The organism is Synechococcus sp. RedBA-s (assembly GCF_024345495.1).
In the GTDB taxonomy this organism is placed as follows: domain Bacteria; phylum Cyanobacteriota; class Cyanobacteriia; order PCC-6307; family Cyanobiaceae; genus Regnicoccus_A.
In genome coordinates this window covers 1-52,683 of the sequence record NZ_JAGQBF010000013.1, presented here as the reverse complement: position 1 = coordinate 52,683, position 52,683 = coordinate 1, and the positions used below count along the sequence as shown (strand labels likewise).

The window sequence follows — 52,683 nt, the reverse complement described above, 5'->3', positions numbered from 1 at the left end:
GCAAGGGGGCCCAGAACCTGGCGGAAGGTCAGCTGAACACCCTGGGGGCCAACGTGCTCTTCGTGGTGCCCGGCAACAACGACACCCGCCGCCAGGGGATCGAAAATCCGCGCACCCTGGTGCTGGAGGACGCCGAGGCGATCCTTGAGCAGGTGCCGAGTGTGCGTCGGGTCGCCCCCCAGATCACGATCAACGCTGTGGTTCAGTCGGGGGGCAATAGCTCCAACGCCTCGGTTTCGGGCATCACGCCGGAGTTTCTGCCGGTGCGGCGCTTCGAGATCGCCCAGGGGCGCTTCTTCAGCGACGACGACATCAAGGGGGCCCGCAATGTGGCTGTGATCGGCCCGGACCTCAAGCAGAAGCTGCTGCCCTCGGGCTCCGCCATCGGCCAGTCCCTGCGCATTCGCGATCAGTCGTTTGAGGTGATCGGCGTGACGGCCGCCAAAGGCGCCGCCTTCGGCACCAACCAGGACGAGGCCGCCTACATCCCGCTCTCGACCATGGTGAGCAAGCTGAGCGGCCGTGACCCCACCTACGGGGTGGTGCTCACCTTCATCAGCGCCGAGGCCCGCGACGAGGCCAGCACCAGCGCCGCCAAATTTCAGATCACCAACCTGCTGCGCCAGCGCCACCGCATCCTGCGGGAGGACGATTTCGCCGTGCGCTCCCAGCAGGACGCCCTCTCAATCGTGGGCACGATCACCGGCGGCCTGACCCTGATGCTGGGGGCGATCGGCGGCGTGTCGCTGCTGGTGGGCGGCATCGGCATCATGAACATCATGCTGGTGTCGGTGAGCGAGCGCACCCAGGAGATTGGCCTGCGCAAGGCGGTGGGGGCCCGCAGCGGTGATGTGTTGCTGCAGTTTCTGGTGGAATCGTTGGTGCTCGCCAGCCTCGGCGGCCTGATCGGCAGCGCCGTGGGCCTGGGCACGGTGATGGCGGTGAGCCGTTTCACCCCCCTGCCGGCCTCAATCGACAGCGGCAGCGTGCTCTTCACCGTGGGCCTCTCGGGGTCGATCGGCCTGTTCTTCGGGGTGGTGCCGGCCCGCCGGGCCTCACGGCTGGATCCGATCGTGGCCCTGCGCAGCCTCTGAAGGCGAGGGGCCACGTATCCTGCGACACCTCGCGGCGTACCCCGAAAGGATCAAGAAAACCTTAAGAAAACGGAATAGTGCCGTCTGTGACCAAAGCCCCGGATGGATGGTGGCTTAGTAGATCAACCCCGTTGAAACTCTTCCCTTGGCTCTGCACTCCTGCGGCTATCGCAATACCAGCGACCGTATGGTGATTCTGCGGTCCTGCGGGCCTGGTGAGTTCTACCTGGAACGGGTCATTTTCCCGTTTGAACTGCTGAGCTTCCAGGCCCCCAAGGGGGCGGAGCTGGAAATCTGGACCCACGGCCTCGGCGGGCCTGAACTGCTGGAAACCCTGCCGAGCGCCGATCTGTTGATCGAGGCACCGGATCTCGATGGCAGCGAGGGCAGCGACGATCCGGCCTGGCTGACCATTCGCTGAAGCTCTGTCAGCAAGGCCCGGCGGCTGGGGCAAGCATGACAAGCTGAAGTCAGTGGCGCTGCGGCCGAAAGCTCTCGGCTGAGGGTGGCGCGCTTTACACTTGTTAAAAATTCCCCTCAGCCATGAATCAGCGCTGGCGTCTGTTCGCTCTCTGGCTGCTCCCGATCGGAGTGGCCCTGTTCCTCGGCTGGCAGGTGCTGGGGAATGGAGGCGCAAGCCGATTCACCCCTGAGGGTCGCACCGACACAGTGGCCCCACGCAACGCCGCAGTGGCACGCATGAGCTATGGCCGCTTCCTCGACTACGTCGAGGCCGGCCGCGTCACCGCCGTCGACATCTTCGATGGAGGCCGCACCGCCGTGATCGAAGCCGTCGACCCGGATCTCGACAACCGCGTCCAGCGCCTGCGCGTTGACCTGCCCGGCCTGGCACCGGAGCTGATCAACACCCTCAAGACCCAGGGCATCAGCTTCGACATCCACCCCCCCCGTAGCACCCCCCCGGCCCTGGGGATCCTGGGGAACCTGCTTTTCCCCCTGTTGCTGATCGGCTCCCTGATTTTCCTGGCCCGCCGCTCCTCATCGATGCCCGGCGGCCCCGGCCAGGCAATGCAGTTCGGCAAGACCAAGGCCCGTTTCGCCATGGAGGCTGAAACCGGTGTGATGTTCGATGACGTGGCCGGCGTCGAGGAGGCCAAGGAAGACCTCGAGGAGGTGGTCACCTTCCTGAAGCAGCCAGAGCGCTTCACGTCCGTGGGCGCCAAGATCCCAAGGGGCGTGCTGCTGGTGGGCCCCCCCGGCACCGGCAAGACCCTGCTGGCCAAGGCCATCGCCGGCGAGGCTGGAGTGCCCTTCTTCTCCCTCTCCGGCTCGGAGTTTGTGGAGATGTTCGTAGGCGTCGGCGCCAGCCGGGTGCGCGATCTGTTCAAGAGGGCCAAGGAAAACAGCCCCTGCCTGATCTTCATCGATGAGATCGACGCGGTCGGCCGTCAACGCGGGGCCGGCATCGGCGGCGGCAACGACGAGCGGGAGCAGACCCTCAACCAGCTGCTCACTGAGATGGACGGCTTCGAGGGCAACAGCGGCATCATCATCATCGCCGCCACCAACCGCCCCGACGTGCTCGATTCAGCCTTGATGCGTCCGGGCCGTTTCGATCGCCAGGTGAGCGTCGATGCCCCCGACATCAAGGGACGGCTCTCAATCCTCAAGGTCCACTCCCGCGACAAGAAACTCGCCGAAGACGTGTCGCTCGAGGCCGTGGCCCGCCGCACCCCCGGATTCACCGGCGCCGACCTGGCCAACCTGCTGAACGAGGCGGCTATCCTCACAGCCCGCCGCCGCAAGGAGGCCACCACCCTTGCCGAGATCGATGACGCCGTTGATCGGGTGATCGCCGGCATGGAGGGCAAACCCCTCACCGACGGGCGCAGCAAGCGCCTGATCGCCTATCACGAGGTGGGCCATGCCCTGGTGGGCACCCTGGTGAAGGACCATGACCCCGTTCAGAAGGTCACTCTTGTCCCCCGCGGCCAGGCCCAGGGCCTCACCTGGTTCGCCCCCGATGAGGAGCAGATGCTGGTGAGCCGCTCCCAGCTCAAGGCCCGCATCATGGGAGCTCTCGGCGGCAGGGTGGCGGAGGACGTGGTCTTCGGCCACTCCGAGGTCACCACCGGTGCAGGCGGTGACATCCAGCAGGTGGCCAGCATGGCCCGCCAGATGGTGACCCGCTTCGGCATGAGCGATCTCGGTCCGATGTCTCTGGAGTCCGGCAATCAGGAGGTGTTCCTCGGTCGCGACCTGATGACCCGCAGCGATGTCTCCGATTCGATCTCCCGCCGCATCGACGAGCAGGTGCGCAGCATCGTTGATCTCTGCTACCGCGACACCCAGACCCTGGTGGCCAGCCACCGTGACTGCATGGACCGCCTCGTCGAGATGCTGATCGAGAAGGAAACTCTCAATGGCGATGAGTTCCGTGCCGTGGTGGCCGAGTTCACACCCATTCCTGAGAAGGACCGTTTCTCACCGCTGCTGCCAGCGGCCTGACCAATCCGAGTGAGCCCCCAGCTGGAGGAGCCCTATGGGACTAGGTTCTTAACCGAACCTTGCTCTATAGGGCTTCATTCACAGTTTAATATAAGTTGTAGCCAAGCGTCCAGCTCTTGATGAACACCCGCTCTCCGATGGAGTCGTTCAGCGCCTACCACGGCGACGACTGGAGCCCCCAGCGGCTGGCCTTTCACCAGAATCTTGAGCGTTTCGCCGATCGTGTTGGCCTGATTGTCGGCCTTCAGAGCAATGGCAAGCTGGATCAGGATCAGGCCTACGACGAAATCCGCATGCTCTGGAAGGACCTGAAGGTCAGCAAGAATGGCCTGGAGATTCCAGGTAAGGAGTAATCAGAATAAAGTACCCAGCCTTGTTTCAAGACTGGGTTATTTATTGTCGATCGCCAATCCTCGATTCAAGCGATTGGATGATTGACGGCGCGCTGCTGCTGTCAGACCGGGCGGACTGGACGTTTCTCGATCACCTTGTCGATCAGTCCATAACTCACCGCTTCGGACGGTGACATGAAGAAATCGCGGTCAGTGTCCAGCTGGATGCGCTCCAGTGGTTGGCCGGTGCGCTCCGAGAGCTCCCGGTTGAGCTTGTCTTTAAGAAAGAGAATTTCATCCGCCTGGATGCGGATGTCGCTCGCCTGACCACGGGCCCCGCCCAGGGGCTGGTGAATCATGATCCGGGAATGGAGCAGGCTGCTGCGCTTGCCCTTCGCCCCCGCGGTGAGCAGGAAGGCGCCCATGCTGGCGGCCAGCCCCACACAGACCGTCTGCACGTCAGGCTTGATGTGCTGCATCGTGTCGAAGATGCCAAGGCCGTCGTAGACGGAACCACCGGGGGAATTGATGTAGAGAAAGATATCTTTCTCAGGATCTTCAGCCTCCAGGAAAAGCAGCTGGGCTACCACCCGATTGGCTGATTCAGCGGTCACGGGCTCTCCCAGGAAGATGATGCGCTCGCGCAGGAGCCTGGAATAGATATCAAAGGCGCGCTCACCCCGGCCCGAATCCTCAATCACGATCGGGATCATCGGCAACGGCAGAGCAACTCGTTGGATCCTACTGAGGACGCTGCACCCTCCGCCCGATCGGCCCGGGGGGCTCCAGCGCTAAGGTCCACTGATTCGAGCGGATGAGTGTGAGCGCCTGCCTCACCGTTGCTGACAGCAAGCGTGCTTTCCACGCAGCCTTCCCCTTTGTGATCGGTGCGCTGTACCGGCGCATGGTCGATGAGCTGCTCGTGGAGCTGCACCTGCTCAGTCGGCAGAGCGGATTCCGCAGTGACAGCCTGTTTGCCGTTGGGCTCACGCAGGTTTTTGACGGCTTTGCCAAGGGGTATCGGCCCCAGCAGCAGAGCGAGCCCCTGTTCGTGGCCCTCTGCGCCTCCTCCGGCTTCGACGCCCAGCAGATCCGCGCCCAGCACGCTGCTGCCACAGCAGCGGTGGGGCAGCACAGCCTTGAGGAGGTCAAGCAGTGGCTGGCCGACAAGGGCAAGGGCGCCCCTGAACCGCTCGCCGGGGTGCTGGCCGGTATCGACAGGCCCGACTTCCACTACTCACGCCTGTTCGCCGTGGGGCTGCTCAGCCTGCTGCAGAAAGCCCGCGGTGCCGAAGCGGTGGAACCCCAGGCCCTGCGGGACGCGGCCCACGAAATCGGTGAATCGATGGGTCTGATGAAGGAGAGGGTCGACAAGGATCTGACCCTCTACGCCAGCACCCTCGAGAAGATGGCCCAGGCCGTCGAACTGATGGAGGAGACCCTGGCCGCCGAACGGCGCCGGCGAGAGCGTCAGGCCCATGAGAGCAAGGCGGCCGCCGCCCCCAGCCAGGCCAGTGAATCAGAGGCTTCAGCAGCCGAAGCAGCCGTGACGTCTGAGACCAATCCCCCAGCCGCCGCCCAGGGAAACTGAACGGGTCAGCGGCCCGCTGGAGCTGACGTTGGGGCTGGAGTTGGTGCCAGTGGCGGCTTTGCAGATTGAGCCTTGGCCGCTGGTGTTGCCTGGGGAGCCTCCAGCGTCAGGGATCCCCACAGCCATGACAAGCCACCATCGCCCGATGGCGAGGTAGCCCCAGGCTTGACCCCCGGTTTTGGCGTGGCCACCGGGGACGAGAGGATCTCCAGCTGGCTGGAGCGCCTGACCACCGCCGGCAGGTCCTGCGGCAGCAGGCCCAGGGCAGAGAGGGCAACGGGCCTGGCCCGCAGGTTGAGCCCACCGCCGGCCGGTGGTCTGGCCGTCGCGAAGCGCTCCGCGCCGGGCAGGCCCGCGCCAAGGACGAACAGCAACTGCGGAGCACCACCGCTGGCCGGCACCACCCAGCGCCAGCCCCCCAGGGGGGTGCCGTCATCGCGCAGCCAGAGGCTGCTGGGCAACCGGGATGTCACAGCGCTGGTCGCCGCCGCCGGACCAGAGCTCGTGGGGGAGCGCTGGTCGCTGAGGCCCTGGCGCTCCAGGGCCTGGCCCAGGGCCGTCAACCAGCGGGTCCAGCCGGAGCGGTCCTGGCTTACCGCCAGCTGCAACTCCAGCGAGGCCTGGAAGGGACCCTTGGGCTGGGGCCTGAGGCGCAGGAGGAACGGGGTGCTTCGCAATCGCTCCAGGGCGGCCTGATCCAGGCCGTAGCGCTCCATCAGCGGTTGGCGGATCACGGCATTGCTGAGCAGGGCATCGAGGAGCAGATCCAGCCTTGCTCCGCCCACCTCCAGCAACAGATCGGCAGGCAGAGGCCCGCCGCTGGTGCTCGGCTGGGCTGGCTGCGGCGGGGCGGCAGCCACCGAATCAGGTTTGGCGCTGGCCTCCCCCTGCCAGCTGAGGCCGTCGGCCTCGGCACTCACCGCCAGGCAGCCCTGCTGAAAGCGCTGCAGCAGCGGGGCGAGATCACCGGAGATCTGAGCCAGGGCGAGCTTGGTCCAGGCCACCGCCTGACGGCTGCGCAGCAGGTTGACGCAGCGTTGCTCCAGACCCCGGGGCTGCCGAGCGGTCTGACGCAGTTGCTGCTGGAGTGTCTGGTGGGAGAGGGGATCGGGAGCGATCACCACCAGATCGTCCACCCGCACCGCGGCGCCCGGCAGGGCAGCGTTGGCCTGGGGGCCGAACAGCCGGGCCGGCACCACCAGGTGAGCCGACCCCTCCCGCCCCCAGAACTGCCACCAAGCGCCCCGCTGGCGTGCCCAGAGCTGAGCCGCCGGCTCCGCGCCCAGGCGCTCCTGCCAGAGCAGCGGCACCGGTCGGGCGTCGTCGGATTGGAAGCTCTGAATCAGGCTGGCCATCGCCACCACCCGCTCCAGCCCTTGGGCGTTGGAGCGGGGAAAGCGGTGGAGCTGGCTGGCCGGGGCGATCACCAGCAGGGCGATCAACGCCGAAGTGATCGGCAGCGGTCCCAGGTGAGGGGCCGGAGGCAGACCCTTCCAGCGCGGCAGGGTGAGGGTCATGGTGACGGGGAGGTCAGCTCCGTAGGTTCAGCGCCGTCCAGAAGACAGACGACCTGAGGAGGAGGCGGGCCGTGGGGCCCGCTTGGCCCGGCGACGGTCACGCCATTCGATCGTGGAGAGGTAGATCACCCCGCCCGTGACGAAGACCAGCAACACCGAGGCGGTCAGCGCCAGGACATTGGTGCTGGAGAGGGAAAAGTCAGGCATCCGGGTGAGGAGTGGGCCCTGGGGCGATCAGAAGTTGATCGTGCCGTCGCCGTTGCGGCCCCAGACCACCATGGCGATCGAAAAGCTGAACAGAGCAGCCAGGGAAGCCCAGGCGAGGGAGATGAGCATGGGATCGCCCAAGCAACGGTCGTTCAGACTTTACCTAGGATGGGGTCGACTCAGACGCGATCCAACGATGGCTGCCCCGGGAGTCCAGACGATCCCGGCGGGGATCCGGCAACGCCAGCCCTATCCACACCTCCGTGTCGTTGTGCTCGACGACGACGTCAACACCTTTCAGCACGTGGTGAATTGCCTGGTGCGCTACCTGCCCGGCATGGGACCCGAGCGGGCCTGGGAACTGGCCCATCAGATTGACTCTCAGGGTTCTGCCGTGGTCTGGAGCGGACCCCAGGAGCAGGCCGAGCTCTACCACCAGCAACTCAGCCAGGAGGGCCTGACGATGGCGCCTCTGGAGCGGGACTGAGGGACTGATCCCCAGCCAGGTTCAGGGCCGGCATGGCCCTGCCTAGGCTTGCTGAACGGTGAGAAAGTCCCATGGGCCGGGTCGTGATCACCCACAGCACGTATGTGGAAGGCCTGATTCCCGTGCTCAAGGCCCTGGCGCGGGACGAGGGCATCGACACGATCACCCCGGCCGTGATCAGTCGCGTCAAGGGTCACAGCCCTCGCCTGCGTCTGCGGGTGTCGGTTCCGATCAACGGGGGCTACAAGCTGCTGGCCCGCCGCGGCAGCACGGCCCAAGAGGTGTTCGTGCTCACCAACTGGCCCAGGGAGCAACTGCAGGACCGCCTGGAGCTGCTCTGTCTCAAGGCTTGAAAAGGGTGAACCACCGTGCCGTCTTGCCCCAGTGTTCGACCTGGTAGAACCAGAGGAGCAGTCAAAGTGGGGCTTCGTTTCCGGCAACGGGGCCGGTGTACGTCACCGTCACGACAGACCACCCACGTCGAAGAGGGAGTCAGATCAGAACCTGTGAAAGGCAGTCACCAACACAGCAGTTCAGGGAAACTCTAAGGGGTAATCGCGGGTGGCAGAGGCCAGATCGCCCGCACCTCCGCCAGCCGCAGGGCGGCCTCCTTGGCCCGCTCGACCGTCCCTGAAGCCTGCAGCTCCAGGGTGATGTGACCCAGCTTGCGACCGGGCCGGGCCAGACGTTTGCCGTACCAGTGCAGGTGGGAGGACTCCAGAGCCTCCAGGGCCTGGCGTTGCCTGGCGTAGGCCGCTGTGGAGGTCTCGAAACCCAGCAGGTTCACCATCAAGGTGCCGGCCAGCTGCATGGAGGTGTCGCCGAGGGACTCCCCCGAGACGATGCGCACCTGCTGGGCGAACTGGCTGGTGGCACAGGCCTCGATCGTGTAGTGGCCGGAGTTGTGCGTGCGCGGGGCGAGCTCATTGATCAGAAGTCCCGAGGGCCCGTAGAAGAACTCGATCGCGAGGACACCCTCGTAATTAAGGGCCGCCAGCAGCGAGGCCGCCACGTTGCGGGCCCGGGACTCCACCGCCTGGCTGGCGGCCGCGGGAGCGAGCACCCAGTCGCAGATCTGATCGTGCTGGTGGGTCTCCACCAGCGGGTAGCACTGCACCGCCCCGAACTGATCACGGCAGGCCACCAGCGCCAGCTCCCGCTCGAAGGCCACGAACTCCTCCAGCATCCACAGGCTGGGGTCCACCGCCTCGATCAGAGCCTCCAGTTCCGCCTGGCTGTGGATCACCCGGGTGCCACGGCCGTCGTAGCCGCCCCGCACCGCCTTGGCCATCAGCGGGAAGTGGAACCCCGGCGGAGGCTGGGGGGGCAGAACCGGCGCTGGCTCCTCCGCTCCAGCGTCCCCGGGCTCAGCCCCTGAGCTGGCGGGCTCCTTCAGCTCGGCCGGAGCCGGGGGGATGAGGATCTCCTCCAACGCAAACCAGCGGGGCGAGGGCAGGTGCAACCGCTCCAGCAGCAGGCGCTGGCGGCGCTTGCAGACCAGATCCGCCAGGGACTGCAGCCGGGGGAGGAACACCACCCCCTCCTGCTCCAGCGGGGCGAGGGTCTCGAGGTCGAGCCACTCGTTCTCGAAACTGATCGCCGTCGCCTTCTCCGCCAGACGCCGGGTGGCCTCCAGATCCGCCAGCGGCGCCCGCACCACGCTGGTGGCCAGCCGGGCAGCGGGATCGGAGAGCTCCGGAGTCTGCACATGCAGCTCGATACCCAGCTTCCGCGCCGCGGCCGCCAGCATCCAGGCCAGTTGGCCGCCCCCCACCACGCCGATCCTGCCGCCCATCGCTGACCTCCCGGACCACGCGGCGCCAGGGCCACGCACCAATTCAGAAGCTTGCCATTCCCTCGCCCAACCCCCTCTTGGCCCGCCTCAGCTGAAGCCCTTCTCGCCCACCGCCAGGAACCGCAGCAGGCTGAAGATCAGCACGATCAGGAACAGGGCCAGGCCCACCGTGCAGGCGTAGCTGATCTCCAGCTCGGAGAACGCCTGGTCGTAGACGTAATAGACGAGGGTGCGGGTGGAATCGGCTGGCCCCCCCTGGGTCATCAGGTACACCTCCTCGAACACCTTGGTGGCGGCGATGGCGGAGATCACCCCCACCAGGGTCAGGTAGGGCCGCAGCAGGGGCAGGGTGATGTCGAGATGACGGCGCCAGCCCTCGCTGCCATCGAGGGCGGCGGCTTCGTAGAGCTCCGGCGAGATGCCCTGCAGGCCCGAGAGATAGATCACCATGTAGTAGCCGAGGCCCTTCCAGAGGGTCACGAGCATCACGGCGGGCAGCGCCAGCCAGGGGGTGGTGAGGAAGCCAATCGGTGTGAAGGCCTCCCCCAGCCAAGCCCCCAGCCAGCCATTGACCAGACCGTTCTCGGCGTAGAGCCAACGGAAGGCGATGGCCGCCACCACGATCGACACCAGCACCGGCGTGTAAAAGGCGGCTCGGAACAGGTGAATGCCGGGCAGCTGGCGGTTCACCAGCACGGCCAGCGCGAGGGAACCCAGCACGATCGGCGGCACCACCCCGATCAGATAGAGGAAGGTGGTGCCCAGCACCTGCAGGAACACCGGGTCAGCCAGCAGCCGCCGGATGTTGGCCAGGCCGATGAAGCGCAGCGGTTCGCTCACATCAAGGCCGGTGGCGGTGAAGCTGATCACCAGGGCCATCGCGGCCGGGACCAGCACCGAAACACTCAGCAGCAGCAGCGCCGGCGTCAGAAAGCCCCAGGCCGTGGCGCTGCGCCCCCACCAGGCCAAGCGGCGACGGGACGACGGTGAGGCAGCGGGGGAACCATCCATGGGGCCATTGTGGGACGCACCATGACGAGAGCCAGGGTCGTGCAGAGCAACTTCGGCGGCAGCGACCCGCTGCGGGTGCTGCGGGAGGTGTTCGGCTACGACCGGTTCCGTGGTCCCCAGGAGGAGATCGTGCGGCACGTGATCGCCGGCGGCTCCGGTCTGGTGCTGATGCCCACCGGTGGCGGCAAATCGCTCTGCTATCAGGTGCCGGCCCTCTGCCGGGAGGGCCTGGCGGTGGTGGTCTCACCCCTGATCGCCCTGATGGACGACCAGGTGCTGGCCCTGCGCCAGGCCGGGGTGAGGGCGGCGGCCCTGCACTCCGCTCTGGCGAGCGAAGCCGTGAGCGACCTCTGGCGCCAGTTGCAGCGGGGCGAGCTGGATCTGCTCTACGTGTCACCGGAGCGGCTGCTGGGCGGAGATCTGCTGGAGCGTCTGCAGGAACGTCCCCTGGCCCTGTTTGCCATCGATGAGGCCCACTGCGTCTCCCAGTGGGGCCACGACTTCCGCCCCGAGTACCTGCAGCTGCAGGCCCTGGCCCAGCGCTTTCCCCAGGTGCCGCGGCTGGCCCTCACCGCCACCGCCGATCCCCGCACCCGCGGCGAGATCATTCAGCGCCTGGCCCTGGAGCAGGGTCGGGTGTTCCTGGCCAGCTTCGATCGGCCCAACATCCGCTATCTGCTGCGACCCAAGCAGGAGGCCAGGGAGCAGCTGCTGGCCTTCCTCGAGGAGTTCCGAGGCGAAGCCGGCATCGTTTACGCCCGCTCCCGCAGCCGGGTGGACAACTTCGCCGCCCTGCTACAGGCCGCCGGCCATGGGGCGGTGGGCTATCACGCTGGCATGGACGCGAGCCAGCGCTCCAGCGCCCTCAGCCGCTTCCGCAATGACAGCGGCGTGGTGGTGGTGGCCACGATCGCCTTTGGCATGGGCATCGACAAACCGGATGTGCGCTTCGTCGCCCATCTGGATCTGCCCAAGAGCCTGGAGGCCTACTACCAGGAAACCGGCCGTGCGGGGCGCGACGGCCTGCCCGCCACCGCCTGGATGGTGCACGGACCGGGGGATGAGCCCCAGTTGCGGCGCTTTATCGAAGACTCTGAGGCCGACGCCGCCCAGAAGCGGATCGAGCACGGCAAGCTCGACGCCCTGGTGGGCTTCACCGAGGCGCCGGGTTGCCGCCGTCAGGTGCTGCTGGCCCATCTGGGCGAAGCCCTGGCGGAGCCCTGCGGCAACTGCGACCGCTGCCTTGAGCCCCAGGTGCTGGAGGACCGTACGGTGGCGGCCCAGAAGGCACTCTCGGCGGTGTGGCGCACGGGCCAGCGCTTCGGCGCCGCCCACCTCACCGATGTGCTGCTGGGTGCTGACACCGCCCGGGTGCGATCCCTCGGCCACCAAAGTCTCAGTGTGTACGGCATCGGCAAGGAGCTGAACCGCGAGCAGTGGCGCACCCTGCTGCGTCAGCTCACCAGCCAGGGCTGGCTGGAGCCGGTGCCCGAGGGCCGCGGCGGGTTGCGCTGGGGGGAGGAGGCGCGGGTCAGGAGCCTGCTGCGGGGAGACCTGAACCTGGAGCTGCCCGCCGCCCCGCCGCGCCAGGAGCGCAGGCGGGCTGCAGCCGCCGCCGCCGCTGAACCTGAAGCCGATGCCAGCCTGATGACGGCGCTCAAGGACTGGCGCCGGGCCCAGGCCCGTGAGCAGGGGGTGCCCCCCTACGTGGTGTTCCACGACCGCACCCTGGCGGAGCTGGCGGCGCGGCGTCCGGCGCGCCTGGCCGACCTGGGCCAGGTGAGCGGCATCGGCGCCACCAAGCTGGACCGCTACGGCGAGGCGGTTCTGGCGGTGATCGAGGGCTGGCAAGCCCAGACCTAGCCTGACCAGCCTGCCTGCCGCACCGGCCGAAGATGATCCCGCCCCTTTCGATCGAGGTGGCCCTCAGCAGCCAGCCTTACTCGGTGCTGATCGGCAAGGGCAGCCTCGATCAGCTCGGCCCGCTGATCCGCTCCAGGGGAGTGGCGGCCGCCACCAAGGTGCTGGTGGTGACCAACCCGGTGGTGGAGAGCTTCTATGGCCCCAGGGCCCTCGCGAGCCTTCGCGGTGCGGAGCTGGAGCCCAGCCTGCTGGTGCTGGACGCGGGGGAGGATCAGAAAACCCCTGCCAGCGTGGCCCTGATCCACGACAGGGCCCAGGCCCTGCGGCTGGAGCGCAGCTCCTTGATCGTGGCCCTCGGCGGCGGGGTGGTGGGCGACATGGCGGGCTTCGCCGCCGCCACCTGGCTGCGCGGGATCGCCGTGGTGCAGGTGCCCACCACCCTTCTGGCGATGGTGGATGCCTCGATCGGCGGCAAGACCGGGGTCAATCACCCCGGTGGCAAGAACCTGATCGGGGCCTTCCACCAGCCCAGGCTGGTGGTGATCGATCCCAGCAGCCTGGCCACGCTGCCGGAGCGGGAATTCCGCGCGGGCATGGCCGAGGTGATCAAGTACGGCGTGATCGGTGATCTCCAGCTGTTCAGTGAGCTGGAGGCCGCCGCCGACCTCTCCAGCCTGGAGGCTGTGGGAGACGACCTGCTGCAGCGGTTGCTGGAGCGATCCGCGGCGGCCAAGGCCCGCGTGGTGGCCGCTGATGAACGGGAAGGGGGGTTGCGCGCAATCCTCAACTACGGCCACACCCTCGGCCACGTGGTGGAGACCCTCTGCGGCTACGGCACCTACCTCCATGGCGAGGCGGTGGCAGTGGGGATGGTGGCGGCCGGCGAGCTGTCGGTGGCCATGGGCCTCTGGAGCCGGGCCGAGCAGCAGCGGCAATGCGCTCTGATCGCCAAGGCCGGCCTGCCTGTGCAACTGCCGCCCCTGGATCCAGAGGCGGTGCTGCTCACCCTCCAGAGCGACAAGAAGGTGAGAAGCGCTCAGGTGCGCTTCGTGCTGCCCACGGCCATCGGCCAGGTGGAGATCCGCAACGACGTGGCCGCTGATCAGATCCGTGCGCTGCTCAGCTCAGACGCTATGGAGCCGGGCTGAGGCATCGGGCTGCAGGCTACGGCTCAGCCTTCGCCGCCCTCTCCACCTTCTCCCCCTTCCTCCTGCTTCATACCGTCGTGATTCCCCGGCTTCTCCGGCTTGCTGGAGGGCTCAGCGCCGGGGCTGCCCAGCTCGCCGGCTTTTCCATCGCCGGCGAGCTGGGCTTGGGCGCCTCGCTCTGACCGCAGCCAACCACACCCGCAGCCAAGCCAGCCGTGGCCAGCATTAAAGCGATGCTGGAGCGGTTCATGGGCGAAAGCGAAGCAATCCGAGCCATTGCTCACCATTCGCCATGCGCTTCCTCCTCGAACCCCTGCTCCAGCCGCAGTGGCAGCGGCGAGGGCTACGGCAGCTATGTCGACAATGCCTTCATGGCCGGCGGCCGCTCCGACCTCTCCTTCACCGTGTTTCTCAGTAATCCAGACGCCTACAGCGGCGGCGAGCTGGTGCTGCGGCTGGTGGCCGGTGGGCTGGATCCAGAGCCGGGTGCGCCGGGCCGACCAGCGCGAGCTGCTGTTCGAGCTCGACACGGCCCGGCGGGCGATCTTCAGGCGCGACGGCAAGGATGAGGTGTTTGATCTGATCAGCCGCAGCTACACCAACCTGCTGCGCCAGTGGGGGGAGTGAGACCGGCGGCCCCGGCAGGAGCCATGCTGGGGACCACCACGATCGGCCCGCCCGCCATGTCCCAGGAGCAACTCAGGGCCTTTCTCGCCAGGGTTCAGGACGATGGGGAACTCAGGCGTCAGGTGCTGGGTTCCTCCACCGCCGATGACGTGGCCAGGATCGCCACCTCCCTGGGCTTCGATGTCTCCGGCGACGAACTGCTGCGGGCCTCCGGCAAGCGCATCGGCAGGGTGACGATCACCAAGCAGGACATGCCCGGCGAATACAACTGAGCGACAGCGGAGTCAGCCTGGACTCCACGGCAGGCCAGCAATCAGCAAAGATGAAGAACAGCCATTCCCACTCAAGATTTATGCCGAAGATTCATGTTGAAGACTCACGCTGAAGTTTTCCAGCGGAGATTCTGGTCAAAGATTCAAACCAGAGATTCGAATTGGTGATCAATGCTGGTGATCAAAGCGGATCGGCGTTTGAAGTCAGATGACAGGCTCACCCCCTATGCCAGACTACGTACGGATCGGCATGTCACGATGACGATGCTTTCGGGCAGGAGCTTGGGGTGGTGGTTCACTCTGGGCTCTTCCACCCGCCAGCTCACAGGTGCAGCGCCAGTCCGTCTCGCCGGTGGAAATCGGCCACTGGGCCGGGATGGGTCACGGCCCAGTAGCTGAGTAGCCCCTGGCGCTGCTCGATCACCGCGCAGACCCCAGCTTCGAGGGGTGAAGAGGGGGGGTGAAGGTCGTCCGGTAGAGGCAAAACCAGTTCCAGCTCAAGGGATCCGCTCAGGAGCCTGAGCGCGAAGGGCAAGGCCTGCAGCGAGGGCTCGATCTCCATCCCCTGGCGATAGCCGCTGAAGCGGTAGACGTTCCAGTGGCCGGCGGCTGAAAGGTTCACTTCCCAGTAGGGCGGCTGCCCTTCGGCGGCAAGGAAAAGCTCGAAACAGGTGCTGCGCCAGAGATCATCACGGCGTTCTCGCCGGAAGGAGGGATCGGCCAGCACCACCGAGGCGAGATCACCACCGAGGCTCAGGTGCAGCTCCAGGGTCCCCGCCCGACGCCTGATCGCTCCGCTCAGCTCCAGGCCGGCTCCGGCCACTGCAGGAGTCACTGGAGCCGTGGGTGCAGCAGCATCGAACGCTGTGGGCGTGAGCTGACCCCGCCGAGCGTCCTCGGACTCGAAGCGGTGCAGAACAAACCCCTGCCAATCCGAGCTGGGTGCCTTCATCGAATCGCCGCCACGACGGCCTCGATGGCCGCGTGCTGCGCCTCGATGCTCCTGGTGAGCTGAAACTGAACCCTGGCCCGCAGCAGGTTGTGCCCCCTGTAGCGGGTCTTGAAGTAGACATCACCGGCGAGATGATCGGTCAGGAAGCGCAACCCCAGCTCGAAGCTGATCACCTGGATGGCCACAACGATGTGGTCGTAATCGGCGGGGGTGAGGAAGGAGCGGGCCACGCTGCCGTAGCCCCCGAGCAAGGCCTCGCACAGCCCCAGATCAAACTGCACCTGCCGCCAGTCCTCGGTGTCTTCCCCCAGGGGATTGCAGGCGGAGCGCAGGCAATCGCCGATGTCGTAATGAATCAGCCCGGGTTTGACCGTGTCGAGATCGATGAGGGCCACGGCCTGGTCGCCCTCCAGATCAAGCATGACGTTGTTGATCTTCGGATCACCGTGGATCGGCCGCTGGTGCAGGAGTCCCGCGGCGCTGGCCTGCTCCAGCACCGGCACCAGGCCGCGGCGCTGCTCCACGAAGGCCAGGCAGTCGCTGAGTTCGGGGTCAGTGGAGGCTCCGAGCCGGCCGAGCACCTGATCGAACTGTCGCAGATAGGTGGGGGTGACATGGAACCCCTCCAGGGTGTCGGCCAGGTTCTCCACGGGCAGATCACTGATCAGTTGGTGGAACATGCCCAGGCCGAAGCCGATTTCACGGGCATGGCCGCTGTGGCCGATCCGCTCCAACGAATGGGCCCGATCCACAAAACCCAGGGCCCGCCAGAAGCTGGAGCCTTCCCACACCCAGGGGAGACCATCGGCGCAGGCAAGAAACACCCGAGGCACCTCCCAGCGGCGCCCGGCCAGCTCCCTGGGGGGCTCCAGCAGTCGCCGGGCCACGTGCTCACTGAAGGCCACCAGGTTGGCCATCACCGCCTCGGGGTCCGTGAACACCACCGTGTTGACCCGTTGCAGCACCACGGCAGGGCGCTCCAGCTCCCCCAGCCGCACCAGATAGGTGTCGTTGACGTTGCCGTTGCCCAGGGGGTCGATGCCGCTGATCGGGCCACCGAGATCGAAGCGCTCGGCGATCGCGCTGAGTGCCCTGAAGGCGTTATCTCCGCAAAGTGCCGGATCACTCATCGACTGGGATGAGCACGGTGGTCTGCAGGCTGTCGGTGCCGAGGTGGTCGGTGATCACCCAGATGGACAGCCCCTGGCCCAGGTCGTAGACGCTGCGCAGCCGGCCGCACTGGTGATAGGCCGCCAGGGTGTTGGCCCTGGCATCGCGGGCATCCACCTCACCCCAGTCGCCGCGGCGGTGGCGGGCCACCAGGCGTTGCAGGGTTTCCAGATCCAGCCATTCCCGCACCTGCGGGCAGACGTGCACGGGCCCGAGCACCAGACGAGCGCTCATCCCTCCACTCCACCACGGCACCAACGACCAGCGGCGGCCAGCGCAATTTCCACGCCGCCTTCAGGCTCCACGGTTGGCGGCCGGCGGGGCGCTGGCGGGGAAACGCTGGAGGTAGAGGGCCACTGGGATGGGTTTGGTCTGGGAGTAGCCCACGGGCAGCCAGAGGTCACCGGCATTGGAGGCATAGTGGATTTCCCAGTGGTAGAGGCTGGTGTAGGCGGCGGGATCCTCGCGCAAAAGGGCGGCGTAATGGAGGACGGCCTTGCCGTAGTAATCGCTGTTGTTGTAGCCCCAGAGCCCCTTGCGAATGTCCTTGAGCCCACCCCGCCGCACCAGGTAGCGAGCGGCGGCATGGATGGCGTCGTGGGGATCGCGGATGTTGCCCTTACCGATCCCGGGCTCCGCCCAGGTGGTGGGCAGGAACTGCATCGGCCCGCGGGCATCGGCCACCGAAACGCCATCAATCCGGCCCATCCCTGACTCCACCAGATTGACGGCCGCCAGCACTTCCCAGTCGATGCCGGTGGCCGCGGCGGCACTGCGGTAGTAGCCCAGCAGCTTCTCCGCTGGCTCCGGCGCCACGATCCGCCAGGCGGGCAGGGTGGGACTGCCCGGGCCGCGGCGGCGCATGGAGAGAAAGGCCCGGCGGGCCCCCAGGTGATGGTCCAGCACCGCCTGCCAGCGGGGGGAAAGGCGCTGCCGCACTTCCTGGGCCTGGCCCTCGCGCACCGCCAGCACCCGCAGGATCACCTGCTGCTGGTGGCCCAGGGCCGGCAACGACTCCGCCGGGGTATCGGGCGAGCGCAGGGCTTCCTCCAGCGACACCAGCAGGTCGGCCACCACCTGGGGATCGCCGGGCACCAGTGGGTAGTGGCGGCCATCAGCCGCCAGGGGCAAGCCCGGCTGCGAGGGCAGCAGCACCACCGTTGAGGACGAGGACGGAGACGGCTCTGCCGCCTGGGGCGGATCCGGAGCGGGAACCTCAGTGGGCGGTGCGGGTGCCTCCACCGCCGCCAGGACGGGATCCGGCAGCCGTGGCCCCAGTGCCACTGCGGCGCCGATCCCCAGGACCGGCAGTCCCGCCAGGGCCAGCAGGCCCCATCGGCGCAGGTGAGTGGTCATGGCGGGATCCGGCGGCTGGTCGCAGGCAGGACCTTATCGGTGTTCGCCTTGATCTGACACGCATCTGTGCTGCTCAGACCGAGACCCCCAGCAGGGAGCCGATCAGGGCCGTGGCCGCCATCGCCAGCGCTCCCCAGAGGGTGACGCGCAGGATGGCGGTGCCCAGCCTGGCGCCACCGGCCCGGGCGGAGACCCCACCGAGCACGCCAAGGAACACCAGGGAGGTGAGTGAGACCCCCAGCGCGATCCGGGAGGCGGGCAGCAGGGAAGCGGTGACCAGGGGCAGGGCCGCTCCGATCGAGAACATCACCGCCGAGGTGAGGGCGGCCTGAACCGGCCGGGCGGCCAATGCCTCGCTGATGCCCAGCTCATCACGGGCATGGGCGCCGAGGGCATCGTGGCGGGTGAGCTGCAGTGCCACCTCGCGGGCCAGGGCCGGATCCAGGCCGCGATGCACGTAGATGCCGGTGAGCTCCGCCAGCTCCGCCGCCGCATCATCAACGAGCTCCTGACGCTCCCGCGCCAGGTCAGCCTGCTCGGTATCGGCCTGGGAGCTGACCGAAACGTATTCACCGGCCGCCATCGACATCGCCCCGGCCACCAGTCCGGCCGCTCCGGCCACCATGATCGCGCCGTGCTCGGCCTCGGCCGCTGCCACCCCCACCAGCAAGCTGGCGGTGGAGACGATGCCGTCATTGGCCCCGAGCACCGCAGCCCGCAGCCAGCCCACCCGGTTCGTGCGGTGTTTCTCCTGATGGCGGCTGCCATGGCCGTGAGGCAGGCCGTCTCGCAGTCCGTCTCGTTGCTGTGCCACGGGGGTCCTGTCGAAAGCCTGAATCAGGCCGCACAACGACCCGGGGACCCAGTTTCGTCCTTGCGGCTACGCCGGCGCTGTCAACTGGAGGCCGAGGTGTAGTAGCGCAGGGCATGGCGCCAGAGAACACGGCTGAGTGTCAGGGACAGCAGCGCCATCCCCAGGCTGGCCAGCACCCAGGACGGCGTGGCACGACCCAGGATCGCTTCCGCCGGCACGGTGGTGAGAAAGGCCACCGGCAGCACCAGGGTGAACAGGGTGCGCAGGGCGGGGGGGTAGGCGCTGACGGGGAAGCGGCCGGCCACAAGGGTGCTGCGCAGCACCTCCGTGGCGTTCCAGACCTTGACGAACCAGATGCTGGTGGCCGCCAGCACAAACCAGAGGCTGTAAAGGATCAGGGCACTGCTGAGCAGCAGCAGGGCGGTGCCCAGCAGGGTGGGCAGCGAGGGGCTGGCCCCCGCCCGCCGCGCCGCCAGCCCGATCAGTGCCAGCCCCGCCAGCACCCCGGGCAGACCCCAGGGGGAGAAGCTGCGGGCCGAGAGCCAGAACTGACTGTCGATCGGCTTGAGCAGCACGAAATCGAGGCTGCCGGTGCGCACATGGTTGACGATCGCCCCCAGGTTGGGCTGCAGCAGGGTGCTGGTGTAGCCATCGAGCAGGGTGTAGATCCCCAGCACCACCAAGGCCTCATCCCAGCTCCAGCCGCCCAGGCCATGGCCGCGGCCGTAGAACAGCGCCAGCAGCACCACGCTGCCGGCCAGGTTGCCCAGCACCGAGAGCAGCTCAATCAGGGCATTGAGCGGATACTCGAGCTCCATCGCCAGCGACGACGACCAGAAGGACCCCAGGCTGCGCAGATAGCGGCCCATCAGGCCCCCATGGCCGCGTAGCGCCGCAGCCCGGCCCGCCAGAACAGCAGAAACAGGGGCAGCAGCAGAGCCGTCCAGGCAGCCATCGTGAACAGCCCCCCTAGCAGGTCCACCTCGGCGCCGGAGAGCAACCGAGCCGGGAAGTCGACCATCGAAGGGAAGGGGGTGGCCAGTGCCAGGCGGCGCAGGGCGGGGGGGAAGGCCTCCAGCGGCGCCACCAGCCCGGAGAGAAAAAGGTAGGGGATCAGCAGCAGGCGCTCCAGCGCCGCTGCCCGCTCGCTCCAGAAGCAGGCCATGGTGATCACCGATTGCAACAGGAAGCGCAGCAGAAAAGCCAGGATGGTCACCAGCAGGCCCAGCAGCCAGGTGGAGGGAGGCGGCCAGCCGCTGGCCCCGGCCCCCAGCAGCCAAACCGCCAGCACGATCGCCAGTACGAAGGGCACCCGGGTGGCCTGCTCGGCGATGTGGGCCGCCAGGTAGCGCCAGAAGGGGTGAAGCGGTTGCAGCAGATAGGGGGAGAGCCGTCCCTGCAGGGCGTCCTCTTCGAAGATGTGGATCACCCACACCACCGTGAACTGACGAACGACAAAGGCCGCCAGGAAGTAGCGCCTCAGCTCCGCCGGGCCGAGGCTGAGATCAGCGGCCGCGCCGGCCCCACTCCAGAGCGCCAGCATGATCAGCGGCAGCAGACCGGAGAGGGCCCAGAGCGCGATCTCGGCGCGGTACTCGAGCATGTAGGCGTATTGCACCGAGAGCAGCACCCGCGCCAGCCTCAGGGAGCGTTTCATCCCACCGTCCCCTCACGGAAGAGGCGGCCAATGATCTCCTCCACCGGCGGATCGTTCACCTCCAGATCGAGCACCGGGAAGCTGGAGAGCAGCCGCGAGAGGGTGGCCGTGAGCTGCTCCCGCGACACCAGCAGCCGCAACCGCTGACCGATCAGGGATTCCAGTTCACCGAAACCGGCGAAGGCCTCCGGCGGATAGGGCGCCGCCAGATCGCAGCAGACCTCTCGGTAGGGGGCCAGCCGCTGGGTCAGCTCCTGCAGGCTGCCGTCATAGAAGAGCCGGCCCTGGTGGATCAGCAGCACCCGCTGGCAGAGGGCGGTGATGTCGCCCATGTAATGGCTGGTGAGCAGCACGGTGGCGCCGGTGCGACGGTTGTAGTCGGCGAGGAACTCACGCACCCGCACCTGGGCATTGACATCCAGCCCGAGGGTGGGTTCATCGAGGAAGAGCACGGAGGGGCGATGCAGCAGCGCCGCCAGCAACTCGGCCTTCATGCGCTGACCGAGCGAGAGCTTGCGCACCGGCCGGCGCAGCTCCTCCCCCAGCTCCAGCATTTCGGCGAGCTCCTCGATACGACGCCTCGCTTCGGCCTCGGGGATGCCGTAGACCGCCGCATTCACGCGCAGGGAATCAAGCGGTGGCAGATCCCAGATCAGCTGCTGCTTCTGCCCCATCACCAGGGTGATCGTGCGCAGGAAGGACGCCTGACGGCGGAAGGGCCTGAAGCCCGCCACCTCCACCGCCCCGGCACTGGGCTCGATCAGGCCGGTGAGCATCTTGAGGGTGGTGGTCTTGCCGGCGCCGTTGGCCCCCAGGAAGCCCACCACCTCGCCGGGCTCAATACTGAAGCTCACATCCCGCACCGCCGGAATGTCCTTGAGGCGGCGGGCAAAGAAGTGGCGCAGGGTTCCACCCAGGCCAGGCTGCTTGTCAGCCACCCGGAAGCTCTTGCCGAGCCCCTGGGCCTCGATGATCGCCATCTAGGACAGCCCCGGGAGCCGGGGGCTGGCTGGGCCGATGGGCCTCAATCCCCCTCCTCGTCTTCGAGCAGGAGGGAATGGAAGGCGGTGTAGAGATCGGCGTGCTCGTCCGCCAGGCGGGGGTCGGCCCGGGGGGAGGTGCTGCGGCCGGGGGTAGATCGCCGGCTGGGCTGGCCGGCTGGGCTGGGGGTCTGGCCGGCCGGCGCGCGCCGCTCGCTGGCCTGCTGGGCCGTGCGGCTGGCTTCGAGGGTGCGCAGGCGCTCCATCAGGTGGGGCGGCACGCTGCCGTCGGGGCTCACCTGCATCAGCTCCCGGAAGAGCTGCTCCGGGTCGCGCTCCAGCTCCACCGGATGGCGCTGCTCGCTGGCCCTGGGCTGGGCACTGGCGGGCGCCGCCGGTGCCGGCAGAGGCTGGGGCAGCTGGCGGCCCAGCTGGCGAAGGCGCTCGAGGCTGTGGGCGTCGAAGCTCATGGCAGCGGGGACGGGGGCATCAGGGACCTTGGGATCGGGGACCTTGGGATCAGGAGCAGCCGAGGCTCTCACGGGTGGAGCGGCCCGTGACGGGATTGGTGCCGCTGGCGATGGCGCAGAGGGAAGTGAGCACGTCCCCGCGCAGGGGCACGTTGGTGAAATCAGCCCCGTCGATCGCCACGTCGGCGAACTTGGTGTTGAAAGCGAAGGCATCTTCCAGCACGGCTTCGCGCAGGTCGGTGCCTTCGAGCACGGCCGAATCCAGGGTGGCTTCACGCAGGTCGACACCATGCATGTTGGCGTCCTGAAGCTTGGCGCCGAACAAGCTGGCGTTGCGCATGTCGGCGCCGGAGAGGTTGGCGTCGCGCAGGTTGGTGAGATTGAAGGTGACGCCGCGCAGGTCTGCGTCGTGGAAATCAGCACCGATCAACACCTGTTTGGCGTAATCCATCGCCGCGCTGGCGGGAGCGGCCGGCAGCAGGAGCAGCAGGAGCAGCAGGGCCAGCAGGCCGCAGCCCATCCAGGTCACCAGGCCCGAGACCAGCGAACGCAGCGGGGCAGCCATGGCAGGGAAGGGACAGGAGGGGAACCCTAGGAAAATCCGGCGGCCAGCCCCTTGAGCCAGAGCAGAACGCAACGCGCCCGCAGCCGCAGCGCCCTGCCGGGGGCCTGGGCCGAGCAGCGGGCCCTGAGGCTGCTGCGCCAGCGCGGCTGGCGGCTGCTGGCCAGCCGCTGGCGCTGCCGCTGGGGGGAGCTGGATCTAGTGGTGGCCAAACCGGGTCGGCTGCTGGTGGTGGAGGTGAAGGGACGCCGTCGCAGCGGCGCCGATGGCTGGGGAGTGGCCGCCCTTGGCGCGGGCAAACGCCGGCGGCTGGCCCGGGCGCTCAGCTGCTGGCTGGCGGAGAACCCCCGGCAGGCCCAGCTGCCCCTGGAGGTGGTCTGTGCGCTGGTACCCCTGCCACCGGCGTCCGGTGCGGTGCGCTGGCTGCGCCTGGAGGACCTCCCCCTGGTTCAGGGCGAGGGCTGATCCCGCTGTTGGTCTGGCAGTTGCTCTGCTGGCCGGCTGAACTCCACGATGCAGCGGTAGCGGTAGTTGCCGGTGCCCACCATCATCTGCTGGCAGCGGTGCCGGCCCGGGATGGCACCACGCGGCACCAGTTGCCGGGCCCGCTCCAGGGCGTTCTCCCTGGTCCAGACGGAGTCGGCACTGACACTGCCCGAGCGGGCCGGCGCCACGCCCACCAGGGCAACTGCTGCAGCGGCCAGGCTGCACAGCCACCACGTCGGCCAGCGGGCCAGGGCCGCCCTGGGGGAGTGCTTGATCACGGGGCCCATGGCCACCTGGAGGATTTGTGCTCCAGAACTAGCCAGGACAGCGCCGCCCGGCCGGGCAATCTGGTGAACCTGCCCGATCACGCCCATGTCCTTCGGGGGCCACCAGACCCGCAAGCGCTTCGGCCAGCACTGGCTCACCGACACCGCCGTGCTGGAGCGGATCGTGGCGGCGGCGGAGCTGCAGCCGGGTGAGCGGGTGCTGGAGGTGGGTCCGGGCCGCGGAGCGCTCACGCAGCGGCTGCTGGCCACAGGGCTGGGGGAGCTGCACGCGATCGAACTCGACCGCGACCTGGTGGCCGGCCTGCGCCAGCACTTCGCTGGGGATACTCGCTTCCAGCTGCTGGAGGGTGACGTGCTGCGGCTGGATCTACCCGCCGCCGACAAGGTGGTGGCCAACATCCCGTACAACATCACTGGTCCTCTGCTGGAGCGGCTGGTGGGCCGCCTCGATCGCCCCCTGGCCGTTCCCTATCAGCGGCTGGTGCTGCTGGTTCAGCAGGAGGTGGGCGAGCGCATCCGGGCGCTGGCCGGCAGCAGCGCCTTCAGCGCCCTGAGCGTGCGCCTGCAACTGCTGGCGCGCTGCCGCTCGGTCTGCGCCGTGCCGCCCCGCTGCTTCCAGCCGCCGCCGCGGGTGATGTCGGAGGTGATCGTGCTCGATCCCCTGCCACCGGCCGAGCGGCTGGAGCCAGAGCTGGCCACACGGCTGGAGGGTCTGCTCAAGCGCTGCTTCGCGGCCCGGCGCAAGATGCTGCGCAACTCCCTGGCCGGGCTCTGGAACGAACCGGAGCTGGCCGAGCGCGCCCAGCGGGCGGGAGTGTCGCTGCAGCAGCGGCCCCAGGAGCTCTCCCCCGAGCGCTGGGTGGAGCTGACCCGCCAGATCTGCCCAGCCACCCATGACTGACCTGCGCCCCATGGACCCCTTCCCAGTGGATGAGCTGACCGTGGAGGCGCCGGCCAAGATCAACCTGCATCTGGAGGTGCTCGGGCTACGGGCCGATGGCTTCCACGAACTGGCGATGGTGATGCAGAGCCTCGATCTGGCCGATCGACTGACGATCGCTCCGCGAGGCGATGGGGCGATCGTGCTGCACTGCGGCACCAGCACCCTTCCCACCGACGGCGGCAATCTGGTGGTGCGGGCCGCTGAGCTGCTCCGGCAGCACGCCGAGCGGCCGGAGCTGGGGGCCACGCTTCAGCTGGAGAAACGCATCCCCATCGGCGCCGGCCTGGCCGGTGGCTCCAGCGACGGGGCCGCGGCCCTGCTGGGGCTGAATCGGCTCTGGGGGCTCCAGCTCGATGCCGCCAGCCTGCTGCAACTGGCGGCGCAGCTGGGCTCGGATGTGCCCTTCACCCTCAGCGGCGGCACCCAGCTCTGCTTCGGCCGCGGGGAGAGGCTGGAGCCAGTGCTGCTCCCGGCCGCGGCTCCAGCGGTCCTGGGATCCGAGGTCGCGGGGCCCGAGGAGCTGGCGGTGCTGCTGATCAAGGATCCGGCCGCCAGTGTCTCCACCCCCTGGGCCTATGGCCGCTGCCGGGAGCTGCGGGGCGACTTTTACCTGGAGCGCGAGAGCGAATTCGAGCAGCGGCGCCAGATCCTGCGCGATGGAGCGCTGCTGGCAGCCCTGAGGGGGCAGCGGGCCCTGCCGCCCCTGCGCAACGACCTGCAGTCGGTGGTGGAGCCGGAGCAGGAGAGCGTGCGCACCGGGCTGGGGCTGCTGCGCCGTGCGATCGACCCCCTGGCGGTGGCGATGAGCGGTTCTGGTCCCAGCCTCTTTGCCCTCTTCGCCGGGCTGGAGCGGGCCGAGGCGGCCCGTGAGCAGTTGCACGACGCCCTAGCGGCGGAGGGATTCGAGGCCTGGTGCTGCCGCTGCAGCCACCAAGGGGCGAGGATCATCGCAGCAGTTCAGGCCCCATGAGCACTCCGGAGCCCAGCGAGTCCCCAGCGAGTCCGCCGCGCAAAGGGCCCCTCAGTTTTCTCTCCGGCGCCCTCACCAGCGGCCTGCTGGCCTGGGTCTGCCTGGGGCTGAGCCAGCGGGTTGTGCGCTGGTACAGCCTGCATCCGCCGCAGTACAGCAAGGCCTTCGCCCAGAGCATCGGCACCGCCATGAAGACGCTGATAGTGGGCATGAGCTTCCTGGCCACCTTCACCTTCGCCTTCGTCGCCCTGGGGCTGACCCTTGTCTTCATTCGCAGCCTGCTGCCGGTGCGCGAAGCCGAGCCTTCCTAAGCTGAGAATGCTTCCTTTTTCACCATGACTCCCCACGACCTCGGCCTGCTGGCCCTGCTGCTCTCCCCGGGCATGCTGCTCTCGGTGCTGCTGCTGGCCACCTTCGCCGCCGGGGGCTGAGGGCCGCCGCCGGCTCCTTTTCGCCGACACCTGAGATAAGTTGGCCGCTCCACCGGCACTCGCCGGGTTCGCACACCGTCCGTGGCCGAGACCCTTCTCTTCAACGCCCTGCGCGACGCCATCGACGAGGAGATGGCCCGAGACCCCTACGTGTGCGTGTTCGGCGAGGACGTCGGCCAGTACGGCGGCTCCTACAAGGTCACCAAGGATCTCTACGAGAAGTACGGCGAACTGCGGGTGCTTGACACCCCGATCGCTGAGAACAGCTTCACAGGCATGGCCGTCGGTGCCGCGATGACGGGCCTGCGCCCGATCGTGGAAGGGATGAACATGGGCTTCCTGCTGCTGGCCTTCAACCAGATCTCCAACAACATGGGGATGCTGCGCTACACCAGCGGTGGCAACTACACCATCCCAACGGTGGTACGCGGCCCCGGTGGGGTGGGTCGCCAGCTGGGGGCGGAGCACAGCCAGCGCCTGGAGGCCTATTTCCATGCGGTGCCTGGCATCAAGATCGTGGCGGTGAGCACCCCCACCAATGCCAAGGGCCTGATGAAGGCCGCCATCCGCGACAACAATCCCGTGCTCTTCTTCGAGCACGTACTGCTCTACAATCTCAGTGAGGAGATCCCCGAGGGGGATTACATCTGCTCCCTGGATCAGGCCGAAGTGGTGCGTGAGGGCACCGACGTGACGATCCTCACCTATTCGCGCATGCGCTATCACTGCCTCAAGGCGGTGGAGCAGCTGGAAGCCGATGGGGTGAGTGTGGAGCTGATCGATCTGGTCAGCCTCAAGCCCTTCGACCTGGAAACCATCACCCGCTCGATACGCAAAACCCACAAGGTGATCGTGGTGGAGGAGTGCATGAAAACCGGTGGCATCGGCGCCGAACTGCTTGCGCTGATCACCGAGCACTGCTTCGACGATCTCGACGCCCGGCCCATCCGCCTCTCCAGCCAGGACATCCCCACCCCCTACAACGGCGCCCTCGAGAATCTGACGATCATTCAGCCGAGCCAGATCGTGGAAACGGCGCGCCAGCTCAACGCGGGCACGATCTGAGATGGCACGTCAGCAGGGGCTGTTCGCCCTGATCCTGGCCCTGGCGATCGCCGCCGGGGCCGTTCTGTTCAGCTTTCCCCTGCAGCTCGGCCTCGACCTGCGCGGCGGCAGCCAGCTCACCCTGCAGGTACTGCCGGCCGGGGCCATCAAAGCGGTGAAACGGGAGCAGCTGGAGGCCGTCAAGGAGGTGCTTGATCGCCGTGTCAACGGGCTCGGCGTGGCTGAATCCACCCTGCAGACCATCGGTGACGACCAGCTGGTGCTGCAGCTGCCGGGAGAGCAGGACCCCACCCGGGCCGCCAAGGTGTTCGGTACCACCGCTCTGCTGGAATTCCGCGCCCAGAAGCCAGGCACCGAGCAGGAGATGCAGGGGCTGCTGCGGCTCAAGCGTCAGGCCCAGTCGGTGCTCGACCTCAGCCGACGGCGCACCCCAGCGGATCCGGCTGATCCCGTGGCACCAGACCAACCGCCGGCCCCGGTCCCCAGCTTCCCCGCCGAGGATCTGGCCAAGGCCTTGCGAGAGCTCGGGGTGGCGGTGCCGGCAGGGGCCGGTGAAACCGAGCAGATCGAAGCCCTGCTCGATGAAGTGAACAAAAGGGTGGTGGCCCTTTACGAGCCCGCGCTGCTCACCGGCAAGGACCTCGTCGGCGCAGGCCGGCAGCAGCAGCAAACGGGCACCGGCTGGGACGTGACCCTGAACTTCAACCGCCAGGGCGGCGAGGCCTTCGCCAAGCTCACCCAATCGATCGCCGGCAGCAACCGCCTCCTCGGCATCGTGCTCGATGGCCGTTCGATCAGCGAAGCCTCCGTAAGCCAGGAGTTCGCCGCGGCCGGCATCACCGGGGGTGCCGCCAGCATCACCGGCAACTTCACGGCCGAAGAAGCCCGCGACCTGGAGGTGCAACTGCGAGGCGGCTCTCTGCCCCTGCCCGTGAAGATCATCGAGGTGCGCACCGTCGGCCCCCTGCTGGGGGCGGAAAACATCCGCAGCAGCCTGGTGGCCGCCCTTGCGGGTCTGGCTCTGGTGGCCGTGTTCATGGTGGTGGTCTATCGGCTGCCCGGGGCCGTGTCCGTGGTGGCCCTCAGCCTCTACTCCCTTTTCAACCTGGCCAGCTATGCCCTGATCCCCGTGACCCTCACCCTGCCCGGTATCGCGGGCTTCATCCTCTCGATCGGCATGGCTGTGGATGCCAATGTGCTGATCTTTGAGCGGGTGAAGGAGGAACTGCGCTCAGGCAACACCCTTATCCGCTCGATCGACACTGGCTTCTCCCTGGCCTTTTCCTCAATTCTCGATGGCCATGTCACCGGCCTGATCAGCTGCATTGCCCTTTTTGCACTCGGGACTGGCCTGGTCAAAGGCTTTGCAGTCACCCTCGGCATCGGTCTGCTGCTCAGCCTGTTCACCGCCCTCACCTGCACCCGCGTTCTACTGCGCCTGATGATGAGTTATCCCAGCCTGCGGCGCCCCAGCTACTTCCTGCCCAGCCGCCAGCTGCCTTCGCCAGCCGCCTGAGCACCCATGAACTCCTCCACGTTGGGATCGAGCGCATTGCCGCCGATCCAATTCTTCCGAATCACGCGCCACAGGCGCCTTGCCTGGTGGGGTTCGGCCATCGCCTGCCTGATCAGTCTTATCGGTATTGGCTTCTCCTGGCTCAATCCCTCCATCGGAGCCCCGCTCAAACCGGGCCTCGATTTCACCGGTGGCACCCGCATTCAGTTGGAGCGGGCCTGCGAGCCCAGTTGCTCGGCGATCACCGTGCCCCAAGTGGCCGAACAAGTCGACAGCCTGAAGCTTCCTGCCGAGGGTGGTGAGGCAGTGCCAGTTCTGCGGGGCGCACCGGTGCAGGTGCTGGATCAGGGCCGCTCAATCGAGCTGCGCCTGCCCAGCCTCAGCGCCGAGCAGGGCAAGGCAGTAATCAGCCAGCTGGCCGCGACATTAGGGCCTTTCAAGGATGGCGGCACCTCCGTAGACACGATCGGACCCACCCTTGGAGCCCAATTACTGCGTAGCAGCCTCGTCTCCCTGTTGGTGAGCTTCGTGGCGATTGCTCTTTACATCACTTTTCGCTACGACAGGATCTTTGCCTTCCTGGCGATCCTCTGTCTAGCCCACGACGTGCTGATCACGACCGGGCTTTTCGCTTGGCTCGGGCTACTAGCTGGAATCGAGGTGGACTCCCTCTTCGCCGTCGCCCTGATCACGGTGGCCGGGTACTCATGTAACGACACTGTGGTGGTGTTCGACAGGATCAGGGAGCAGAAAGCAAATTTGAAGGGCTTCTCCTTCAGTGATCAGGTGGATGTGGCCGTCGATGCCACTTTGACCCGCTCGCTCTACACCTCACTCACCACCCTGATGCCCCTGTTGGGAATCCTCTTCTTCGGTGGCAGCAGTCTGTTCTGGTTTGCCGTAGCGCTCACAGTCGGCATCAGTGTCGGCAGCTGGTCGAGCATCGGTGTGGCCCCCACCCTGCTGCCTCTGTTCAGCGGCAAGGGCTTTGAGGGATCAGCTCCAGAGGATGGGGCGGCCCCGGCCGGCGCGGCTTGATGCGGCGCCTCCCGCCGCTCATCCCGGTGCTGCTGGTTCTGTTGGCCCTGGGGGATCTCGCGACGGAACTGCGGTTGCTGGCCGACCATTTCACCTGGTCGTCATTGATGTCGGCCATCCAGCAGCACCCCCTCGCCGTGGTGGTGCTGCTGCTCACCCCCAGCCTGATCAGGCACTACCGCTGATCAGGTCCAGCGGTCCATCACCTGCTCCACCAGCACCCGCTGGAAGACCACCTGCAGCACCACCACCAGCGGCAGGGCCAGCAGCACCCCCGGCAGCCCCAGCAGGGCGCCAAGGCTCAGCTGGGCCATCAGGGCCACGGTGGGCAACAGGTTGACCGTGCGGCTGAGCAGCAGCGGGGTGAGCACGAAGGCCTCAGCGTTCTGCAGCAGCAGACGCAGCACCAGCACCTGCACCACCTTGGCCGGGGAGATCAGCAGCGCCACCGCCAGGGGCAGAACCGTGGCCACCGTGGGGCCGATGGTGGGAACGAAGGTGAGCAGACCGCAGACCAGGCCACTGAGCAGGGCCAGGGGCACCCGCAGCAGCGCCAGGCCCGCCCAGGTGAGCAGGAACACCGTCACCGCCGAGATGGTCATGCCCGCCAGCCAGCCGCCGAGGGCTTCGCGCCCCTCGCGCAACAGCGATCGCATCGACTCACGCCAGAACTGGGGCGTGGCGGCCAGCACCAGCCGTTGGTGGGGCTTGGGATCAAGGGCCAGCAGGATCGCCAGCAGCACCATCAGCAGGATCTGGATGGTGGAGTTGGCGGCGCCTCCAGCCACCCCCAGCAGCTGCCCGCCCAGGGGCTGGAGCTTGTCCCAGGTGGCCAGCTCCAGCAGCCGATCCTCGAAGCCGCGAAAAGCCACCGACCCCCCGGCCAGGTCGCCCAGACGCTGCAGCAACACCGGCAGCAGCTGGGTGAACTGATTGGCCTGCTGCAGCAGCTCGGGCAGCAGCAGCTCTGACACCTTCCAGCCCACCACCACCAGTACGGCGATCACCAGGGCCACGGCGCTGGGACGGTTCAGGGGCAGCCGGCGGCGCAGCACGCTCACCGGCACATCGAGGGCCACCGCCACCACCACGGCCCCGAAGAGCACCAGCAGCACCCAGCGCAGTTCCCACACCAGCAGGGCCAGCAGCACAAGGGCGAGGGTCCCCAGCAGGGCACGGCCGTTCATGGCGACAATCGCTGGCGCTTCCAGGGATCCAGGATGTCGTGGATCAGGAGCTCCCGCACGATCACCTGCAGGCATACCGCCATCGGTAGGGCCAGCAACAGCCCCAGAGGCCCGAAGATCACGGTGAACAGGAACTGAGCGCTGAGGGTGAGGCCCGGCAGCAGTCGCAGCTTGGCATGCATCACCGAGGGGGTGATCACATAGCTCTCCAGGTTCTGCACCACCAAGTAGAGCCCCAGAACGGCCAGGGCCTTCCAGGGGGCCTCGAGCAGAGCGACCGACATCGGGAAGATCGTGCTCAAGGTGGGGCCCACATTGGGGATCACGTTGAGCAGGCCCGCCAGCAGGGCGTTGGCCACCACTAGCTTCACCCCCAGCAGCGACAGGCCGATGCCCGCCAGCAGGGCCACGCACACGGAGCTGATCGCCACTCCCACCATCCAGTCGCTGAGGGCCGCACCACAGAGATCGAGCACCTGGCGCAGGCGCCGGCGGTAGAAGGAGGGGGCCAGCAGCAGCAGCACGTCTCGGTAGGCGGTGGGCTGCACCGCCAGCATCAGGCTCACCGCCAGCACAAACACCAGCTGCAGGGTGCCGCTGCCCAAGTTGCTGGCCAGGCCCACCAGCCGCAGGGCGCCGCCCCCCAGGCCACCGGCCAGCACATCGGGGCTGGGCCCCTTGGCCGGCCAGAGCTGCTGAAGCCACTCCAGCGATCCGTCATGGCGGCCATAGAGCGCCTGGCTCGCAGTGCCCAGCAGCCTTCTGACCAGGCCGATCAGCACATCCGCCGCGTCGGGCAGTTTGGCCAGCAATTCAGCGAACTGCTCGGCGAAGGGGGGGATCAGCACCGCGCCACCCACCACCACCACAAGGGTCAGACCCCCCAGGCTGAGGATCAGGGCCAGGGGCCTGGAGCAGCCCAGCCGCCCCCGCACCGCCCCCACCAGGGTGCAGATGGCCATGGCCAGCACCACGGCAGCGAAGAAGTGCAGCAGGATCCCCTTCAGGCTCCAGAGCAGGGCACTGGCGGCAAGGATCGCCGACAGACCCAGCCATTGGCCGAAGTTCAAGCGTCTGCCGGCTCGCCCTCAGCGGCCAGAGCGGGACTGGAGCCATCGGAGCCATCGCCAGCGGACTCGTCGTCCTTCTCGGCGAAACCGAGACCGTGGCCTGCGGCATAGCGATCGGCGAAGCGCATGAAGCGATCGAAATCCTCTTCCGTCTTCCAGGTGTAGGTGGCCTCAAGGGCGCTGGCTTTGCCGTTCACGAAGCGCGCCTTTACCTCCCGGGTCACCAGTTCACCCTCCTCGTCGAGCAGGAACATCCCGGTGATGTCGCCCATGGTTTCAGGAGCGAGCGCCAGGGGTTGCTCGAAGACGAACAGGGCCTGGCCGGTTCGTCCATCGCGGGAGCGGGTCAGCCGGATATCGGGAACCACGGGCTCGTCCACCCCGCGAAAGAACTGAATGGCCGTCATCGGGGTGGGGCAAAGTTCGATCCTAAGCAGACTCTTCGATCACGCCTTCAGAGTTCACAGGAGCTTGACCCTGCAGCTGGTGCTGTTGGAGCGCGGTGGCGGAACGGTCCTCGTCCCAGTCGTGCAGGTCGAGGGAGTGGTGGGCGGCGCCGGGCTCCGGTCGCCGGCGCTCCAGCTCGTGGTCGTAGCAGCGGTCGTAGTAGTCGAGCATCCAGCGGCAGGCCTCCTTCCAGTCGCGGCGCTCGATCGCCGAGAGCGCCTCCTGGGTGCGCAGTGGCCCCAGCCGCCGAGCGATCCTGCGGGTCGCCTCCGCCAGGTCCTCGGGATCCTGCACCCCATAGACCGCAACCAGCCGGCTCAGCCGTTCCTCCAGGGGCCGACGGATCTCCAGAACCGGTGCGGCCTGCATCTGCCGCCAGAGGCCCGCCGGGATGCGGCAGCGCCCCACCTGGGCACTTTCCGCCTCCAGCCAGATCGGGGAGAGCCCAGCACAGGACAGAAGTGCTGCCGCCAGACGGTTCTCGTAGTGCTCATTGCTGGGCTGGGGCGGCAGTCCGAGCCCCCCGAAGCTGCTGCCGCGGTGGTGGGCCAGACCCTCAAGATCCACCACCGCCAGCCCGCGGCGGTCCAGCTCCAGCAGCAGGTCGGTCTTGCCGGTGCCGGTGCGCCCCCCCAGCAGCAGCAGCGGCCAGTGGCGCTCGAAGCAGCCCAACACCCAGCGCCGGTAGGCCTTGTAGCCCCCCTCCAGCAGCTGCACCGGCAGGCCCAGGGTTTCGGCCAGCCAGCCGACGCTGGCGGAGCGCATCCCCCCCCGCCAGCACTGGAGGCGCAGGGGCCCAGCGCCGCCGGCGTGCCGGTGGGCCAGCAGCGCATCCCCCAGGGCCGCCAGCTTCGGGCCCACCAGGGCCAGCCCCACCTGAACCGCAGCCTGGGAGCCCTGTTGCTTGTAGGTCAGTCCCACCTCTGCGCGCTCCAGGTCGCTGAACAGAGGCAGATTGCGGGCCCCGGGAATATGACCCTGGGCGAACTCCGCCGGGCTGCGCACATCCAGCAGGGTTCCTTCGCCCGCCAGGAAGGCTTCGATCGCCAGCCACGACGCCATTTCGCCCCACCCCCACGGACCTTCCCTGACATAGTGGGCCCACGCCGGCCCGGCTCAGGCCCGCCGAACTTCATGCTCTCTGGTCCACCCGCCTCCGCCACGGCCAGCGCCGACCAGCTGCTGGAGCGTTTCAGCTCAAGCTCCCCGCGCCAGCGACGGAACCTGCTCCCCCAGATTGAGGCCCGCTCCCAGGAGCTGCGGCCTCTGTTGCTTGAGGCCCTCAGCCACCACGATCCCGACGGCGACGACTGGATCTCCGGCCTATGGGTTCAGCTGCTGCTGGCCGAGGACGACAGCCACGGGCAGGCCCTGCTGGAGCGCCATCCCCAGGGCTGGCTGAAGGCAGCCAGTGCTGACGGCATCGACTACGCCCCCCTGCAGGAGGCCCTGGGGATGGGCTCCTTCGAGCGGGCCGATCGCATCACCAGCGAGGTGCTGCGCCAGCTGGCCGGCAGCGAGGCGGTGCGGCGCGGCTACGTCTATTACAGCGAGGTGGCCCCCATGCCCATCCTCGATCTCACCAGCCTCGACCGACTCTGGGTCTGCTACTCACGGGGCCGCTTCGGCTTTTCCGTCCAGGGGCGGCTGCTGGGGGCCTGCAATGGCCGCTGGGACCAGCTCTGGCCGAGGCTGGGCTGGAAAAGCGGAGGCACCTGGACCCGTTACCCCAGTGCCTTCCAGTGGAAGCTGGAGGCGCCTGAGGGGCATATGCCGCTGATCAACCAGCTGCGGGGGGTGCGCCTGATGGATGCCCTGCTCAAGCATCCGGCCCTGCAACAACGAATCAGCACGGGCTGAGCCGGAGGCGGCCTGGAGCGTTAGGGTCAAACTGAGCCATGGTTGGTGTGGATGCCTCGGCGCCTGATCAGTCCGCTGCGGTGGACCGACTTCATCACTCCCTCCACCCTTCAGTTAGCCCCCCTGCTGGAACTGCTGCTGGAGCCCATGGCCACGGCGGCCAACCTGGCGGAGCTACAACTTGGCCTGCAGGAGGCCTTGGTGAATGCGGTGCGCCATGGCAATGGCGGCGACCCTCGCAAATGTCTGCGCATCCGCCGCATTCTCAGCCCCAACTGGGTGATCTGGCAGATCCAGGATGAGGGCTGCGGTGTGCCGGTCTGTGCCCGAACGAGCGCCTTGCCCGAGCGCAGCGATGCCTGCTGCGGCCGGGGCTTTTTTCTGATTCACCACTGCTTCGACGATGTGCGCTGGAGCGGGCGCGGCAACCGCCTGCAGCTGGCGGCCCAGCGACGCCCAGCCTGAAAACCCAGGCCCCCTGACCTGAGCCCTGGAGCGGGATCAGTGGCCGTGGCTTGGGCAGCCGGGATCGCGCAGATCCCCCTTCAACCAGGCCAGCCCATGCTCCAACAGTTCGATCGCCCGCGCCTGGGCGTCGCCATCCAGGCGCTGGGGTGGGCTGTCCTCGGCCAGCAGATGCACCAGCGCCGCCGCCAGCTGCTCGGCCGCCCGCCTGGGCTTGTGACCTTTGAGGGCGTGCCAGTCGCGGCCATCGATGGCCAGGAGGCGCTGCAGGTCCTCCGCCAGTTCACGGCTGCTGGCAGGCCAGCTCTGGGGAGATCCGCTCCGAGTGGTGGCAGCGGGCGCTGAGGGAAGCGGCACTGGACGGGAGACATCGTGGGGATCCATCCTGACGCGATGGCCCTCCCTTCGCGGCGTCGAGCACGGCGCCGAATCTCCGCTTCACCCAAACGGCCGCGCCGCCGTCGCCTGGGCTGGTTGCATGGACTTTCCACCGTGCTCAGCGTGGCCAGCCAGGGGGAGCGGCTGGCGGCGCAGGAGCGGACCGACTCTGCCACGATCTCCAGCTCCGGCAGGCGGCTAAGCCAGAGGCTGGAGCTGGGTCAACGTCTTCTGGACCCCCTGCCCGCTCCCCTGAAGGGGGGCCAGGATCAGCTGTTCTGGCGGGCCCTGCGCTGGGGCGGCGCCGGAGGGATCCTGGCCTGGTGGCTGCTGCGCTAGGCGGCCAGCACCAGCTCGGGGAGCGCCTCGCTCACCTCGACCAGGAAGGGACTGCCCACGGCGAACAGCCCACCGCTGGCGAAGAGCACGTCCTTGCTGGGAGCCGGCAGCGGGGGCTGCAGCTGGCTGCGCTGCCAGGAGTGGTACAGCGAGCGGCGGTGGCGATCCTCCTGAAACACGAGCCTGTCGGCGCCCGAGCGCGGACTCTCGCCCGCCAGCAGGGGGGTGCGCAGGCAGATGCCGTAGCCGTGGGCTTCGATCTGCACATGCCCTTCCATCAGAACCGTCTGAAAGGACCAGCCCTGCAACCAGCGCAGCTGAAACGAATTGGACATCAGGCGAAGCACACCGGAGTAGCGAAAACCTATTCACATTCGGCAAAAGCTGCGGCACCTGGGCCCGCGATGTGCTGCGGTCCTGACCCCGCTCAGACCAGAGGCTTGGTGGCGGACCAAACCCTGGTCATGAAATGGGACCGGGCGCTGATGCCGGCAAAACCGGCCTGGGCCAGGCGCGCTTCGATGTCGTCGGAGATGTAGTCGCGGTAGTAGGGCTCATGGAAGGCCCTGCGGAAATTCTCCAGCACCGCGGCAAACTCGGGCGAATCGGCCAGCTGGATCGAATCGGCCAGCACCAGCACACCGCCGGGCTCCATCACCCGGAAGCACTCCTGCAGCACATTCTGGCGGGCTTCTGGCGGGAGCTCGTGGAAGAGGAACATGCAGCTCACCGCCTGGAAGGTGGCGTCGGCGAAGGGCAGCGCCTCGCCATTGCCCTGCACCAGCTGGGGCAGCTCCCCCGGCAACTGGCTGAGGCAACGGTTGGCCTCGCGCAGATACGAAGCCGAGAGGTCGAGACCCACCAGCTGGATCTCCCCCAGGCCACCGCGCAGTTGACGCAGGGTACGGCCGGTGCCGGTGGCCACATCCAGCAGTCGCAGCTGGCCGGGCGAGCGCTGGGAGAAGGCCCTCAGCCCCCGCTTGAGCGGGGCGATCAGACGACGGCGCATGGCATCGGCGCTGCCGTTGAAGAGGATCTCCACCTGAAGGTCGTAGAGCGCGGCGGAGTGGTCGCTCAGGTAGCCATCGGTCTGGTGGTGGAAGTTCTGCAGGTAATAGGGCGGGTAGTCCTCAGGACGCACGTCGCGGGGCAGATCCCGAACCTTGCGCTGGGTGCGGCGGTTCCACTGGCGGGGGGTGTCCAGCCAGACCAGGGGATAGCGGGCCGCCCAGTCGAGCCAGGGGGCATCGAAAAGAAGGGAGGGGGGGTACAGGCCGCTCTCGGCCTCCTGCCAGTCGGTCTCCAGCAACCGGTCCATCGAGGCCTTGAGTGCCACGGTCATCGGCGCCGGCACCGGCACCGTCTGGGGGGCACCCTGGGGATCCACCAGGCGCATCAGCCGGCCCCCCAGCTCCTTGTGGGCCAGACCCATGATCGTCTTGCCCTGCTGCAGAGCCTGGTAGGCGAACTTGCTGACGGTATCGGGCATGGGGTGCCGGGGGAGAGGCGGCGCTCAGGGCCCTCCATTTCAGCCGATCCGCCTGGCCGCCGCGAGGTTCAGGCGTCGTAGTAGAGGCTGAATTCGTAGGGATGGGGTCGCTGCCGCAGCTGCTGCACCTCCTCGGATTTGAGGGCGATCCAGGTGCTGATCAACTCGGAGCTGAACACGTCCCCGGCCAGCAAATACTCGTGGTCGGCGCCAAGGGCCGCCAGCGCTCCCTCCAGGCAGGCGGGCACCGTAGCGATCTGGGCCAGATCCTCTGGGGGCAAGGCAAACAGGTCGAGGTCCATCCCGTCGCCCGGGTCGATCTGCTGACGGATGCCATCGAGCCCGGCCATCAGCAGGGCGGAGAAGGCCAGGTAGGGGTTGGCCATGGCATCGCCGCTGCGGAACTCCAGGCGCTTGGCCCGGGGGTTATCGCCGCTGAGGGGAATGCGCACCGCCGCGGACCGGTTGCCCTGGGAATAGACCAGATTCACCGGCGCCTCGAAGCCCGGCACCAGGCGCTTGTAGCTGTTGGTGGTGGGGTTGGTGAAGGCCAGCAGACTGGGGGCATGGCGCAGCAGTCCGCCGATGTACCAGCGGGCCGTCTGGGAGAGATCGGCGTAGGTGCCCAGCCCGTAGAACAGCGGTTGACCCTCGCGCCAAAGGCTCTGGTGCACATGCATGCCGCTGCCGTTGTCGTCGAACACGGGCTTGGGCATGAAGGTGGCGGTGCGGCCGTATTTGCGGGCCACATTGCGCACCACGTATTTGTAGATCATCACGTTGTCGGCCGAGTTGATCAGCTCGGAGAACCTGATGCCCAGCTCCTGCTGGCCAGCGGCCGCCACTTCGTGGTGATGCTTCTCGATCGGCACCCCCAGTTGAGCCATGGTCAGCAGCATTTCGCTGCGGATGTCCTGGAAGGTGTCGCTGGGGGGAACTGGGAAATATCCCTCCTTCGCCCTCATCTTGTAGGCCAGATTGCCGCCCTCCTCCAGCCGGCCGCTGTTCCAGGGGGCCTCAATCGAATCGACGCTGTAGAAACTGCCCCCCGGACTGGAGCCATAACGCACGTCCTCGAACAGGAAGAACTCCAGCTCAGGCCCGAAGTAGGCGGTGTCGGCCAGTCCGGTGCCGGCTAGGTGAGCCAGGGCCCGCCGGGCCAGGGAGCGGGGACAACGGCCATAGGGTTCGCCGCTGCGGGGCTCCTGAACCGAGCAGATCAGGCTGAGGGTCTTGTGGCGCAGAAAGGGATCGATCCAGGCCGCGGTGGGATCGGGCACGATCGCCATATCGGATTCATGGATCGCCTTCCAGCCGCGGATCGAGGAGCCATCGAAGGCCAGGCCGGTCTCAAAGGAGTCCTCCTCCAGCAGGTCGGTGCAGACGGTGAGGTGCTGCCACTGGCCATGGAGATCAGCGAACTTGAGATCGATCAACTCAATGCCCTCCTCCCTGATGCGGCGGAGCACGTCCTGGGCTGGGTTGGCCATGGGGGCAGAGAAAGGTGGAGGGGAGGGGGCAAGGGCTGGAGCGAGCCCGCAGGCCCTTGGTGCCTGTTGTAACCCTCGCCTGCGTAACCGTTTCTGTCAGATTCGCCAGATCCCATGGCTGGACAGGGATCTGGCCAAACCAGGGTGCTAGCTTCCGCACCAGGTGAGACGATCTCAACGTCATGCGCGATGCCATCACCGGTCTGATTGGCCGGTATGACCAGCTGGGGCGCTACCTCGATCGCGACGCGATCGATCGCATCGCCACCTACCACTCCCAGGCCGAAGTACGCCTGGCCGCGGTGGAATTGATCAACCGCGAAGCGGCGGAGATCGTCCGCGATGCCAGCCGTCGCCTGTTCGAGCAGGATCCTGAGCTGCTGCTGCCCGGCGGCAACGCCTACACCACCCGCCGCCTGGCCGCCTGCCTGCGGGACATGGACTATTTCTTGCGTTACGCCAGTTACGCGTTGGTGGCAGGCGACCCCACCATCCTCAACGAGCGCGTCCTCAACGGCCTCGACGACACCTACAAGAGTCTGGGGGTACCCACCGGGCCCACGGTTCGCAGCATCGTGCTGTTGGGCGAAGTGCTGGCCGAGCGGCTGTCGGAGGCAGGGCTGGAGCCAGGCCAACTGATCAGCGCTCCCTTCGAGCACATGGCCCGTGGCCTGGCTGACACCAATGTCAGGGCGAGCTGAGAGCCGCTGGCTCCCTGCCTAGTCTGACGTTCATCGATCCTTAGTTGCGCTACAGGCCTTGGTCACCCTGTCTTCTTCGCCTTCCACAGCTCCCGCGGCCGTCGTGAGCGATCGCCATCGCCTGCAGCTGGGGCCGATCGCCACCCCGGATCGCCTGTTGCTCGGTCCAGGCCCGTCCAACGCCCATCCCACGGTGCTGCAGGCCCTCTCTCGCAACCCGATCGGCCACCTCGATCCGCTCTACATCGAGCTGATGTCAGAGGTGCAGGATCTGCTGCGCTACGCCTGGCAGACCGAAAACCGTCTCACCATCCCCATGAGCGGCACCGGCAGTGCCGCCATGGAGGCCACCCTGGCCAACACTGTCGAGCCGGGCGACAAGGTGCTGGTGGCGGTCAAGGGCTACTTCGGCCTGCGCCTGGTTGATATGGCCGGCCGCTACCGGGCCGAGGTGGCCACGATCGAGCGCCCCTGGGGCGAGGCCTTCACGCTCGATGAGATCGAGCAGGCCCTGATCAGCCACCGTCCAGCGATCCTGGCGATGGTGCACGCCGAAACCTCCACCGGCGTCTGCCAGCCGATGGAGGGCATCGGTGAACTCTGCCGCCGCCACAACTGCCTGCTGCTGCTCGACACGGTCACCTCCCTCGGGGCCGTGCCCCTGCACCTCGACGCCTGGGGCGTTGACCTGGCCTACAGCTGCAGCCAGAAAGGACTGAGCTGCCCTCCGGGCCTCGGACCCTTCACCATGGGCGAACGGGCTGAGGCCAAGCTGGCGGCCCGCAGCGGCAAGGTGCCCAATTGGTACCTGGATGTGTCGCTGCTCAACCAGTACTGGGGCAGCAACCGGGTGTATCACCACACCGCCCCGGTGAACATGAATTTCGGCATGCGCGAAGCCCTGCGCCTGCTCGCCGACGAGGGCCTGGAGAACGCCTGGAGCCGGCACCGCAGCAACGCGGAACGCCTCTGGGCAGGCCTGGAGCGCCTGGGCCTGGAGCTGCACGTGCCTGAGCACCTGCGTCTGCCCACCCTCACCACGGTGCGCATACCCGAGGGCATCGATGGCAAGGCCTTCACTCTGCACCTGCTCAACAGCCACGGCATCGAAGTGGGCGGGGGCCTCGGCGCCCTCGCAGGCAAAGTCTGGCGCATCGGCCTGATGGGCTTCAACAGTCAGCCTGAGAACGTCGATCTGCTGCTCAACCTGCTGGAGACGGAACTGCCCGCCTTCCGTCAGTCGCCAGCTGCTGCTGCGATCGCCTGAGCTCGCCGCCGGCGCCTGAACCAGCTCTCCAGCAGCTCCCTGGCCTCCGGCCCTCGCACACCCGCCAGCACCTCCATGCGGTGATGGGCGCTGGGGTCAGCCGCCAGGTCGAGGCTGCCCCCCAGGGCACCGCGCTTGGCATCGGAAGCGGCGAACACCACCCGGCCCATGCGGGCCTGGATCAGGGCGCCGGCACACATCGGACAGGGCTCCAGGGTCACCAGAAGGCTGCAGGCGTTGAAGCGCCAGTCGTCGAGCAGGCGGGCGGCCTGGCTGAGCGCCACCAGCTCGGCATGGCCAAGGGGATCCTGCTGGGTCTGCCGCCGGTTCGTGCCCCAGCCCAGGGCACGACCAGCTCCATCGAGCACCACAGCTGCCACGGGGATTTCCCCTGTCTCACCAGCCCGCCGGGCGATCCGCAGCAACCGCTCCATCCAGAGCTGCTGGCTGCTGAGCGGCAGGGGGGCAGGCGGGCGCATGGCGTCAGGCCGCGGCCGGCCCCAGTCACAAGTGAGAATGATGGCCCCGACCGCCTTGCCCTTGGCCGTCACGCCACACCAGGAGCGGGCACTCGATCCCCTGCCCTTCGCCTCACCGGATGTCTTTGACGCGGATCTGGAGGCCTTTCTCCAGGACGCCTCCCATCAGCTCTGCCGCTGGCTGGGCTCCGCCCTGAGCCGGCCGCCCCTACCGGGCCTGAGCCTGCTGCCGGCCGTGGAGCCCGAGCACTCGGGGCTGGGCGCTGAGCGGCTGCTGGCGGATCTGCACCTGGTGATGGAGGGGGCCTACAACCCCAACCACCCCGGCGCCCTGGCCCACCTCGATCCCCCCCCCCTGAGCGCCTCGCTGGTGGGGGACCTGATCTGCGCGGGGCTGAACAACAACCTGCTGGCCGAAGAACTCTCCCCCTCGCTCAGCAGGCTTGAGCGCAGCCTCTGCGGCTGGCTGGCCAGGCGGCTGGGCCTTGGGGAGCACTCCGGCGGGGTGCCCGCCAGCGGCGGCAGCCTCAGCAATCTGATGGCCCTGGTGACGGCCCGGGAAAGCCGTGGCCTGCGCGGCGTCCCTGAGGCGGTGGTGCTCTGCGGCCTCGACAGCCACACCTCGCTGGAGAAGGCCGCGATGGTGATGGGTCTTCCGGCCGCGGCCCTGCGCCGTCTGCCCCTTGATCACGACGGCCGCCTGGTGCCGGAGCGGGTGGCTGAGTGCCTGGAAGCCCTCAGTGCCGCTGGCAGTCCGGTGATCGCCCTGGTGGCCACTGCCGGCACCACCGTGCGCGGGGCCGTGGATCCCCTGGTGGAACTGGCCGCCCTCTGCCGCCGCCACGGCGTCTGGCTGCACGTGGATGCCGCCATCGGTGGGGTGCTGGGCCTCAGTGAACGCCACCGCCACCGGGTGGAGGGACTGGGACTGGCGGATTCGATCACGATCAACCCCCAGAAGCTGCTGGGAATCACCAAGACCTCCTCGCTGCTGCTGCTGGCTGATCCCTCCGCCCTGGAGCGGAGCTTCGCCACGGGTCTGCCCTACATGGAGCTCAGCCGCGAAGGGGGCCATGGGGGCGAATGCGGCCTGCAGGGCAGCCGCGGCGCCGAGATTCTCAAGCTGTGGCTGGGCCTGCGCCAGCTGGGCCTCGAGGGCATCGAGGCCGTGATCGAGGGTGCGATTCAGCGGCGGCGCAGGCTGCAGCAGCTGCTGCAGAGTGCCCAGCACGCCGGTGAGCTCAGCCTGCTGAGCGGCCCGCTGCATCTGCTGGCCTTCCGGCCCAGCCAGCTGGGGGCCAGCGGCTGCGAGCAGTGGTCGCAGCAGTGCCGCCAGCAGCTGCTCGCCCACGATCTGATGCTCTCCCGCCCCCGGTATCAGGGAAGGCATCACCTCAAGGCGGTGCTGGGCAATCCCCACACCGAGGAGGAGCATCTACAGCGCCTTGCCGCGGTGGTCCACAGGTCGTTGCCGCCACGCGTGAGCGGCCATGGTGGACCCGGCCCAGGCCCGAGTGAGCAGCAGCCATGAGCGATCAGCAACCCCAGAGCAATCCCCGCGGACGCTGGGTGGCCATCGTCACCGGCGCCCTGTCGATCCTGATCGGGGTGCTCTACCTGGGCCTGATCACGGTGCTCGACGCCCGGGGCCCCCTCCAGCCCCCTCCCCCCGAGGCCCTGGGCGAGGTGGCAACTGCCGGTCCCGCCGCCGCTGCAACGGCTCCACCACCCGCCGCAGGGCCACCTCCAGAAAACCGCGCAACGCTCCCTCCCGCCGGTTGAGGTCGTACTGGCGGCGCACCACCTCCTGCAGCCCCCCATCGCCCCAGTCCTGGCCCTGCTCGAAATAGGTCAGGAAGCTGAGGCCGGCGATTCGCGTCAACCAGGCCGCACTCACCCCCTGCACCGCCTTGCTGACCACCAGCGCCGGCAGGTTCAGGCTCAGGGCCGCGGTGATCAGTCCCAGGCCCCCCTTGATCACCCCGAGGCCCGCCAGAGTGCGGCCCACCGAGAGGGCCAGGTCCTGGCCGGCCTCCCGCGTCAGCGTCACCCCATAGACCCGGCCCAGCTCCACCACCATCTGGGCGTTCACGGCCGCGGTGCCCAGCAGGTCCACCACCGGCAGGGGGTTCACCACCAGCACCCCGGCGCCGATCCACATGTAGCGATCGACAATGGACTCTCCGTCCTGGCGCCGCTGGCGTGAGAGCAGGGCGCGGCTGGCGTCACTGAGGCGCTGGCTCTGCAGCAGGATGTTGTCGGCGATCAACTCCTCGCCGTCCTGGTGCAGCACCTCCGAGAGGCGGCGCAGCAGGTCCTCCACTTCCGGAGTGGGCTGCAGCGGCCGGCCGCCGGGCCTGGGGATCGACTGGGGGGCGGCGGCGGCGGCGATCACATCCTCGGCGGCGATCCTGCCGCCGGCGCGCTGGCGCAGCAGGGCCAGCAGGCGACGCTCCTCCTCCTCGCCGCGCAGGTCGCACTTGTTGAGCACCAGCACCAGGCGCTTGCCCAGGCTGGCGAGGGACTCGAACACCTGGAACTCGGCGGCCCGCAGGTCGCCATCCACCACCAGCACCAGCAGATTGGCCCTGGCCGCCTGGGCGCGGGCCTCCCGCTCCCGTTCCTGGCCATCGCGGCCCGATTCGAGAATTCCGGGAGTGTCCACCAGTTGCAGCCCCCGCTGCAGGCCCTTCAGCCGCAGCCGGTAGGTATGGCACGTGGTGGTGGTGCCCATGGCGGCCCCCACCTCCCCCACCACCTGCTGCAGCAGGGCGCGGATCAGGGAGGTCTTGCCGGCCGAGCCACTGCCGAACACCACAAGCATCAGGTCGCCGCGGGCCAGGTCCGCCTCGACGCGGTCGCGCTCCTGGCGCAGGGCCTCTCGGGCCACCTCATCGCGCACCCGCTCCAGCACCGGATCAATGGCCCTCAGCTGCTGGCCGGCCGCCTCCTGGCGACTGCTGGGGGCGGAGAGGGGTGGGCGCTCGGGGCCCGCCTTCATTCTGGGAGTGCGCCAGGCCCGCAGCCAGGGCCAGGCCAGGCGCAGCAGCAGCACGGCGCCGCCCCCCAGCACCAGCAGCAGCAGCGGGCCCACCAGGGCCGGTGGCAGCAGGTAACTGAGCTGCCAGACCAGGTTGTTGAAGGCCTGCAGCAGCAGCGAAAGGGCCACGATCACGGCCAGCGCCACCCCCGCCCAGATCCAGAGCCTCAGGCGTGGCATCAGCGATTGGCGGCGGGAGGGCCGCTGCTCGACACACCACGGCTCGGGGTGGCCTGGCGCATGATGTCGCCCCAGAGGCCGGCGGCCAGGGCGCTGCTGCTGCGGGTGGGGCTGTTGTCATCGTTGCCCAGCCAGATGCCCATCACCCAGTGACGACTGGGCTCAGAGCCGATGAACAGCAGATCCCTCGCCCCGTTGGTGGTGCCGGTCTTGCCCCCTTCTTCGCCGCCCAGGTAGGCGGCGTGGCCGGTGCCGGAGCGCACCACGGCCTGGAGCATTCCCTGCATGCTGCGGGCCACCTCGGGCTTAAGCACGCTGCGGCCGGCCTGGATGGCCCGGTTGGGCTGATCACCTTTGTTACGAAGCTGTCGGCAGCGCTCGCTCTCGAGGCCGGTGCAGGTTTCGGCGTCGGTGAGGCGGCGGATGGTGCTGGGTGCATGCCAGATGCCGCCGTTGGCCACGGCGGCATAGGCGGCGGTGAGCTCGATCAGCCGCACCTCGCTCTGGCCCAGGGTCAGGCCTGGCACTGGGCTGAGGCTGGAGCTGATGCCCAGGTCCTGGGCCTGCTGGACCACGGCCTCCAGGCCCACCCGCCGGGCCAGGCGCAGGGCGGCGGTGTTGCTGCTGATGGCGAACGCCTGGCGCAGGCTGAGGCTGCCACCGCATCCGCTGGAAAAGGACTGACCGCCCCAGCTCAGAGGACTGCAACTGATGGGATCGCCCGATCTGGCGCCCCGCTGCAGGGCCGCCAGATAAGTGAAAAGCTTGAACGTGCTGCCTGGCTGGCGCTGGGCCTGGCTGGCCCGGTTGTACTGGCTGGTGCGGTAGTCGCGGCCGCCGGCGATGGCGATCACGCCGCCGCTGCGGCTGTCCAGCAGCACCACCGCCCCCTCGTTCACCCCAAGGGCCGCGGATGCGGCCAGGCGACGGCGCAGTTCCCGTTCCACCACCGCCTGCACCGCCGGATCCAGGTGGGTCTCCACCAAGAAATTCCCCTCCGCCGCCACATCCGCCCCCAGCAGTCGCTCCAGATCAAGACGCACCTGATCGGTGTAAAACGGCACCGGGCGCTGGCTGCCGCTGCGACAGGCCTGGCTCCCCAGCTGGATGGGGCTGCGGCGGGAGCGGCGGGCCTGGTCGGCACTGACCCGGCCGCTGTCGGCCATCTTCAGCAGCACCACGTTGCGAGCCTCCAGGGCCGCCTGGGGATTGAGGCAGGGATCGTGTCCGTTGGGGGAGGGCAGCAGACCCACGAGCAGGGCCGCCTCCTCAAGGCTGAGCTGGGCCGCCGGCTTGGCGAAGTAATGGCGGGCGGCATCCTCGAATCCCCAGCCCACCCCCAGGTACACCCGGTTGAGGTAGCTCAGCAGCAGGTCGCCCTTGCTGAAACGGGCCTCCAGTTGCAGGGCCACCAGCAGCTCCCGCCACTTGCGCATCAGCGTCTCGCCCTGGCCCACCTGATCGGGGTAGAGGCTGCGGGCCAACTGCTGGGTGAGGGTGCTGCCCCCCTCCAACACCCGACCTCCCAGCACGTTGGTGGCCAGGGCCCGGGCGGTGCCGATCGGATCCACGCCGGGATGCCACCAGAAGCGGCTGTCCTCACTGGCGAGCAAGGCCTCCACCAGCACGGGCGGGAAATCGGAGAGGGCGTCGTTTTCGCGGTGTTCGCTCGATTCGGCGGAACTGAGGGGTCGATTCAGGCGGTCGTAGAGGGCGAGGGGGCCCCGCACCGGCGCAAGACTGCCCCGCACCGGCGTCCACAGGGAGGCCAGCGCCAGGATCAGCGCTCCCCCCGCCCCCAGGCCCGCCAGCAACAGGGTGAGGCCGCGGGCCAGCCGCGGGCCCAGGGGCTCCGGCTGGCGCTGGAACACCAGCTCCGGCAACGCCGGCTGATCAGGCGGGCCGAAGCGCAGCACATCGCCATCGCGCAGCAGTAACTCTCGAATGCGCTGGCCCCTCCAGAACAGACCATTAGTGGAGCCGCTGTCACGGATCAGCCAGTGGCGTCCCACCGCTTCGAGCCGGGCGTGCTGCTTGCTGACAGCGGGGTGGTCGAGGCACAGCTCCAGGCCAGGATCACGGCCGAGGCGCATCGCTGGGCCGTGGAGCGGCAGCCGCCGAGCCGGCTGACTGCTCAGGTGGAGCTCCACCTGAGCCGGCGCCGGACTCCGCCACTCCAGGGGCCCCCGTTTCAGGCCCTCAACGGCGCTCACGGGGGCGTCCCTCCCAGAGGTCGAGGACCAGGCAGACCACCGCCACGTTGATGGCCACATCGGCCAGGTTGAAGACCGGGAACTGGAGGGGCACCAACTCGAGAAAATCGACCACACCCCCGATCCGCCAGCGGTCGAGACCATTGCCCACAGCCCCCCCCAGCAACGATCCCAGCCCCAGCCACTGCCAGCGCGGCAGCGATGGGTGACGCTGGATCCATACCGCCAGCACCACAGCCACCACCAGGCTCACCAGAGCCAGCCATACGGTGTGGCCGGTGAACAAGCTGAAGGCGGCACCGGTGTTGAACACCAGCCGCAGCCGCAGCAGCCCTGGAATCAGGGGTTCCGCCACACCCGCAGGCAACGCTGCCGTGGCCCATGCCTTGCTGAGCTGATCGAGCACCACCACCAGCCCCGCCACGGTCCAGGCGAAGCGGCGGCTGGGGCTTCCCGCCCCACTCATGGCTCCACCAGCAGAAGGCGACGCAGGGGCCAGGCCAGCACCGCCACCCCGCAGCAGAGCAGCAGCTGGGGCAGCAGCGGGCCGAGGCTGTAGGCGATCAGCAGATCAGCAAGGCCAGCGGCCCAGCGGCCCGCCAGCGCCCCCAGCAGCAGGTTGGCGATGCCGCAGAGCTGAATCACCGCCAGCCCCAGGCAGGCCGCTCCCAGCAGCGACAGCAGCTCGCCCATCCTGTCCTGACGCGCCATCCGGCCACTCACCCAGGCCGCCGGCACGAATCCAGCCAGGTAACCGAAGCCGGGATCCAGCAGGTAGGCCACGCCACCGCCGGAATGGAACACGGGCAGCACCAGCAGACCGAGGCTGAGGTAGGCCACAGCCGCCAGCAGGGCGGGCCTGGGACCACAGACCAGAGCCGTAAGCAACAGGGCCGGCACTTGGGCGGTGACAGGCAGATCCAGCAGCCTCAAACCGTGTCCGGCGAGGGGCAGGGGGATGGCGGCCTGGATCAGACCTCCCATGACGATCAGCAGCAACCCCACGAGGGCACCGCTCCAGTTGGCTAAGGCCCGCAAACGAAGGGTGATTGGCTGCCCCCATCCTGCTGTAGTGGAGGCCAGCTGAACAGCGGTGGCGATGAGCACTCCCGATCCGACCACCAATGCCACCACAGATCAACCCATGGATTCACCGTCATCTGGGGGCGGTGAGCCCAAAGCAGCGGCCTTCAGCATGGGCGACTGGGTGCGGATCACGGCCCGGCTCACCTACCTCAAGACCGCCGATCCGATGCCGATGCTGCGCCCGCCGGATCTGGTGGATGGCGATGAAGTGGGCCAGGTGATGGGCCTGCGGGCCATCAGCCAACTGGCGGTGCGCTTCCGGCGCGGAACCTTCCTCCTGGACGCCGATCAGCTCAGCGCCTGCACTCCAGAGGGCCTGCTCAGGGGGTGAGCGCCCCAGACCGTCCCGGCGGCCCGCAGGGCCTCGGATGGTCCGCAGAGGCTCAGGCTCGGCCGGCTCAGCAGTTGGCGGGCCACGACGTGAAGGCTGTCTGGGTCGAGGCTGCCGGCCCGCTCCAGGGCCTCATCGGCGTAGGACCAGCCCAGGCCATGGCCCAGCACCATCGCCTGGCGATCGGCGATCTGACCGCAGGTCTGGCGACCGGCGGCGGAGGCGCCACGGAACTTGGCAATGGCCAGGGCCAGTTCCTCCGCGCTCAGGGGCTGATCCAGCAGCCGCTGCCACTCGGCCAGCAACTCGGTGGTGGCCTCGGCGGCCCGCTCGGCGGAACTGGAGAGGTGGAACACGAAGGGGGCGGCGCCGCAGCGGGCCGGGGCATGAACACCTACGTCGTAGGCCAGGCCGTGGTCTTCGCGCAGGGCCACGAACAGCCGGCTCGACATGCCCACCCCCAGGTGGCACTGCAGCAGGCGCAGGGCCAGGGAGCGGGGATCGGCCAGGGGCACGGTGGCGGTTCCGAGCATCAGCACCAGCTGCTCGGTGTCCTGCTCCTCCAGCAGCAGGCCAGGCTCATTCTGAGCTCCCTGCCCGTTCAGCAGCGACGCTGATCGGCTGCTCCAGGCCGGGCTGTCTGGGGGCTGCAGCAGCGCCTCCAGCCCAGCGGGCGGGCGGCCCACCAGCACCAGGGCCGCCCCCTGCCCCCCCAGAACCGCCGCGGCATCAAGCAGCTGGGGACGATCCAGCCCGGCCAGCTCCGCCTCCACCCCCAGGGGGTCATGGCCGTAGGGGCCCTGGCCGAAGAGGTGGGAGCGCAGTTGGTCGTGGGCCTGCTGGAAGGGGTCTTCGCGCAGGCGGCCAAGGGTCTGGAGGTTGAGCTGGCGCTCCAGGCTGATCTGGTCGGGGTCGAGCCAGGGGCGCTGCACCATGACGCCCAGCAGCGGCAGCAGGGCCGGGGCGTCGTCGCTGGCGCACTTGAGGCTGATCACCAGGGCGTCTTCGCTGGCCTCGCAGCGCAGCTCATCGCCGAGGCCCTCCACGAGATCCGCCAGCTGATCGCCGCTGAGCTCGCCGCAACCCCGGCTGAGCAGGCCCGCCAGCAACTGGGCGCGGCCGCGCTGGCCCGGTGGATCGGCTGCGCTGCCGCCACGGATCCAGAGCCGGGCGGAGAGGATCGCCGGCCCCTGGCGGTGCAGCACCGACACCGGGCAACCGCCGGGCAGCTCGAAGCGCTCGGGCTGGGGCAGGGGGGGAAGGGGGGTGGAGCGACTCATGCGGGCAGGGCCAGCAGACGGCAGGCCCGCTCGGGCGCCAGCAACGGCAGCAGCTCGCTGCTGAGGCGCTCCACGCTCCAGCGCTGCAGCAGCTCCAGGGGCTGGCGCAGCGGCTGCAACCGTCCCCAGAGACATTGGTGACCGATCAGCCCCGCCACCGACGAAGCCGATTCCAGGCCAAAGCGGTAGCCATTGGCCACCAGCCGCCTGGCACGCTCCAACTCGCTCTCCGGCGGGGGGCTGCAGCAGATCTCTTGCCAGACCACCGCGATCTGCTCCTCCACCGCCGCCACCTGCTCCGGGGCACAGACCGCTTCGAGCAGGGCAAGGCTGCCGGCTTCGAGCACGTTCAGATCCAGATCGATGCTCTCCACCAGGCGCAGCTCCTCCCGCAGCCGCTGCACCAGGCGACTGCGGCGCCCTTCGGCCAGCAGGCTGGTGAGCAGATCGGCGCCGGCCACCGCCTCCTGATCGTCAGCGGCGGGCAGCTGCCAGGCCATCAGCAGCCGGGCCGCCTCCAGGCGGGGCAGCTTCAGCTCATGGACCCCAGGGCTCAGCTCCAAGGCTGGGCCCGCAGGGCGGGCTGAATCCAGGGGTTCAAGGCCGGCCAGGGCACTGTTCGCCAGCAGAGAGTCGATCGGCAGCTGATCGGTGGCACCGGCTACCGCCAGGCTGCAGCGGCGGGGCCGGTAGGCACCGCTGTGGAAGTAGGCCATCCCATCGGGGGTCTGGGCCTTGAGGGCAGCACGGGTGCCGAGGATCGGCCGGCCATAGGGGTGCTGGGGGCAGGCCAGGGCCAGCAGGCGCTGGAAGGCCACCTCCTCGGGCTGGTCCTCACTCTGGGCCAGCTCTTCGAGCACCACCTGGCGCTCCATGCGGAAATCGGCGGGGTCGAGTCGTGGCTTCAGCACCAGATCCAGCAGCAGCTCCAGAGCTTCCGGCACCGCCTGCGCCGGCACCAGCACGTGGTAATGCACGTCGTCGAAGCCCGTGGCCGCATTGCTGCTGCCACCCAGCGACTCGATGCGGCGATCGAATTCCCCCGCCTCCAGGCGCTCGCTGCCCTTGAAGACCATGTGCTCAAGGAAGTGGGCCACCCCCTCCTCTCCGGGGCACTCACCGGCACTGCCGGCCTGGCACCAGAAGTCGAGACAGACCAGGGGGGCCTGCTCCTGGCACAGGCTCACCACCTCCACGCCATTGGCGAGGCGCAGCAGACGGGGATCCTCGAAGCTGTCGGCAGCCTGGAGCGGAAGACGGGGGAGAAGGGGCAACGGCGGGGCCGAATGGGCGTGGCAGGATCAACATTCTGCTGGCCGAGGCTGCCCTGTGACCGCCACCGTCCCCGCCTCCAGCCCAGAGCAGCGCCCCGCCGGCTCCGGTCTGCACCCCCTGGTGGAGGCCCTGGCCGCAACGATCCGCCAAAGCTGGAGCGCCCTGCCGGAGCTGGCTCCGCTGGCCATCGAGCCCGACCTCGAAGCGATCAGCGGCAGCCTCGATGGCGAGAAGCTGTTCATCCGCAACGAGCTGCACCGCTGCCGCGGCCTGCGCAAGCTGCACCTGGAAACCGCCCGGCTGGGGGCCGGTCTGCAGATCCTGCACTGCGTCTTCTTCCCGGATCCCCGCTACGACCTGCCGGTCTTCGGCGCCGACATCGTGGCTGGACCGGCCGGAGTATCTGCCTCCATCGCCGATCTCTCCCCCACGGGCCCTGAGCTGGCCCCCGGGATCGCCGCCGACCTGGCCGCCCTGCCCCGCCACCCCTACAGCCAGCCGCGGGAGCTGCCGGCCTGGGGCACGATCTTCTCCCCCTTCGTGCGCTTCGTGCGGCCGATGAACGAGCAGGAGGACGGCTGGTTCCAGGACGAGGTGGCGGCCCTGCTGGCGGTGATGGCCAAAGCCGTGGCCAGCACTCCAGAGCAGGCCATCGATGACCCCGCTACGGTTGCCCGATATCATGGGCAGCTCTCGTATTGCCAGCAGCAGAAACGGAACGACAAGACCCGCCGCGTGCTGGAGAAGGCGTTCAACCCGAGCTGGGCGGATCGCTACATCGAGCTGCTGCTGTTCGACGATCCACTGCCGCTGGCATGAGTCGGCTGCCCCTGCGTCCGCTGTTGATCGGCGCCGCCGCCCTGGTGCTGGTGGCCAGCACCGTGACCCTGATCAGCCGCAACCAGCAGAGCGCAAGACCCGCAGCCACGCCCGAGAGCGCCGCCCAGCCCCGAAAGCTGGAGGCAGTGTCGGCCCTGGGCCGTCTGGAGCCGGCCGGCGACATCCGCAAGCTGGCTGCACCGATCACCGGCGTTGGCGGAAGCCCCCGCATCACCGAGCTGCTGGTCGACGAGGGCCAACGGGTGCAGGCGGGCCAGTTGCTCGCCACCTTCGACACCGGCCCGGCCCTGCAGGCCCAGCGGCGGTTGCTGCAGAGCCGCATTTCCAACCTCAACGACCAGGTGACGCTGCTGGGACGGGAAATCGCCCGCTACCGCCAGCTGGCCAAGGCGGGTGCCACCCCGGCGGCGGATCTCGAGAGCCGCGAACTGACCCTGGTGGAGCTCAAGGGCAACCTGCGTGAAGCCCAGGACGAACTGGTGAAGACCGAGGCCGATCTGGTCAACACCGAGCTGCGGGCTCCCTTCAGCGGCACCGTGCTCAAGCTGCGGTCGCGGGTGGGCGAGCGCCCCGGCGATGACGGCATTCTCGAGCTGGGGGCCAGCGACCAGATGGAGGTGATCGCCGAGGTGTACGAGAGCGACATCAACCGGGTGCAGCTGGGCCAGCGAGCCAGCATCACCAGCGAGAACGGAGGGTTCAGCGGCAGCCTCAACGGGCGGGTGATCCGCATCAGCCCCCAGGTGCGCCAGCGGGATGTGCTCTCCACAGATCCCACCGGCGATGCCGACGCCCGCATCGTTGAGGTGCGCCTCGCCCTGGATCCGGCCGACATCACCCGGGTCAGAACCCGCGCCGGCCTCAAAACCGTGATCCGCTTCGAGACATGAGCGGACTGCCGGGGCTGGCGGCGATCTGGAGCCGGCGAAAGATTCCCCTCTCCTGGCTGCTGCTCACCCGCCAACCGGCGCGGCTGGCGGTGGCCCTGGCGGGCATCAGCTTCGCCGGGATTCTGATGTTCATGCAGTTCGGCTTCCGCGACGGACTGTTCGACGCCAGCATCACGGTGCACAAGCTGTTCGACACCGACCTGGTGCTGATCAGCCCGCGCTCCAGCAGTTCGGTGAGCATGGCCGGCTTCCCCCGCCGGCGGCTGGTCCAGACCCTGGCCGATCCCGATGTGGCCGGCATCACGCCGGTGCACTGGAATCTGGTGCTCTGGCGCAATCCCAAGGACCTCAGCACCCGCTCGGTCCTGGCCCTGGGCTTCGAGCCGGGCGATCCCCTGTTCACCGATCCCGGCCTGGCGGCCAAGGCCAAGGTGCTCAACCAGCGGGGCCGGGTGCTCTTCGATGAACTCTCACGCCCGGAATTCGGTCCGGTGGCGGAGTGGTTCCGGGAGGGCCGCACGGTGGAGAGCGAGATCGGCGGCAAGCGGGTACGCGTCGGCGGCCTGGTGGCCCTCGGGGTGTCCTTCGGGGCCGACGGCAACATCCTCACCAGCAGCGAGACGTATCAGCAGCTGCTGCCGAACACGCCCCCCGGCAGCATCGAAGTGGGACTGATCCGCCTACGGCCCGGGTCGGATCCAGCCGTGGTGATCAAGCGCCTCAAGGACTCCCTGCCCAAAGACGTGAACGTGCTCACGAAACAGGGCTTCATGGACTTCGAGAAGGACTACTGGCGCAACAGCACGGCCATCGGCTTCATCTTCACCCTCGGTGCCGCCATGGGATTCATCGTGGGCTGCGTGATCGTGTATCAGATCCTCTACAGCGATGTGAGTGATCACCTACCGGAGTACGCCACTTTGATGGCGATGGGCTACCGCCTGCCCACCCTGCTGGGGGTGGTGGCGAGGGAGGGTCTGCTGCTGGCCCTGCTGGGCTATCTGCCGGCCTATGCCGCCGGTCAGGGCCTCTACTCCCTGGTGCGATCCGCCACCCGACTGCCGGTCTACATGGACACCCCCAGGTCCGTCCTGGTGTTCAGCCTGATCCTGGTGATGTGCATGGGCTCGGCCGGCATGGCCATGCGCCGCCTGGGGGATGCTGACCCCGCCGAGATCTTCTGAGTCCGCTGAGAACCAACGCCAGCTCAGCCGTGCCGCCATGACCACCGCCCCCTCACCCCCTTCAGCCCGCCCCGTCCCAGGG

General features: G+C 68.2%; 61 protein-coding genes and 1 other RNA gene (1 of these 62 only partly in view). 29 read left to right on the top strand and 33 right to left on the bottom strand.

Features of this window, described 5'->3' with window-relative positions; translation table 11 throughout:
* The 4 genes from KBY67_RS07235 to KBY67_RS07220 form a co-directional block, all read left to right on the top strand.
* On the top strand, positions 1-1,094 hold the 3' portion of the coding sequence (locus KBY67_RS07235; RefSeq protein ID WP_255110258.1) for an ABC transporter permease. It extends 136 nt beyond the left edge of the window; the window shows 1,094 of its 1,230 coding nt (coding positions 137-1,230); the start codon falls outside the window, past its left edge; it ends in the stop codon at positions 1,092-1,094.
* 145 nt (positions 1,095-1,239) lie between these two features.
* The gene (locus tag KBY67_RS07230; RefSeq protein WP_255110256.1) at positions 1,240-1,515 is read left to right on the top strand and encodes a DUF1830 domain-containing protein; all 276 of its coding nucleotides are present in this window, start codon (positions 1,240-1,242) and stop codon (positions 1,513-1,515) included.
* A gap of 122 nt (positions 1,516-1,637) precedes the next feature.
* Complete coding sequence (gene ftsH, locus KBY67_RS07225) at positions 1,638-3,563, top strand: ATP-dependent zinc metalloprotease FtsH (protein ID WP_255110254.1); 1,926 nt, start codon at positions 1,638-1,640, stop codon at positions 3,561-3,563.
* A gap of 119 nt (positions 3,564-3,682) precedes the next feature.
* Complete coding sequence (locus tag KBY67_RS07220) at positions 3,683-3,916, top strand: hypothetical protein (protein ID WP_255110252.1); 234 nt, start codon at positions 3,683-3,685, stop codon at positions 3,914-3,916.
* Between the two features lie 101 nt (positions 3,917-4,017).
* Here KBY67_RS07220 and clpP read toward each other — a convergent pair whose 3' ends face one another.
* On the bottom strand, positions 4,018-4,608 hold the full coding sequence (clpP, locus tag KBY67_RS07215) for an ATP-dependent Clp endopeptidase proteolytic subunit ClpP (RefSeq protein WP_255110250.1): 591 nt from the start codon (positions 4,606-4,608) through the stop codon (positions 4,018-4,020).
* 107 nt (positions 4,609-4,715) lie between these two features.
* On the opposite strand from clpP, the gene psb29 reads away from it, so the two are divergent.
* Positions 4,716-5,486, top strand: coding sequence for a photosystem II biogenesis protein Psp29 (gene psb29 / locus KBY67_RS07210; protein WP_255110312.1), 771 nt, complete (start codon positions 4,716-4,718; stop codon positions 5,484-5,486).
* Positions 5,487-5,491: 5 nt separating this feature from the next.
* Here psb29 and KBY67_RS07205 read toward each other — a convergent pair whose 3' ends face one another.
* The 3 genes from KBY67_RS07205 to petN are packed head-to-tail and all read right to left on the bottom strand — an operon-like array spanning position 5,492 to position 7,339.
* Positions 5,492-7,003, bottom strand: coding sequence for a hypothetical protein (locus KBY67_RS07205; protein ID WP_255110248.1), 1,512 nt, complete (start codon positions 7,001-7,003; stop codon positions 5,492-5,494).
* 27 nt (positions 7,004-7,030) lie between these two features.
* On the bottom strand, positions 7,031-7,210 hold the full coding sequence (locus KBY67_RS07200; protein WP_255110246.1) for a hypothetical protein: 180 nt from the start codon (positions 7,208-7,210) through the stop codon (positions 7,031-7,033).
* 27 nt (positions 7,211-7,237) lie between these two features.
* Positions 7,238-7,339, bottom strand: coding sequence for a cytochrome b6-f complex subunit PetN (gene petN, locus KBY67_RS07195; protein ID WP_255092813.1), 102 nt, complete (start codon positions 7,337-7,339; stop codon positions 7,238-7,240).
* A 67-nt stretch (positions 7,340-7,406) separates the two neighbouring features.
* On the opposite strand from petN, the gene clpS reads away from it, so the two are divergent.
* Positions 7,407-7,697, top strand: coding sequence for an ATP-dependent Clp protease adapter ClpS (gene clpS / locus KBY67_RS07190; protein ID WP_255110244.1), 291 nt, complete (start codon positions 7,407-7,409; stop codon positions 7,695-7,697).
* Between the two features lie 71 nt (positions 7,698-7,768).
* Positions 7,769-8,050, top strand: a complete 282-nt coding sequence (locus tag KBY67_RS07185; RefSeq protein ID WP_255110242.1) for a DUF2103 domain-containing protein — start codon at positions 7,769-7,771, stop codon at positions 8,048-8,050.
* Positions 8,051-8,053: 3 nt separating this feature from the next.
* On the opposite strand, the gene ssrS is transcribed toward KBY67_RS07185, so the two are convergent.
* The 3 genes from ssrS to KBY67_RS07170 form a co-directional block, all read right to left on the bottom strand.
* Positions 8,054-8,235, bottom strand: a non-coding RNA gene (gene ssrS / locus KBY67_RS07180) — 6S RNA.
* A 6-nt stretch (positions 8,236-8,241) separates the two neighbouring features.
* Positions 8,242-9,492: a 5-(carboxyamino)imidazole ribonucleotide synthase gene (locus KBY67_RS07175; protein ID WP_255110240.1), complete on the bottom strand. Its 1,251-nt coding sequence runs from the start codon at positions 9,490-9,492 to the stop codon at positions 8,242-8,244.
* Between the two features lie 87 nt (positions 9,493-9,579).
* A complete protein-coding gene (locus tag KBY67_RS07170; protein WP_255110238.1) occupies positions 9,580-10,503 on the bottom strand; it encodes a carbohydrate ABC transporter permease in 924 nt (307 codons plus the stop codon).
* Positions 10,504-10,524: 21 nt separating this feature from the next.
* On the opposite strand from KBY67_RS07170, the gene recQ reads away from it, so the two are divergent.
* The 4 genes from recQ to KBY67_RS07150 all read left to right on the top strand — a co-directional run bounded on the left by recQ (position 10,525) and on the right by KBY67_RS07150 (position 14,413).
* Entirely contained in the window at positions 10,525-12,366 is a 1,842-nt protein-coding gene (gene recQ / locus KBY67_RS07165) for a DNA helicase RecQ (RefSeq protein ID WP_255110236.1), read from the top strand.
* Between the two features lie 32 nt (positions 12,367-12,398).
* Positions 12,399-13,514 (top strand): 3-dehydroquinate synthase, encoded by a 1,116-nt coding sequence (gene aroB, locus KBY67_RS07160; RefSeq protein ID WP_255110234.1) that lies wholly within the window; start codon positions 12,399-12,401, stop codon positions 13,512-13,514.
* A 465-nt stretch (positions 13,515-13,979) separates the two neighbouring features.
* The gene (locus tag KBY67_RS14920) at positions 13,980-14,141 is read left to right on the top strand and encodes a hypothetical protein (protein WP_399214095.1); all 162 of its coding nucleotides are present in this window, start codon (positions 13,980-13,982) and stop codon (positions 14,139-14,141) included.
* A gap of 56 nt (positions 14,142-14,197) precedes the next feature.
* Positions 14,198-14,413 (top strand): Nif11-like leader peptide family natural product precursor, encoded by a 216-nt coding sequence (locus KBY67_RS07150; RefSeq protein ID WP_255110309.1) that lies wholly within the window; start codon positions 14,198-14,200, stop codon positions 14,411-14,413.
* Between the two features lie 322 nt (positions 14,414-14,735).
* Here KBY67_RS07150 and KBY67_RS07145 read toward each other — a convergent pair whose 3' ends face one another.
* From KBY67_RS07145 to KBY67_RS07100, 10 genes are all read right to left on the bottom strand, one after another.
* Complete coding sequence (locus KBY67_RS07145; RefSeq protein WP_255110232.1) at positions 14,736-15,248, bottom strand: DOMON-like domain-containing protein; 513 nt, start codon at positions 15,246-15,248, stop codon at positions 14,736-14,738.
* A gap of 113 nt (positions 15,249-15,361) precedes the next feature.
* On the bottom strand, positions 15,362-16,495 hold the full coding sequence (locus KBY67_RS07140; RefSeq protein WP_255110230.1) for a phosphotransferase enzyme family protein: 1,134 nt from the start codon (positions 16,493-16,495) through the stop codon (positions 15,362-15,364).
* Complete coding sequence (locus KBY67_RS07135; RefSeq protein ID WP_255110228.1) at positions 16,488-16,769, bottom strand: hypothetical protein; 282 nt, start codon at positions 16,767-16,769, stop codon at positions 16,488-16,490. Before KBY67_RS07135 ends, KBY67_RS07140 begins: the two co-directional genes overlap by 8 nt.
* A 60-nt stretch (positions 16,770-16,829) precedes the next feature.
* A complete protein-coding gene (locus KBY67_RS07130) occupies positions 16,830-17,891 on the bottom strand; it encodes a lytic transglycosylase domain-containing protein (protein ID WP_255110226.1) in 1,062 nt (353 codons plus the stop codon).
* 73 nt (positions 17,892-17,964) lie between these two features.
* A complete protein-coding gene (locus tag KBY67_RS07125; protein WP_255110224.1) occupies positions 17,965-18,705 on the bottom strand; it encodes a VIT family protein in 741 nt (246 codons plus the stop codon).
* An 80-nt stretch (positions 18,706-18,785) separates the two neighbouring features.
* Positions 18,786-19,574, bottom strand: coding sequence for an ABC transporter permease (locus KBY67_RS07120; protein WP_255110222.1), 789 nt, complete (start codon positions 19,572-19,574; stop codon positions 18,786-18,788).
* Positions 19,574-20,362 (bottom strand): ABC-2 family transporter protein, encoded by a 789-nt coding sequence (locus KBY67_RS07115; protein WP_255110220.1) that lies wholly within the window; start codon positions 20,360-20,362, stop codon positions 19,574-19,576. Before KBY67_RS07115 ends, KBY67_RS07120 begins: the two co-directional genes overlap by 1 nt.
* Positions 20,359-21,336 (bottom strand): ATP-binding cassette domain-containing protein, encoded by a 978-nt coding sequence (locus KBY67_RS07110; RefSeq protein WP_399214108.1) that lies wholly within the window; start codon positions 21,334-21,336, stop codon positions 20,359-20,361. The genes KBY67_RS07115 and KBY67_RS07110 overlap by 4 nt, the downstream gene beginning before the upstream one ends.
* Before the next feature lie 50 nt (positions 21,337-21,386).
* The gene (locus tag KBY67_RS07105; RefSeq protein WP_255110216.1) at positions 21,387-21,812 is read right to left on the bottom strand and encodes a hypothetical protein; all 426 of its coding nucleotides are present in this window, start codon (positions 21,810-21,812) and stop codon (positions 21,387-21,389) included.
* Between the two features lie 49 nt (positions 21,813-21,861).
* On the bottom strand, positions 21,862-22,377 hold the full coding sequence (locus KBY67_RS07100; protein ID WP_255110214.1) for a pentapeptide repeat-containing protein: 516 nt from the start codon (positions 22,375-22,377) through the stop codon (positions 21,862-21,864).
* Between the two features lie 51 nt (positions 22,378-22,428).
* Between KBY67_RS07100 and KBY67_RS07095 the strand changes: the two genes are divergently transcribed.
* On the top strand, positions 22,429-22,839 hold the full coding sequence (locus KBY67_RS07095) for a YraN family protein (RefSeq protein ID WP_255110211.1): 411 nt from the start codon (positions 22,429-22,431) through the stop codon (positions 22,837-22,839).
* Here the strand turns inward: KBY67_RS07095 and KBY67_RS07090 are convergent.
* Entirely contained in the window at positions 22,824-23,153 is a 330-nt protein-coding gene (locus KBY67_RS07090) for a hypothetical protein (RefSeq protein ID WP_399214091.1), read from the bottom strand. The two genes, KBY67_RS07095 and KBY67_RS07090, sit on opposite strands and share 16 nt — an antisense overlap.
* Positions 23,154-23,232: 79 nt before the next feature.
* On the opposite strand from KBY67_RS07090, the gene rsmA reads away from it, so the two are divergent.
* From rsmA to KBY67_RS07055, 7 genes are all read left to right on the top strand, one after another.
* Positions 23,233-24,048 carry a 16S rRNA (adenine(1518)-N(6)/adenine(1519)-N(6))-dimethyltransferase RsmA gene (rsmA, locus tag KBY67_RS07085; protein ID WP_255110209.1) on the top strand — a complete coding sequence of 272 codons (816 nt, stop codon included), beginning with the start codon at positions 23,233-23,235 and terminating at the stop codon, positions 24,046-24,048.
* A complete protein-coding gene (gene ispE / locus KBY67_RS07080) occupies positions 24,041-25,060 on the top strand; it encodes a 4-(cytidine 5'-diphospho)-2-C-methyl-D-erythritol kinase (RefSeq protein ID WP_255110207.1) in 1,020 nt (339 codons plus the stop codon). Before rsmA ends, ispE begins: the two co-directional genes overlap by 8 nt.
* Positions 25,057-25,371: a DUF3082 domain-containing protein gene (locus KBY67_RS07075; RefSeq protein WP_255110205.1), complete on the top strand. Its 315-nt coding sequence runs from the start codon at positions 25,057-25,059 to the stop codon at positions 25,369-25,371. The genes ispE and KBY67_RS07075 overlap by 4 nt, the downstream gene beginning before the upstream one ends.
* A gap of 201 nt (positions 25,372-25,572) precedes the next feature.
* Complete coding sequence (locus KBY67_RS07070; RefSeq protein WP_255110203.1) at positions 25,573-26,556, top strand: pyruvate dehydrogenase complex E1 component subunit beta; 984 nt, start codon at positions 25,573-25,575, stop codon at positions 26,554-26,556.
* 1 nt (position 26,557) lies between these two features.
* Entirely contained in the window at positions 26,558-28,072 is a 1,515-nt protein-coding gene (gene secD / locus KBY67_RS07065) for a protein translocase subunit SecD (protein WP_255110201.1), read from the top strand.
* A gap of 6 nt (positions 28,073-28,078) precedes the next feature.
* On the top strand, positions 28,079-29,110 hold the full coding sequence (gene secF, locus KBY67_RS07060; protein ID WP_255110199.1) for a protein translocase subunit SecF: 1,032 nt from the start codon (positions 28,079-28,081) through the stop codon (positions 29,108-29,110).
* Positions 29,110-29,295: a hypothetical protein gene (locus KBY67_RS07055; RefSeq protein ID WP_255110197.1), complete on the top strand. Its 186-nt coding sequence runs from the start codon at positions 29,110-29,112 to the stop codon at positions 29,293-29,295. Before secF ends, KBY67_RS07055 begins: the two co-directional genes overlap by 1 nt.
* Here KBY67_RS07055 and KBY67_RS07050 read toward each other — a convergent pair whose 3' ends face one another.
* The 4 genes from KBY67_RS07050 to mnmH are packed head-to-tail and all read right to left on the bottom strand — an operon-like array spanning position 29,296 to position 32,876.
* Positions 29,296-30,297: an AI-2E family transporter gene (locus KBY67_RS07050; RefSeq protein ID WP_255110195.1), complete on the bottom strand. Its 1,002-nt coding sequence runs from the start codon at positions 30,295-30,297 to the stop codon at positions 29,296-29,298.
* The gene (locus tag KBY67_RS07045) at positions 30,294-31,367 is read right to left on the bottom strand and encodes an AI-2E family transporter (RefSeq protein WP_255110193.1); all 1,074 of its coding nucleotides are present in this window, start codon (positions 31,365-31,367) and stop codon (positions 30,294-30,296) included. Before KBY67_RS07045 ends, KBY67_RS07050 begins: the two co-directional genes overlap by 4 nt.
* Entirely contained in the window at positions 31,364-31,774 is a 411-nt protein-coding gene (gene psb28 / locus KBY67_RS07040) for a photosystem II reaction center protein Psb28 (protein WP_255110191.1), read from the bottom strand. The genes KBY67_RS07045 and psb28 overlap by 4 nt, the downstream gene beginning before the upstream one ends.
* Before the next feature lie 22 nt (positions 31,775-31,796).
* Positions 31,797-32,876 (bottom strand): tRNA 2-selenouridine(34) synthase MnmH, encoded by a 1,080-nt coding sequence (gene mnmH, locus KBY67_RS07035; RefSeq protein WP_255110189.1) that lies wholly within the window; start codon positions 32,874-32,876, stop codon positions 31,797-31,799.
* A 72-nt stretch (positions 32,877-32,948) separates the two neighbouring features.
* On the opposite strand from mnmH, the gene KBY67_RS07030 reads away from it, so the two are divergent.
* A complete protein-coding gene (locus KBY67_RS07030) occupies positions 32,949-33,674 on the top strand; it encodes a GUN4 domain-containing protein (RefSeq protein WP_255110187.1) in 726 nt (241 codons plus the stop codon).
* A 51-nt stretch (positions 33,675-33,725) separates the two neighbouring features.
* Positions 33,726-34,139 (top strand): ATP-binding protein, encoded by a 414-nt coding sequence (locus tag KBY67_RS07025; protein ID WP_255110184.1) that lies wholly within the window; start codon positions 33,726-33,728, stop codon positions 34,137-34,139.
* A gap of 36 nt (positions 34,140-34,175) precedes the next feature.
* Here KBY67_RS07025 and KBY67_RS07020 read toward each other — a convergent pair whose 3' ends face one another.
* Positions 34,176-34,523, bottom strand: a complete 348-nt coding sequence (locus KBY67_RS07020) for a DUF6439 family protein (protein ID WP_255110182.1) — start codon at positions 34,521-34,523, stop codon at positions 34,176-34,178.
* Between the two features lie 90 nt (positions 34,524-34,613).
* On the opposite strand from KBY67_RS07020, the gene KBY67_RS07015 reads away from it, so the two are divergent.
* On the top strand, positions 34,614-34,856 hold the full coding sequence (locus tag KBY67_RS07015; RefSeq protein WP_255110179.1) for a hypothetical protein: 243 nt from the start codon (positions 34,614-34,616) through the stop codon (positions 34,854-34,856).
* Here the strand turns inward: KBY67_RS07015 and KBY67_RS07010 are convergent.
* The 3 genes from KBY67_RS07010 to glnA all read right to left on the bottom strand — a co-directional run bounded on the left by KBY67_RS07010 (position 34,853) and on the right by glnA (position 37,835).
* A complete protein-coding gene (locus KBY67_RS07010; RefSeq protein WP_255110177.1) occupies positions 34,853-35,191 on the bottom strand; it encodes a copper-binding protein in 339 nt (112 codons plus the stop codon). The genes KBY67_RS07015 and KBY67_RS07010 overlap by 4 nt on opposite strands.
* 92 nt (positions 35,192-35,283) lie before the next feature.
* Positions 35,284-36,345, bottom strand: coding sequence for a class I SAM-dependent methyltransferase (locus KBY67_RS07005; protein ID WP_255110175.1), 1,062 nt, complete (start codon positions 36,343-36,345; stop codon positions 35,284-35,286).
* Positions 36,346-36,413: 68 nt separating this feature from the next.
* Complete coding sequence (gene glnA, locus KBY67_RS07000; protein ID WP_255110173.1) at positions 36,414-37,835, bottom strand: type I glutamate--ammonia ligase; 1,422 nt, start codon at positions 37,833-37,835, stop codon at positions 36,414-36,416.
* A 182-nt stretch (positions 37,836-38,017) separates the two neighbouring features.
* Here glnA and KBY67_RS06995 point away from each other — a divergent pair, with 182 nt between their 5' ends.
* Both KBY67_RS06995 and KBY67_RS06990 read left to right on the top strand, forming a co-directional pair.
* Entirely contained in the window at positions 38,018-38,536 is a 519-nt protein-coding gene (locus KBY67_RS06995; RefSeq protein ID WP_255110171.1) for an allophycocyanin subunit beta, read from the top strand.
* A 103-nt stretch (positions 38,537-38,639) separates the two neighbouring features.
* Positions 38,640-39,803 carry an alanine--glyoxylate aminotransferase family protein gene (locus KBY67_RS06990; RefSeq protein ID WP_255110169.1) on the top strand — a complete coding sequence of 388 codons (1,164 nt, stop codon included), beginning with the start codon at positions 38,640-38,642 and terminating at the stop codon, positions 39,801-39,803.
* On the opposite strand, the gene KBY67_RS06985 is transcribed toward KBY67_RS06990, so the two are convergent.
* On the bottom strand, positions 39,773-40,282 hold the full coding sequence (locus KBY67_RS06985) for a nucleoside deaminase (RefSeq protein WP_255110167.1): 510 nt from the start codon (positions 40,280-40,282) through the stop codon (positions 39,773-39,775). The two genes, KBY67_RS06990 and KBY67_RS06985, sit on opposite strands and share 31 nt — an antisense overlap.
* A gap of 37 nt (positions 40,283-40,319) precedes the next feature.
* Between KBY67_RS06985 and KBY67_RS06980 the strand changes: the two genes are divergently transcribed.
* Entirely contained in the window at positions 40,320-41,813 is a 1,494-nt protein-coding gene (locus tag KBY67_RS06980) for an aminotransferase class V-fold PLP-dependent enzyme (RefSeq protein WP_255110165.1), read from the top strand.
* A 96-nt stretch (positions 41,814-41,909) separates the two neighbouring features.
* On the opposite strand, the gene KBY67_RS06975 is transcribed toward KBY67_RS06980, so the two are convergent.
* From KBY67_RS06975 to KBY67_RS06960, 4 genes are read right to left on the bottom strand one after another with little or no spacing between them, the layout of a single operon-like run.
* Positions 41,910-43,502, bottom strand: a complete 1,593-nt coding sequence (locus KBY67_RS06975) for a DUF697 domain-containing protein (RefSeq protein ID WP_255110163.1) — start codon at positions 43,500-43,502, stop codon at positions 41,910-41,912.
* On the bottom strand, positions 43,502-45,715 hold the full coding sequence (locus KBY67_RS06970; protein ID WP_255110160.1) for a transglycosylase domain-containing protein: 2,214 nt from the start codon (positions 45,713-45,715) through the stop codon (positions 43,502-43,504). The genes KBY67_RS06975 and KBY67_RS06970 overlap by 1 nt, the downstream gene beginning before the upstream one ends.
* On the bottom strand, positions 45,702-46,181 hold the full coding sequence (gene lspA, locus KBY67_RS06965) for a signal peptidase II (RefSeq protein WP_255110158.1): 480 nt from the start codon (positions 46,179-46,181) through the stop codon (positions 45,702-45,704). Before lspA ends, KBY67_RS06970 begins: the two co-directional genes overlap by 14 nt.
* Positions 46,178-46,753, bottom strand: coding sequence for a biotin transporter BioY (locus KBY67_RS06960; protein ID WP_255110156.1), 576 nt, complete (start codon positions 46,751-46,753; stop codon positions 46,178-46,180). The genes lspA and KBY67_RS06960 overlap by 4 nt, the downstream gene beginning before the upstream one ends.
* A 61-nt stretch (positions 46,754-46,814) precedes the next feature.
* On the opposite strand from KBY67_RS06960, the gene KBY67_RS06955 reads away from it, so the two are divergent.
* On the top strand, positions 46,815-47,132 hold the full coding sequence (locus tag KBY67_RS06955) for an NAD(P)H dehydrogenase assembly family protein (protein WP_315855564.1): 318 nt from the start codon (positions 46,815-46,817) through the stop codon (positions 47,130-47,132).
* Here the strand turns inward: KBY67_RS06955 and KBY67_RS06950 are convergent.
* Both KBY67_RS06950 and KBY67_RS06945 read right to left on the bottom strand, forming a co-directional pair.
* The gene (locus KBY67_RS06950) at positions 47,090-48,412 is read right to left on the bottom strand and encodes a pitrilysin family protein (RefSeq protein ID WP_255110153.1); all 1,323 of its coding nucleotides are present in this window, start codon (positions 48,410-48,412) and stop codon (positions 47,090-47,092) included. The two genes, KBY67_RS06955 and KBY67_RS06950, sit on opposite strands and share 43 nt — an antisense overlap.
* Complete coding sequence (locus KBY67_RS06945; RefSeq protein WP_255110150.1) at positions 48,409-49,686, bottom strand: pitrilysin family protein; 1,278 nt, start codon at positions 49,684-49,686, stop codon at positions 48,409-48,411. Before KBY67_RS06945 ends, KBY67_RS06950 begins: the two co-directional genes overlap by 4 nt.
* A gap of 55 nt (positions 49,687-49,741) precedes the next feature.
* Between KBY67_RS06945 and KBY67_RS06940 the strand changes: the two genes are divergently transcribed.
* From KBY67_RS06940 to devC, 3 genes are read left to right on the top strand one after another with little or no spacing between them, the layout of a single operon-like run.
* Positions 49,742-50,506 (top strand): phycocyanobilin:ferredoxin oxidoreductase, encoded by a 765-nt coding sequence (locus KBY67_RS06940; protein ID WP_255110148.1) that lies wholly within the window; start codon positions 49,742-49,744, stop codon positions 50,504-50,506.
* The gene (locus KBY67_RS06935) at positions 50,503-51,417 is read left to right on the top strand and encodes an efflux RND transporter periplasmic adaptor subunit (protein WP_255110146.1); all 915 of its coding nucleotides are present in this window, start codon (positions 50,503-50,505) and stop codon (positions 51,415-51,417) included. The genes KBY67_RS06940 and KBY67_RS06935 overlap by 4 nt, the downstream gene beginning before the upstream one ends.
* Positions 51,414-52,601: an ABC transporter permease DevC gene (devC, locus tag KBY67_RS06930; RefSeq protein ID WP_255110144.1), complete on the top strand. Its 1,188-nt coding sequence runs from the start codon at positions 51,414-51,416 to the stop codon at positions 52,599-52,601. The genes KBY67_RS06935 and devC overlap by 4 nt, the downstream gene beginning before the upstream one ends.
* The last annotated feature ends 82 nt before the right edge of the window (positions 52,602-52,683 follow it).

What these genes read in the sequence shown, in the direction of transcription:
- ftsH (WP_255110254.1), top strand. Translation starts at nt 1,638, where the DNA reads ATGAATCAGCGCTGGCGTCTGTTCGCTCTCTGGCTGCTCCCGATCGGA.
- KBY67_RS07220 (WP_255110252.1), top strand. Translation starts at nt 3,683, where the DNA reads ATGAACACCCGCTCTCCGATGGAGTCGTTCAGCGCCTACCACGGCGAC.
- clpP (WP_255110250.1), bottom strand. Translation starts at nt 4,608, where the DNA reads ATGATCCCGATCGTGATTGAGGATTCGGGCCGGGGTGAGCGCGCCTTT.
- KBY67_RS07205 (WP_255110248.1), bottom strand. Translation starts at nt 7,003, where the DNA reads ATGACCCTCACCCTGCCGCGCTGGAAGGGTCTGCCTCCGGCCCCTCAC.
- KBY67_RS07200 (WP_255110246.1), bottom strand. Translation starts at nt 7,210, where the DNA reads ATGCCTGACTTTTCCCTCTCCAGCACCAATGTCCTGGCGCTGACCGCC.
- petN (WP_255092813.1), bottom strand. Translation starts at nt 7,339, where the DNA reads ATGCTCATCTCCCTCGCCTGGGCTTCCCTGGCTGCTCTGTTCAGCTTT.
- clpS (WP_255110244.1), top strand. Translation starts at nt 7,407, where the DNA reads ATGGCTGCCCCGGGAGTCCAGACGATCCCGGCGGGGATCCGGCAACGC.
- KBY67_RS07185 (WP_255110242.1), top strand. Translation starts at nt 7,769, where the DNA reads ATGGGCCGGGTCGTGATCACCCACAGCACGTATGTGGAAGGCCTGATT.
- KBY67_RS07175 (WP_255110240.1), bottom strand. Translation starts at nt 9,492, where the DNA reads ATGGGCGGCAGGATCGGCGTGGTGGGGGGCGGCCAACTGGCCTGGATG.
- KBY67_RS07170 (WP_255110238.1), bottom strand. Translation starts at nt 10,503, where the DNA reads ATGGATGGTTCCCCCGCTGCCTCACCGTCGTCCCGTCGCCGCTTGGCC.
- recQ (WP_255110236.1), top strand. Translation starts at nt 10,525, where the DNA reads ATGACGAGAGCCAGGGTCGTGCAGAGCAACTTCGGCGGCAGCGACCCG.
- aroB (WP_255110234.1), top strand. Translation starts at nt 12,399, where the DNA reads ATGATCCCGCCCCTTTCGATCGAGGTGGCCCTCAGCAGCCAGCCTTAC.
- KBY67_RS07150 (WP_255110309.1), top strand. Translation starts at nt 14,198, where the DNA reads ATGTCCCAGGAGCAACTCAGGGCCTTTCTCGCCAGGGTTCAGGACGAT.
- KBY67_RS07140 (WP_255110230.1), bottom strand. Translation starts at nt 16,495, where the DNA reads ATGAGTGATCCGGCACTTTGCGGAGATAACGCCTTCAGGGCACTCAGC.
- KBY67_RS07135 (WP_255110228.1), bottom strand. Translation starts at nt 16,769, where the DNA reads ATGAGCGCTCGTCTGGTGCTCGGGCCCGTGCACGTCTGCCCGCAGGTG.
- KBY67_RS07130 (WP_255110226.1), bottom strand. Translation starts at nt 17,891, where the DNA reads ATGACCACTCACCTGCGCCGATGGGGCCTGCTGGCCCTGGCGGGACTG.
- KBY67_RS07120 (WP_255110222.1), bottom strand. Translation starts at nt 19,574, where the DNA reads ATGGGCCGCTATCTGCGCAGCCTGGGGTCCTTCTGGTCGTCGTCGCTG.
- KBY67_RS07115 (WP_255110220.1), bottom strand. Translation starts at nt 20,362, where the DNA reads ATGAAACGCTCCCTGAGGCTGGCGCGGGTGCTGCTCTCGGTGCAATAC.
- KBY67_RS07105 (WP_255110216.1), bottom strand. Translation starts at nt 21,812, where the DNA reads ATGAGCTTCGACGCCCACAGCCTCGAGCGCCTTCGCCAGCTGGGCCGC.
- KBY67_RS07100 (WP_255110214.1), bottom strand. Translation starts at nt 22,377, where the DNA reads ATGGCTGCCCCGCTGCGTTCGCTGGTCTCGGGCCTGGTGACCTGGATG.
- rsmA (WP_255110209.1), top strand. Translation starts at nt 23,233, where the DNA reads ATGTCCTTCGGGGGCCACCAGACCCGCAAGCGCTTCGGCCAGCACTGG.
- ispE (WP_255110207.1), top strand. Translation starts at nt 24,041, where the DNA reads ATGACTGACCTGCGCCCCATGGACCCCTTCCCAGTGGATGAGCTGACC.
- KBY67_RS07075 (WP_255110205.1), top strand. Translation starts at nt 25,057, where the DNA reads ATGAGCACTCCGGAGCCCAGCGAGTCCCCAGCGAGTCCGCCGCGCAAA.
- secD (WP_255110201.1), top strand. Translation starts at nt 26,558, where the DNA reads ATGGCACGTCAGCAGGGGCTGTTCGCCCTGATCCTGGCCCTGGCGATC.
- secF (WP_255110199.1), top strand. Translation starts at nt 28,079, where the DNA reads ATGAACTCCTCCACGTTGGGATCGAGCGCATTGCCGCCGATCCAATTC.
- KBY67_RS07055 (WP_255110197.1), top strand. Translation starts at nt 29,110, where the DNA reads ATGCGGCGCCTCCCGCCGCTCATCCCGGTGCTGCTGGTTCTGTTGGCC.
- KBY67_RS07050 (WP_255110195.1), bottom strand. Translation starts at nt 30,297, where the DNA reads ATGAACGGCCGTGCCCTGCTGGGGACCCTCGCCCTTGTGCTGCTGGCC.
- psb28 (WP_255110191.1), bottom strand. Translation starts at nt 31,774, where the DNA reads ATGACGGCCATTCAGTTCTTTCGCGGGGTGGACGAGCCCGTGGTTCCC.
- mnmH (WP_255110189.1), bottom strand. Translation starts at nt 32,876, where the DNA reads ATGGCGTCGTGGCTGGCGATCGAAGCCTTCCTGGCGGGCGAAGGAACC.
- KBY67_RS07030 (WP_255110187.1), top strand. Translation starts at nt 32,949, where the DNA reads ATGCTCTCTGGTCCACCCGCCTCCGCCACGGCCAGCGCCGACCAGCTG.
- KBY67_RS07025 (WP_255110184.1), top strand. Translation starts at nt 33,726, where the DNA reads ATGCCTCGGCGCCTGATCAGTCCGCTGCGGTGGACCGACTTCATCACT.
- KBY67_RS07020 (WP_255110182.1), bottom strand. Translation starts at nt 34,523, where the DNA reads ATGGATCCCCACGATGTCTCCCGTCCAGTGCCGCTTCCCTCAGCGCCC.
- KBY67_RS07010 (WP_255110177.1), bottom strand. Translation starts at nt 35,191, where the DNA reads ATGTCCAATTCGTTTCAGCTGCGCTGGTTGCAGGGCTGGTCCTTTCAG.
- KBY67_RS07005 (WP_255110175.1), bottom strand. Translation starts at nt 36,345, where the DNA reads ATGCCCGATACCGTCAGCAAGTTCGCCTACCAGGCTCTGCAGCAGGGC.
- glnA (WP_255110173.1), bottom strand. Translation starts at nt 37,835, where the DNA reads ATGGCCAACCCAGCCCAGGACGTGCTCCGCCGCATCAGGGAGGAGGGC.
- KBY67_RS06995 (WP_255110171.1), top strand. Translation starts at nt 38,018, where the DNA reads ATGCGCGATGCCATCACCGGTCTGATTGGCCGGTATGACCAGCTGGGG.
- KBY67_RS06985 (WP_255110167.1), bottom strand. Translation starts at nt 40,282, where the DNA reads ATGCGCCCGCCTGCCCCCCTGCCGCTCAGCAGCCAGCAGCTCTGGATG.
- KBY67_RS06980 (WP_255110165.1), top strand. Translation starts at nt 40,320, where the DNA reads ATGATGGCCCCGACCGCCTTGCCCTTGGCCGTCACGCCACACCAGGAG.
- KBY67_RS06975 (WP_255110163.1), bottom strand. Translation starts at nt 43,502, where the DNA reads ATGCCACGCCTGAGGCTCTGGATCTGGGCGGGGGTGGCGCTGGCCGTG.
- lspA (WP_255110158.1), bottom strand. Translation starts at nt 46,181, where the DNA reads ATGAGTGGGGCGGGAAGCCCCAGCCGCCGCTTCGCCTGGACCGTGGCG.
- KBY67_RS06955 (WP_315855564.1), top strand. Translation starts at nt 46,815, where the DNA reads ATGAGCACTCCCGATCCGACCACCAATGCCACCACAGATCAACCCATG.
- KBY67_RS06950 (WP_255110153.1), bottom strand. Translation starts at nt 48,412, where the DNA reads ATGAGTCGCTCCACCCCCCTTCCCCCCCTGCCCCAGCCCGAGCGCTTC.
- KBY67_RS06935 (WP_255110146.1), top strand. Translation starts at nt 50,503, where the DNA reads ATGAGTCGGCTGCCCCTGCGTCCGCTGTTGATCGGCGCCGCCGCCCTG.
- devC (WP_255110144.1), top strand. Translation starts at nt 51,414, where the DNA reads ATGAGCGGACTGCCGGGGCTGGCGGCGATCTGGAGCCGGCGAAAGATT.